This window comes from Acidaminococcus sp., assembly GCF_057597765.1.
On record NZ_DBMBXK010000003.1, the window covers coordinates 1 to 55964 of the forward strand.

Below are 55964 nucleotides of genomic sequence, written 5' to 3' on the forward strand. Positions count from 1 at the left end.
CATCCAGGTGACTCGATCTCATCACTAAAAGTGACTTGACCCGCACATCTGTCAACAATATTCAGTTCTCAAAGTTCGTCTCACTGTCTCAGCGACAGCTTGTTTATTCTATCAGGAATCTTCATTCTTGTCAACAACTTTTTTATTTTCTTTCGAAAATATTCGGTTGCTGGGAAGATTTCCCGATATCATTCTCTCTCGAGAACGCTTCATTATAATACCATACTTATACAAAACCTTCAAATTCTGTATTTAAGTTTATTATTTCGTTATTTAAGTTTATTTACGTATATTTTACTTTTATACCTGTTTTTTACATTATTTACCTCCATTTTTTATTTTAATTCGTTTCATTTATAAAAGAACGTTTAATTGTTCGATACGGTTCGGACAATTAAACGTTCTTTTATTTCTTTTATCCAATCATTTGATTTTATTTAACTTGGCTGCCAGTTCTTCCGCAGAGGGATCGTCCCCGGTGCTGGTGATAATAGGCTGCTGTCCCATCATCACTGTATCTCCACTGGCATAGGCTTCCGGCGCGGTCTTGTTGTTGTGATACACCGCAGCCAGATTCCCCATGACAAAATAGGACCGCTCTTTGCTGGACATGGATCCGGTGGCGCTGGGTGTCAGGAACTCTTTCTTGTTCACATAGACCACCCCGTCTTTGTCATCCACATGTTTGTTGCTCCAGGCGTTCAGCTTCTTTACGTAGTTTTCCCGCCGTTCCGTACAAGTAGGATGGTCGCTCCAATGGATGTTCATATCCCCGTACTTTTCCAGGAACCGCTGCCATACGGCAGCCGTAGCCCCTGGGTTGTAATTGGTGTGGGTGATGTAATCAAAGGCCAGGTTATCCGCTTCCCATTCCATAGGTTTGGACAGATGGACGTTCCGGGTATAGGTATACAGCTGACCGATTGCCCCGCTGGCAATCCCTCCGGTTGCCGCATTGGCCATTTCCGCCAGCACTGCAGCATTCAGAGACTTCTTGACACCCTGGAGAGGATGGTCTTTCTGCCCATGGCCCAGTTCATGGCCGATGACCACAGCAATTTCATCATCCATGGGCATCAGATTGAAGATGCCCCGGTACACATTCACATTGTGCCCAATGGTGCAGTAGGCATTGGCATCATCATTGGGGCTGATGAAGTAGTTGTAGGGTTTCTTGTACACCGTAGGATCCACAGCAGCGATTCCGGCGGTCACATTGCTCATAATGGTATCCAGCCGGCTGTTCAGATACTCATCTTCATCCACCCCTTCTTCCTTCTTCATTTGTTCGAACCATTCCTGACGGCCCTTGTCCGTATTGTTGTAGGTCTTGTAGACCCCCATCACCTTGTCCCTGTACATGGTGCCGGCAATGGCAGTACCCAGTACGTCCACCAGCACCCCGCCGGCTTCCGCCTGCTGCGGAGAGATCACCGTTCCCGTCACGGCTCCCAGGCCCAGCATTCCGGCCAGTGCACACCCCATCAGTCGATTCTTCCACAATTTCATCCCAAGTCACTCCTTTATCCAATATGCCTTTCTCATGGTTTTGCCGGCAGTTTCCCGGTCCCCGTCCCCCTATGGCTCGTTCTCCTGTTATTGTAACCCAAAACAGACAGCCGGACCACTCCCCGTCCGCTGTCTGCTTCAGCTGCCGGGAAGAACGTTTCTTACGTTACACTCCCAGCTCCATATTCAGATCGATGATCCCCACAGCATAAGGGGCAATTTCATATTGTCCGAAGACAAAATGGATATGTCCTTCCTGGTCCAGATAATAGTTTTCCGGCAATTTTTCCAAGCCCTTGAAATCCTGGAAAAAATAGTGCCCTTTTCCGTAATCTGTATTCCACAGGGCCTTGTTGATCTTCTCCAGGGTAAAGTTCCCTCTCACGGCCGGTGTCAGGACCTTCTGCCAGGGAACCAGCTTTCCGGTTTCCAGATCAAAGGTCTTCCCCAGTTCCCAACTGGTGGGATGGGCTGCCCGTTCCACAAAATCATAGCCGTAGGTCTGGAAGGAGAGATACCGTTCTCCATGGTAGCTGACTGCAAAATCCACCCGGGAAGTGAGTTTTTCCTCCATGGTATTGGCCTTGTTGTAATTCTCCCGGGAAATTTCCGCCTGTTTTTCAAAATACCGGGTAATTCTCCGGGACACTTCCGGTTTGCCCATGACCCTCACCTGAGGATAATGGATCAGCAGATCTTTCTCCCGGATGATCCCGCTACGGATCACCACACCGTTCTGGGCATAGACTGCCTGGCCTGGTACATGGCTCTGGAGTTCCTGTTCAATCACATGGTGAGCCGCTTCGGAAGGAGTGACCGACTGAGCCTGGACGGCTCCTGTTCCCATAAAGACTACGAACCCCGCCAACAGAGCAGTGCCGGCAAAGGCACGGATTTTTTTCTGATCCATCGTACATCTTCCTTTCCCTTTTCTCCATCGACTGTATTATACAAAGACTCTTCCCCTGGTGCAAGACGCATCGCCAAAAGAGCTACTCGTTGAGGGAATAGACCACATGGACGGTTTTCCGGGTAGGTACTGGCCGCCCGGAGGCATCCAGGGCCGGGGAAAAACTCCACTGCCAGGCGCTTTTCAGGGCTGCCCGGTCCAGCCGGTCATACCCGGAGCTCCCTTCCAGCCAGGCGGAGGTCACTTCTCCCCCGGCGCTTACCGCCACCCCCACCAGGGCAGTCCCTTCTTCCCCGGAAGCCCGGGAGGCCTGGGGATAGATTTTGCTGTAGCCGGTGAGGCTGGCATCCCGGCTCCGGTCGCCGGCCTCTTCTCCCTCTCCTTCTCCGCCCCCGCCGGAGGTTCCGGTTCCGCCTTCCGAAGCGCCCTCTCCATTGCCGCTGCCTCCGGTTGTTCCTGTTCCCGGAACTTCTCCGCCGCTCCCCTGGGACGAGCCGCTCCCGGACAGGGTGCTGTCCGCCGTTTCCCCGGAGGAACCGGCCGGTGCGTGGACTTCTCCCTGGTCACTGACCTGGCTGGGGGCTTCCAGCAGCTGTTCCAACAGAGCCTCCCTGGCTGTTTCCCCAGATTCCCGGGATGCCGGTGTTCCCCCGCCAACTGGTTCCCCGGGAACGCCCTGGTTTCCGTTTCCCGTCCCCCGGGTCTTTCCGGAGTTTCCTCCAGTCGGCCCCGGCTCTGCCAGATGGACCCGGATGGGTTCCGCTCCTTTGTCCGGCAGGGAACGATGGGCATAGAGCAGGGCTCCTCCGGCGGACAGCAGGACCAGGTGGATCACCAGGGACAGCCGGACATACCGGCTCCACTCAGGCTTTCCCATGGTCTTCTCCTGTGGAGACGGACAGGGAGAAATCTTCCAGGCCCGCCCGTTTCAGTTCTCCCATAATGCCCATGACCCGGCCGTAGCTCACTTCCTTGTCCGCCCGGAGATTCACCGTCTGTCTGGGATTTTCCCGGGCCGCAGCCGCTCCTTCCCGGAGCAGTTCCTCCAGGGTCACCTGATGGTCCTGGAACCAGATGGTCCCGTCCCGGGGCAGGGTCACTTCCACCTGAGCCTTCTGCTGGAGCTGTCCCCGGCCTTCCGGCAGTTCCACCGGCACCCCTTTCTGCTGGGTCATGTACATGGTGCACACAATGAAAAAGATCAGCAGCAGGAACACCATGTCGATCATGGGAGAAATCTGGATGGAGGGCTTTTTGTCCCCTCCGGAACGATGGAGATGGATCATGCCCCCTGCCCTCCCTGGCCGGGCATTTTCCCGGCATTTTCCATAAAGGCGTTGTCCATCTGCTCCACTTCCTCCATCACCGTATTCACCTTCTGGGAGAAATAGGTGTGGAAACAGATGGTGGCAATGGCAATGAGCAGTCCGAACACTGTGGTGATCATGGCTTCCGCCACCCCGGCGGTCACTCCCAGAGGATTTTCCCACCGGTCTCCCAGAGCCTGGAAGGAGGACATCATGCCGGTGATGGTCCCCAGGAGCCCCAGGATGGGGGCCAGGGTCACGATGACGGACAAGTAGTTCAGCCCTTTTTCAAACTGGTTCACCAGCTGCTGGCTCTCCCCCAGGATATAACTTTCCTTTTCCCGGACGGCAGATGGCGCCGTCAGGAGTTTTTTGCCCAGTGCCGCCTGGGCTCCCGGTGTTTCCCAGGTCCCGTCCAGCAGTTCCTGCCATTTTCCCTGCCGGACCTGCCGGCAGAAGGTCCGGGCATAGGCTCTTCCGGAATCTTCCCGGCGGTAAAAAGCCAGCCGTTCCAGGATAATAGTCAGGGATGCCAGAGAACAGAGCAGAAGGGGCCACATGACCACCCCGCCCCGGAGAAAAAATGTCCACCCATGCTGCAGCCAACCAATCATCTAATTATGCCTCCCTGTTTTCCAGTATTGTATTGAGTCTTGCCAGCTCTCTTTTTTGCTGTTCCGGATCCGGACAGATCCGGATTTCCAGTCCCTCTTCTCCCTGCCGGACCTGGAAGGGAACCTGGTAGGCCGCTTCCAGATTTTCCTTCCGGAGCACCTGTTCCGGTGTCCCCTGGGCCAGCAGCTTTCTCTGTCCCAACAGCAGCAGCCGGGTGCAGTACCGGGCCGCCTGGCCGATGTCATGGAGGGACAGGACCACGGTCCGCCCTGCCCGGGCCAGGTGCCGGCTCAGTTCCAGCACGGTGTTTTCATACACCAGATCCAGCTCTGCGGTAGGTTCATCCAGCAGGATCACCGGGGTCTGCTGGATCAGGATCCGGGACAGCAGCACCCGCTGCCGCTGTCCCCCGGAAAGATCCGTCACTGGCCGCTCCTGCATATTCCCCAGACCGAAGACCTCCAAACAGTCCCGGGCCAGAGCTCTTTCCCGGCCGCCTTCCTGCTGGTGCCAGTCCAGATAGGGATACCGGCCCATGAGCACCACCTGTTCCGCCGTATAGGCAAAGGGCAGTTCCCGTTCCTGGGGCAGATAGCTGACCTTTCGGCTCAGAGCCTGCCGGTTCCAGGATTCCAGAGGTTTTCCTTCCAGTTCCAGGGTCCCGGACTGGAGGGGCAGGATCCCGGCCAGGGCCTTCAGCAGGGTACTCTTCCCTGCCCCGTTGGGGCCGATGAGCCCTACGCACTCTCCCGCTTCCAGGGTGAAATCCAATCCCGTCAGCACCGGTTCCCGGCCATAGCCCAGGCTGCCCTTTTCCATTGCAAATTCCATATCAGTATCCTTTCAGCAGAGGTTCCTGCCCCTGAGGGAACAGGACCTTCCCATAGGCCCCGTTGGCCAGGGCCCGGATGCCGTACACCGCCATGGGAGAAGCATCGTACACGTACCGGTCCGGCAGGGCCACCCGCCGTTCCAGGCCTTTCAGCCCCTGGAGGGCCGGATCGGCGAAGAACTGCTGCTGGAATTTTTCATAGTCCGCCTTTTCCTCTCCATAGGGCAGGGCTACCAGGAAAAAGTCCGGATCCGCCTGGAGGATGGCTTCCCGGGTCAGGGGCTGGCCGTTTTTCAGCCCGGCCCGGCTGAGGCCGTTCCCCACATGGGCCCGGCGGCACAGGTCGTCATACAGGGACCCGGAGCCTCCGTACCGGCTCATGAGGGAAACCAGCAGGCCCACCGGTTCCGGGCCCTGCAGATTCTTCAGGACCCGTTCCGTCTCTTCCAGTTCTCCGTCCATCCGGGCCAGGACCTGTTTCCCGGCTTCCGGCCGGTCCAGAGCCCGGGCCATGAGCCCCACATTGTCACGGATTTCCTCCACAGTCACCGGACCCCGGCAGACCACCACAGGAATCCCCATTTCCTCCACTTTCTGGATCAGCCCGGGATCGGACCAGGTGGAAGCCAGGAACAGATCCGGTTTGGTCCGGGCCACGGTTTCCGGAGTCACCTGCCGGAGCACCGGTTCCAGGTCACGGGTTTCTTCCGCAATGAAGGAAATCCCCGGTTCCCGGTCCAGGTAATAAACCCCGGCCAGATGGTCTGCCGGCACCAGGGTCAGCAGGGTCTCATCCAGATGGAGGGAATCCGTCAGGATCTTTTGGGGAGGCCGGGCCAGACGGACCGTCTTTCCCCGTACATCCTCCACCGTATAGCCTCCCTGTTCCGGAGCGGCAGGGCCGCAGCCGGCCGTCAGGAGCAGAAACAGGATCCCCAGGATCCGCAGCAGTTTCATAGATCTTCTCCTTTGCAAAAAAAGATGGGGCTGTTGCCCATGCAGCAGCCCCTGGTTCAACTGAAGAAATGGATACGGGCCCGGTTGCCTCCCGGAGCCACATAATACAGATTCCCCATCCGGAGCTTCCCGTCAATCAGTTCAAACTGGGGAGCCACAATGTCGCCCCCGTCGGATTTGATTTCCACATCGCTGAATTTCAGCTGTTTGTACTGGTTGGAAAAAGTCCCCTTGATGGAATTGAATTTGATGATGGCATAAATGCCCTTGCCGGAATAAAAGGATCCGTAGGTGAGGGTAGACCGGCTGTTCCCGTCGCAGAGCATTTTCAGGTCCAGCTGGACCAGCGTCCGGAAGTAGGGAATGTTGGTGGCATCCTCACTGTGGAGATCATGGCCCATGACGCTTACATTGTAGGCTTTGGTATCGATGTTGAACCCGCCCCGGGCGTCGCAGGTCCCTTCAAACACATCCGCCGTCACGTTCTGGGCATCGATGTACCCGTCCGCATACTTGAAGTTCCCTTTCACATTGGTGAACCGCAGTCCCGGCAGGTTCAGCTTGGGCATGTACAGTTCCCCCACGATCACCGGATCCGGCAGTTCCCCGGTTACGGTGGCGCTGGCGGTAACCCGTTCCTTGATGTCCAGGCCGGTGCCCAGGGAGGAAGGATTCAGCTCCTTGATCCCCAGTTTCAGGTCGTAGGTGGAAACCTGGGGTTTCAGGTCCACACTGCCCTGGATGTCCACTCCCTTGCCTTCCAGGGTCCCTCCCAGTTCCCCGGTGGAAAAATCAATGGTCAGCTTGTCGCTGCTGTTGTACCGCAGGTCCGCATTCACATCCTGGAAGGCATGAATCCGCTGTTTGTAGCAGGCAGTCAGTTTGCAGTGGTTCAGCTTCACATGGGCATCCACGTTTTTCAGCTTGATGTCGAATTTTTTCTTCCGGCCCTTCTGCTCAGCCGGTTTGGGTACTTCTGCCGCCCGGATCCCCCGGATATGCATGTTCTCCGTAAAGGTCAGCTGGATTTCCGCCTCATTGAGCTCCAGTTCCTGGATGGTCCGGGTGCTGATCCGTTTCAGCACAATGTCCAGAGGCCGTACCTGGAAGGAGCCGCTGGGGATGAAGACCCGGTTCCCGTCATGGCTGCCCTTCCATTCCAGGTTTTCGAACCGCACATGGCCCATGGGGGTGGCCGTCAGCCGCTCCACGGTAATGGTCCCGTCAAAGAAATGCTGTTTGGCCATTTCCCGGTTGAAAATCTGGGCCGCATGGACACTGGCAATGTAGGCCAGCCACACCAGCACCAGCAGACTGGCCAGGAAGCTCAGCAGGATCCATTTGATTTTCCGGCGGTGCTTCTGGAGAAACCCTTTCAACCTTTTCATGGCTGATTACCGCAGGGCAGAGACCGCTTCCTGCATATCCGGAGCCCCAAAGACGAAGGACCCGGCCACCAGCACGTCAGCCCCGGCGTCCCGGCAGGCTTTGGCAGTTTCCCCGTTGACCCCGCCGTCCACTTCGATGAGCACCTTCAGATTCCGTTCCCGGATCATGGCCTTCAGCCGGCGGATCTTGTCCACGCTGGTGGGGATGAATTTCTGCCCCCCGAACCCCGGGTTCACGCTCATGATCAGGATCATGTCCGCATAAGGAAGGATTTCCTCGATCTGGCACAGGGGCGTGGCCGGATTCAGGGCCACCCCGGCCTGGATGCCCTTGCTGTGGATGGACTGGAGCAGCCGGTGGAGATGATGGGTGGCTTCCGCATGGACACAGATCAGGTCCGCGCCGGCAGCAGCAAAGCTGTCCACATAATTTTCCGGATTCTCCACCATCAGATGGCAGTCAAAGAACATGTCCGTCCGTTTCCGGAGGCATTTCACCACCGGAGCCCCGAAGGTCAGGTTGGGAACGAACTGGCCGTCCATCACATCGATGTGGCACCAGTCGGCACCCGCATCCTGGATGCGGGCCACTTCTTCGGCCAGACAGGAAAAATCGGAAGACAAAATGGAAGGAGCGATGATGGTCATGATTTTTTTCCTCTTTTCTTTGGTTCCGCCAATTCCTGACGGATCGTGCAATAGGAAGCATAACGGCTGGGAGCGATTTCGCCCCGTTCCAGGGCCGCCTTGACTTCACAGTCCGGTTCATGGGTATGGGTGCAGCCGGTGAAGCGGCAGCAGCCTTCCCGCTGCCGGATTTCCCGGAACCCGTCGGCGGCATCCTCCATCTGGAGTTCCGCCAGATCGATGTTCCCGAAGCCGGGGGTATCCACAATGTAGCCGCCTCCAAAGGGCAGCAGCTGGGCAAACCGGGTGGTATGCCGGCCCCGGCCGATTTTGCTGCTTACATGGCCGGTTTTCAGGGTCAGGGAAGGATCCAGATGGTTCAGCAGAGTGGATTTCCCGGCCCCGGAAGGTCCCCCGAAGGCCACAATGTGGCCCCGGACCTGTTCCAGGATGGGTTCCAGCCCCATTCCCTCCCGGGCTTCCACCGGATACACCGGATAGCCCAGGGGCTGGTAGACCGCCTGGAACCGTTCCACCAGCCCTTCCGGCGCCAGGTCCCGTTTGTTCAGTACCAGAGCGGCCGGGATTCCGGCCGCTTCCGCCAGGGCCAGCAGCTTGTCCACCAGCAGGAAACTGGGATCCGGGTCACTGCAGGCGAAGACCGCCATAAGGCAGTCCAGATTGGCCACCAGAGGCCGCTGGAGCAGATTCTTCCGGGGCAGCACCTGCCGGATCATCCCTTCGGTGCCCTGGGCTTCCAGTTCCACCCGGTCCCCGGCAGCCATGGTGAACCGTTTCTGCTTCATCCGGCCCTTCACCTTGCAGGTGTACAGGATGCCGTCTTCTCCGGCCACATAGTAGTAGCCGTTGTAGGTCTTGATGATTCTTCCAATGGGATTGCTCACAGAGATTTATCCTCCGCCAGTTCTCCGTTCACGTAAATCTGGACGCTGGCCCCGGACCCCACATTTACGGTCCGGGTGATCCGGGTACCGGGAGCCACCGAATCGGAGAAGATGGTCCGGGTACTGCTGTCATCGGAAACGATGATCTTCACATTCTTGGCGCTGCCGCTGCCGGGAACCGTGTACCCGATGGTCCGGGTGCTGCCCCCGCCGCTGCTGCCGGAGCTGCTCCGGCTCTTCTTTTCTTCTTTTTTGCCGGCGGATACCACCAGGCTCACCGCGCCGCCCCGGTCCATGACGGAGCCGCTGCCGGGATCACTGGACAGGACCGTGTCCTTGGCCTGGTCGCTTTCCTGGGTCTGGATGCTGCCGATGGTGAGTCCCACACTGCTCAGCTGGTTCCGGGCTTCTGCCAGGCTCATGCCGGCCAGGCCGGGCACCACCGTCTGGTTGCCGCTGATGTTCACCACCAGGTCCACACTGGTCCCTTCGCTGACTTTCTGTTTGGGGGCGATGCTCTGGGACAGTACGGTTCCTTTCCCGGCCCCCGCCTCATACTTCACAGTCACGGTGCCCACCTTCAGCTTGGCTTTTTCCAGCATGGTGGTGGCTTCCGCCAGGGTCTTCTTTTTCAGGTCCGGCACCACCCCCGGTTCCGGTCCCTTGCTGACCACCAGCTGGATCTTCCGTCCGGCCTTCACCCGGCTGTGAGCCGCCGGATTCTGCTTGATGATCACCCCCGGGGTGGCAGTGGCATCATAGGCTTCCGTCAGGGTATACCCCAGTTTGTCCTTGGTCAGGATGGCTTCCGCCTCTACAATGGTCTTGCCCTTCAGGTCCGGCACCGTCACATCCCCGCTGGTGTAGCTGAGGATGGCATAGATGACCCCGGACAGGAGCACAATGGCCGCCATGAAAAAGGCCAGAAGCTTCTTTTTCCCGTATTTTTCCAGGAGGGTTTCCGGCTCTTCTTTTTTTTTCGGATCCGGTTTCTCCGGTCCCGCTGCCGGGCTCTTTTCAGCCGCTTCTGCAGTCTGGGGCTTCAGCAGCCCGTCCAGCATGTCGCTTTTGCTGATTACCATGGTCTCGTCGCTGACCGGGTGCTTCCGGGCATCGTTCCAGGTCTCTTCTTCCCCGCCCATATCTCCCAGGAGATGGGTCTGGGCACGCTTCAGATCCGTAAGAAAATCATCGGCGGTGGCATACCGGAGCCGGGGATTCTTGGCCAGGGCCTTGGTGATGATATTGTCCAGGTAGTAGGGAATGTCCGGATCGTACCGGCGGGCGGATGGAGTGGAGGATTCCAGATGCATCCGGGCCACTTCCAGCGGGGTATCCCCGTCATAGGGCAGCTTCCCGGTGAGCATCTCGAAAAGCACCACACCCAGGGAATACAGGTCCGACTGGGGGGTCACCGGCTGGCCGGCCGCCTGTTCCGGAGACAGATAGTACACGGAGCCGATCACATTCTTGTCCGTCCCGTTGCTGGGCTGGCCGAAGGCCCTGGCAATGCCGAAATCCGTAATCTTGGGCACCCCTTTGGTGTCGATGAGGATGTTCTGGCTCTTTACATCGCAGTGAACGATGGAATGGTCATGGGCCTGTTTCAGGGCTGAAGCAATGCCGATGGCATACCGGACTGCCGTTTTGTAGTCCAGGGCGCCATTTTCCTGGATCACTTCCTTCAGGGACCGGCCCACCACATATTCCATCACAATATAGTAAATGTCATTTTCATTGCCGCTGTCGTAAATATTGACAATGTTGGGATGGGACAGACAGGCGGCATTGCAGGCTTCCTGGCGGAAACGGGCCACAAACTGCTTGTCCTGGATGAACTGATCCCGGAGGATCTTGATCCCCACATCCCGGTGGAGCACCGTATCATAGCCGTGGAACACCTCGGCCATGCCGCCTCCGCCGATTTTGTCAATGATTTCATAGCGGCCATTGAGCGTTATTCTTCCTTCCATTCTGCAGCCTCCAGATCAATGACAATAAAAGAAATGTTGTCGTCGCCGCCGGCGGTCATGGCCCCGTTCATCAGGCCGTCCGCCAGCCGTTCCAGGTTCCGGTCTCCCAGAATCCGTTCGATTTCCGCTTCCGAGATCATGTTGGTGAGACCGTCGGAGCAGACCAGCAGCTTCTGGGCCCCGTCCAGGAGGATTTCAAAGGTGTCCACCTGGACCTGGGGATCCACCCCGATGGCCCGGGTGATCATGTGCTTCTGGGCAGAGGCTTCCGCTTCCTCCTGGGTCATCTGCTTCTGCCGGACCAGTTCCGCCACATAGCTGTGGTCGCTGGTCACCTGGCGCAGGATCCCTTCCTGCCACACATAGATCCGGCTGTCTCCCACATGGGCCACAAAAGCGCTGTGGGGATTGGGCAGGTACACCGCCGTCAGGGTAGTGCCCATGCCGGTGAATCCTGCTTTTTCCTGGGAAAGTTCCCAGATTTTCTTGTTGATATTCTGGATGCTCCGTTCCAAAAATGGGAGGATTTCCTTTCTGGAAAGTCCGGACAGGTCCAGACGGCTCAGCTGATGAACCGCTTCATAGCTGGCCACTTCTCCCGCATCCGCACCGCCCATGCCGTCGGCAATGGCATACAGATCCGGTTCCCGCACCAGGATGCTGTCCTCATTGTTGGGACGCACCATGCCCCGGTTGGTCCGGCTCACTGCTATCATTGGTTCTGCGCCTCCTTTAATGCGCTGGCCCGCAGCTGGCCGCAGGCCGCATTGATGTCCTTCCCCATTTCTTTCCGGACCGTCACGTTCAGATGCCGTTTCTTCAGCAGCTGGAAGAAATGGTCCACCGCCCGGTCGCTGGGCCGTTCAAAGCCCTTTTCCGGCACCGGGTTGGCCGGGATCAGGTTGATCACACATTCTTTGTGTTCCAGGGCATCCGCCAGGTTCCGGGCATCTTCCGGCCGGTCGTTGATGCCGGCCAGCAGGATGTATTCGTACATCACCTGGCGGCCGTTGCTTTTTTCATAGGCATCCGCCGCCTGGATTACTTCCGGAAAAGGATACTTCCGGTTGATGGGCATCAGCCGGTTCCGCAGTTCCATGGAAGCCCCGTGGAGGGAAATGGCCAGGTTGATGTTCCGGCCCTGGGCGGTCAGTTCTTCAATGCCCGGCACCACCCCGCAGGTGGAAACGGTCATGTTCCGGTAGCCGATGCACTGGCCCCGGTCGCTGTGGAGAATGTCCAGAGCCTTGAGCACATGGTCCAGGTTCAGCATGGGTTCCCCACTGCCCATGACCACGATCCGGCTCACCCGTTCTCCCCGGGGCTGGAGCCCGCTCTGGAAGAAATACAGCTGAGCCAGGATTTCCGCCGCCGTCAGGTTCCGGACGAAGCCGTGGAGGCCGCTGGCACAGAAGGCGCAGTTCATGGCGCAGCCCACCTGGGAAGAAAGACAGACGCTGTAGCCATAGTCGTGGTGCATGAGCACCGTTTCCACCGTGGCCCCGTCCGTCAGCTCCAGGAGCACCTTGTGGGTCAGCCCGTCCCGGGATTTGTATTCCTTCAGGACCTTCACCTGGCTGGTGGCAATGGTGTACCGCTCTTCCAGCTGCTGCCGGGCTTCCTTGCTCAGGTTGCTCATCTGGGAAAAGTCCGTGGCCGCCTTTTCATACAGCCAGCGGAACACCTGTTCCGCCCGGAACTTCTTCATGCCCAGTCCGGCCAGTTCTGTCTGGAGTTCTTCCAGGGTCAGGCCCATGATTTCTTTTTTGCACATGGCAGATCTCACTTTCGTTTTTCAAAAAGGCAGAGATAGAATCCGTTGATTCCGTCCCTCTGAGGCAGGATCTGGAGTTCCTCCACTTTTTCTCCGGTCAGGGGATGGGCAAAGGGAACGGAAACAAAATCCGGATGGTTTTCCAGGAACCATTTCCGCACCCGGGTATTTTCATCCTGTTCCAGGGTACAGGTACTGTACAGCAGCCGTCCCCCTGGCTTCACATACCGGGCTCCGTTTTCCAGGATCTTTTTCTGGAGCGGGGGGAACTGGCTGATGGCCCGTTCCTCTTTGGTCCACCGGGCTTCTGCCCGCCGGTTCAGCACCCCCAGGCCGCTGCAGGGAGCGTCCACCAGCACCCGGTCAGCCGTGTTTTCCCATTCCGGCACAAAGGTTGTCCCGTCCCGTTTTTCCGTCTGGATGCAGTGGATGCCCAGCCGCCGGGCATTCTCCCGGACCAGGGCCAGTTTGTGGTCATACAGATCCAGGGCCAGGATTTCTCCCCGGTCCTCCATTTTCTGGGCCAGATGGGTGGTCTTCCCTCCCGGGGCGCTGCACAGGTCCATCACCCGTTCTCCGGGCTGGGGATCCAGCACCGCCGCATCCAGCATGGAGCTTTCGTCCTGGATATAGATGTCCTCTCCGAACCGGTCCACCAGGGTCTCCAGGGAAGGCAGGCTGTCACAGATCAGCCCGTCCGGGGACCACCGGGAAGGATGGGTTTCGATGCCCTGGGCAGCCAGGCTGGTCTGCAGCGCCTCCCGATTCATTTTCAGGGTATTCACCCGGAAGGAAAAAGTGGGCCGGGCGTTGTCATAGGCACAGAGCTTCACCGCATCTTCCAGTCCATAGCGGAATTTCCACCTCCGGACCAGCCATTCCGGATGGTAATATTCCAAAGCGATCCGTTCCAGCTCATGATCCGGTCCCTGGGGGAATTTCCATTGTTTCCGGGTCCGGGCCAGCTGGCGCAGAGCTCCGTTCACCAGTCCTGCCGCTCCCTCATGGACCCATTTCTTGGCCAGTTTCACACTTTCGTTGCAGGCGGCGGAAACCGGGATCCGGTCCAGGTACAGCAGCTGGTAGGCTCCCAGCCGCAAAATCACCAGCACCAGGGGATCCAGCTTCCGCAGGGGCCGGTTCACCACCTTTGACAGATACCAGTCCAGGGTCCCCATGGTCTTTACGGTGCCATAGACCAGTTCCGTGGTCAGGCTCCGGTCAAGGGGCGACAAAGGAGCCCCACGCAGCCCCTGAGCCAGAGCCAGGTTTGCATAGGCTCCCTTGAGAAAGATTTGTTCCAGTATCTGTAATGCCGCTTCCCGCGGATTCTTGCCGATTCTTCTCATTGTTCGTCCTCTTCCAGAATAAATGACCGTATGGCCTCTTCGATTTTCCCCATGTCCGCCCGGGTGTTGAAGCAGGGTCCGTTGGGCCGCTCGTTGAGCACCCCGATTACCGGCAGGGGGAACACGTCCTGGATCCCGCTGGTAAGATCCCGTTCACAGGCCACCGCCAGGATGGCTTTGGGCCGGGCTTTCTTCACCGCCTGCCGGGCCAGGGTCCCTCCGGTGGCAATGGCCACATGGACCCCGTACTTTTGGGACAGGGCCAGCAGCTGGCCCACTCCACAGCGGCCGCACTGGTGGCAGTTGCTGATGTCCCGGGTCACCTTATAGGGGCAGGTATCCAGCTGGATGCAGTGAGGTGTCAGGATCAGCAGCCGGTTGGCCGGGACCCGGATATGCTGGTTCCGGACCAGATGGTTGCTGACTTCAATAAAGGACTGCTCCACCCGCCGTTTGGAAATCCCCATAAGTTTCCCCAGGAACAGGGCCAGAGGATAGAGCAGGTTGATGATGTGCCAGGCCCAGAAATAAAAGAACCGGATGGTGGGAAAGCCCAAAATGGCCAGGACGATGCCCACCACTCCGGAAAAAAGAGCCAGGATCACCACCAGGACGATCCAGCCCACCACCTGGGGCAGCCAGGGATGGATCTGCGCCAGTCCCGGCACCAGCAGCTGCCATAGCCCATAAGCCGCTGCCGCCGCCAGCAGCACCGCCAGAGAGGCCAGTGCCATGAAAAGCCGTTTCTTCGGCCGAAATCCCATGTTCATAATCTATTCCAGTCTGTCTCCCTGTTTCACATGGCCCCCGTTTACGAAGGAGGCTGCCGGCATCCTTTTTTTCCCTTCCGGCTGACATTCCAGGATCTCCAGGGTACCCTGTCCGCAGGCTACCCGGAAACCCTTTCCGTCCGCCTGGAGCACGGTGCCCGGAGCACCCTGGTTGCCTTCTGGCGTGAAGATCCGGCTCTTCCAGAGCTTCAGCCGCTTCCCGTCCGGCAGCAGGGTAAAGGAACCGGGCCAGGGGTCAAAGGCCCGGAACTGGTTGTGGAGAGCTTCCGCCGTTTTGGTCCAGTCCGCCTTTTCCATGTCCCGGGTAATGAGAGAGGCATAGGTGGCCTCTTCTTCCGGCTGAGGTACCGGCTGGAGGGTCCCAGCCGCCAGCTGAGGAATGGTGTCCAGCAGCAGCCGGGCGCCTTTTTCCTTCAGGATGTCATGGAGTTCTCCCTGGGTCATTTCCGGTCCCACCGGCACCGCCACCTTGCTGAGCATGGCGCCGGTATCCATCCCCACGTCCATCTGCATAATGGTAACCCCCGCTTCCTTTTCCCCTTTCAGGATGGCGTAATGGATGGGGGCTGCTCCCCGGTACCGGGGCAGCAGGGAAGCGTGGACGTTGATGCAGCCGTATTGGGGCAGATCCAGCAGGACTTTGGGCAGGAACTGGCCAAAAGCCGCCACCACGATCAGATCCGGACGGATTTTTTCCATCTCTGCCTGGAATTCCGGAGTCTTCACCCGTTCCGGCTGGAGCACCGGCAGATCCCGGGTCAGGGCATATTCCTTCACGGCGCTCATCATCACCTTGTGGCCCCGTCCTTTGGGACGGTCCGGCTGGGTGACCACCGCTGCGATTTCATACTGTCCGGATTCCACCAGGGCCTTCAGGCTGGCCGCGGCAAATTCCGGGGTTCCCATAAATACGATCTTCATTCTTGACCTTCCCTCGGTTTGGCAGAAAGGCTGATAGCCTTGTCAATGAACAGGACCCCTTCCAGATGGTCACATTCGTGCTGGAGGGCACGAGCCAGGAGCCCGTCGGCGGTAAGCCGGTAATGGTCCCCTTTCCGGTCCTGGAAATGGACGGTGATCTGGGCGGCCCGCTTCACTTCCCCTTCGTAGTCGGGGACGCTGAGGCACCCTTCTGAATCCACTGCTTCTCCCACCGGGTCCGTAAGCACCGGGTTCACGAATTCCCGGATGCCGGCCCCGTCGCCGGCGTCAATGACCACCAGCCGTTTGCTGAGGCCGATCTGGGGGGCCGCCAGTCCGCAGCCGTTGGCCGCATACATGGTCTCCGCCATATCCTTCAGCAGCCGGCCCAGTTTTTTATCGAATTTGGTAACAGGAACCGCCTTTTCCCGAAGGATGGGCGCCCCCACTTTTACAATGTCATAGATTGCCATATATCATCGACTCCTATCGCAATTTTTACTTTCTATTATACCATAGGAGATAAAAAAAGGGGGGTGTGAAAAAATTCACACCCCCGGTCGCGGGCCGCGGCCCTACACCACACTCATGGGATCCACGTCGAAATACACATTGGCCATATTCCTGTATTCGGACTGGCGGAGCCAATCTTTTACCGGCTTCATCCGGGGGCTTTTCAGCAGCACGTTGATCCGGTAGATCTGGTTCACTTTGGCCACGATAGCCGGGAAGGGACCCAGGATCTCCAGGGGATGGCCGGTTTCCAGCTGCCAGGCTTCCAGGGCATTCACCAGTTTCTGGGCTGTGGCCAGGGCCTCCTCTTCCCTTTTGTGATGGACGGTGACCTTCAGCATCCGGGTAAAGGGCGGATACCCCAATTCCTTCCGCTGGGCCAGCTCCCTTTCGGCAAACCCTTCATAGTCCTGCCGGGCGGCCATCTGGAGAATGGGATTTTCCGCATCATAGGCCTGGAAGATCACCTGCCCCGGCTTCTCTCCCCGTCCTGCCCGGCCGGCGGCCTGGGTCAGCAGGGCAAAGCAGCGCTCTCCGCTGCGGAAATCCGGCAGGTTCAGCTGGGAATCCGCACTCAGGACTCCCACCAGGGTCACATTGGGGATATCATGGCCCTTGGCCACCATCTGAGTCCCCAGGAGCACATTGTAATCCCCCCGGCGGAAGGCCTGGAGGATCTGCTCATGGGCAAACTTCCCGCTGGTGGAATCCTGGTCCATGCGCAGGGGCCGGACTCCCGGGCACAGGTCCCGGATTTCCCGTTCCGCCTTTTCCGTGCCGGTGCCGAAGAACCGGATCCGGGGACTGCCGCAGTAGGGACATTTGGTGGGCACCGGTTCCGTATGGCCGCAGTAATGGCATTCCATCAGCTGCTCCCGGGCATGGTACACCAGGGACACCGCACAGTTGGGACAGCTGAGGGATTCTCCGCAGTCCCGGCACAGCACAAAGGTGGAAAACCCCCGGCGGTTCAGCAGTACAATGGCCTGCTCCCCGTTCTTCACCACGTCTTCCAGCTTCCTCCGCAGGGCTTCTGACAGCACCGTCCGGTTCCCCTGGCGGAGTTCCTCCCGCATGTCCACAATGGACACCTGGGGCAGGTGACTGCCGGTCTTGGCCCGGTGGGTAAGCCGGAGACGGGTGTAGACCCCCTGTTCCGCCAGATAATAAGACTCCAGGTCCGGGGTGGCGGACCCCAGCACCACCGGCACCTTCCGGTAATGGGCCCGGTACTGGGCCACCAGCCGGGCATGGTAGCTGGGCCGTTCCTCCTGCTTGTAGGTCCCTTCATGCTCTTCATCCATCAGGATCAGTCCCAGGTCTGCAAAGGGACAGAACACCGCCGACCGGACCCCGATCAGCACCCGGGCCTGGCCGGACCGCATCCGGCTCCACACGTCTCCCCGCTCGCTGGGGGAAAGCCGGCTGTGGGCCACCGCCACCCCGGCGCCGAACCAGGCCTTGAACCGTTTCACGATCTGTCCGGTAAGGGCGATTTCCGGCACCAGCACCATTACCTGCTGGCCTGCCCGGAGGGCCCTGTCGGTGAGCCGGAGATAGACTTCCGTCTTGCCGCTGCCGGTGATCCCCTGGAGCAGAAAGGTCCGGGGATCCCGGTTTTCCCGGGCCCGGTCCACTGCCTGGATGGCCGCCTGTTGTTCTTCCGTCAGTTCCAGGGTTTCCTTCCGGGCTTCCAGCCCCTGGTAGCTGTCCCGGAGGACCCGCCGCCGGCCTTCCAGCAGCCAGCCTTTCTGGACCAGGTTCCGGAGCACCGCGGAGGAGATGCCTTTTCCTTCCAGCTCCCCGGCGCTGGCGGTGTTCCCGGACAGCAAAAAGTCCAGGGCAGCCAGCTGGCTTTTGCCCCGGACCTCTCCGTTTTCCCGTGCGGCCAGCCCTTCCGGTGTTGCTGTAAAGGTCCGCTCTGTTTTTTCCCGCAGTTTGTATTTCACATCGTAGGAAAGGACCACCGCCTTTTGGGCAATCAGTCCCTTCAGGGCCGTCTCTCCTCCCGGGAGATTCCGGATGGCCCGCCGGGACTGGGGACCCTTCAGGGTCAGGAAATCGTACAGTTCCTGTTCCTCAGGGGTAAGCCCGGCCACTTCAGGCACTGGGACGTATTTCCCCACTGCCGCCAGGCTTTTCCGGCCCGGGATGAACAGCCGCAGGGCCTCCGCCAGGGTGCACAGGTAGTACTGGGACAGCCAGTAGGCGGTGGCCAGCATTTCACTGTCGAACCAGGGTTCCGTCCCCACCACATCGGCAATGTCCTTCAGTTCCCGGGACAGATCCGGGCTCCGGTCCTCTTCCACAATGAAACCTTCCAGCAGCTGCTGGCCGAAAGGCACCACCACCCGCCAGCCCTGGCCCAGGAAATCCAGGGCCTGGGGCACATGGTAGGTGAACTGCCGAAAAATGTTTTTGGCAGGCAGATTGATGGCAACCTTTGCGTATTCCATCTTATTCCAGTGCTTTTTTCAGCACATCCACTTTATCCAGCCGTTCCCAGGGCAGATCCACATCCGTCCGGCCGAAATGGCCATAGGCAGCAGTCTGGCGGTAAATGGGCCGGCGCAGATCCAGGCTCCGGATAATACCCGCCGGAGTCAGGGAGAAGTTCTTTTCAATCAGTTCCACGATCTTTTCTTCCGGAATGGCAGCGGTGCCAAAGGTGTTCACGCTGATGGACACCGGACGGGCCACCCCGATGGCATAGGCCAGCTGGATTTCGCATTTCCTGGCCAGGCCGGCAGCCACCACGTTCTTGGCCACATACCGGGCCGCATAGGCAGCACTCCGGTCCACTTTTGTGGGATCCTTCCCGGAGAAGGCACCGCCTCCGTGACGAGCCATGCCCCCGTAGGTATCCACGATGATTTTCCGCCCGGTGAGGCCGGAATCCCCCTGGGGCCCGCCGATGACGAACCGGCCGGTGGGGTTGATGTGGTAAATGGTCTTTTCATCCAGCAGATCCGCCGGCACCACCGGCCGGATCACCTGTTCCAGGATGTCCTTCCGCAGCTGTTCCATGGTGATTTCCGGGCTGTGCTGGGCAGAAACCACAATGGTGTCCACCCGTACCGGTTTGTCGTCATCATATTCCACGGAGACCTGGGTCTTCCCATCAGGACGGAGATAAGGCAGGGTGCCGTCCTTCCGGACCTGGGCCAGCCGGCGGGACAGCTTGTGGGCCAGGGAAATGGGCAGGGGCATGTATTCAGGCGTTTCATCGGTGGCATAGCCGAACATCATCCCCTGATCCCCGGCGCCGATTTTTTCTTCTTCTCCCTGGGCGCCCTGTTTGGATTCATCGGATTCATCCACCCCCTGGGCAATGTCCGGGGACTGTTCATCGATGGAGATCAGCACCCCGCAGGTGGCTCCGTCAAAACCATATTTGGCCCGGTCGTAGCCAATGTCGATCACCGTCTGCCGGGCAATCTTGGCAATGTCCACATAGCAGCTGGTGGAAATTTCCCCCACAATATGGATCTGGCCGGTGGCCACCAGGGTTTCGCAGGCAACCCGGGCATCCGGGTCCTGTTCCAGGATGGCATCCAGCACCGCATCAGAGATCTGATCGGCGATTTTGTCAGGATGGCCTTCCGTGACAGATTCAGACGTAAATACTTTCTTCATTATTTCCTCCTTACACAAAAAAAAATACTCCCAAAATGAGAGTACCTATGGGACTCTCATCTTACAATCGACAAACCGCATTGCAGGAATTAGCACCGTTGGCCCAGGGCCATGGTTGCTGTGGCTTCACAGGGCCATTCCCTCCGCCACTCTTGATGAGCTGTATTCGATTTTGCTTTGTAATTATAACAGATACAGTAGGAAAATACAAGACGGGTCCTCAGTAATGGACCACGTCCTGCTCTTTCCGGATCCGGTCCAGGATGGGCCGGGCTTCCTGGCTCTGGAGGAAGTCCCAGGTGGTGGGAGGCACCTGCTCCCGTACCAGCGCCCAGTTTCCTTCCTGGATGGCCTTCCGTACTGTGGAGGCACTGACCACCTGGCCCTGTTCTTCCCGACGGGGCACCACCACGCACTGGATCCCCGCTTCCGGCAGCCGCTTTTCCATCACCTGGTTGTACAGGCCGGTGACCACACTGGTGGGCTCTTCCCCCACATACCGGGCGGTAATCCCCAGTTTCCGGGCGATCTTCACGAAAATGGCCAGATCCAGGTTGGCATGGCTGGCGATCACCGCTTCCGCATCCTTCTGGAAATAGCTGGGGAAGGTGGCCTGGCTGATGATGTAGGGACCGCTGTCATGGTACCGGAGATTGGCCAGGTGCCGTGTCCCTTCCTGGATCAGCTTCTTCCGGACGGCATAGGGGAACAGGCTGGCGTCCTCGCTGACCATGAACAGGTGGACCAGGTCGTTTTCTGCCGCCGCTTTTTCCACCAGGTACTGATGCCCCAGGGTAAAGGGGTTGGCGTTCATGACAATAGCCGCCACTTTGGGAGCTTCCACCCGGCTCCGGGCCAGCTGGTCCAGATAGCTGGAGAAACCTTCCTTCCGGTTTTCCATAAAGACGATCTGGTCTTCGATCCGGGCGATTTCATAAAAACCCAGGTCCCCGAAAAATTTGGCGGAACTGCATTTGGTATACAGGAAAAGGTGGAGATTTCCCCGTTCATACTGGTACTGGACCAAATGGGACACAATCTCGTTCATCAGCCCTTCCCCCTGGTGGTGATGGTCCACCGCCATGCACCGGAGGGTGTTGCCGAAACAGCTTCCGGTGGCAATGGCCCGGTAATCATTGTCGAACATCACACAGGTATAGTCCAGGTTGGCATCCCGGCGGATTCCCTCCTGCTCCAGCAGGGCATCCACCTGGGCATTGGTCCGTTTATCGGAAGGATATACTTGAGAAATAAAATAATCAGACATCACGGTCTCCTTCTGGTTTCAAAGTGAATCCATTATACCACAAAAAAGGGAAAGGAAGGGTTGGTCCGCCAACTCCCTTTCCCTTTTCTTCCCGGTCAGAAACCCAGCTGATCGTTGATCAGGATCACATGTACCCGTTCCGGATGCCGGGCATACCGGGTGATCAGGATCTGGCAGCAGCGGGTTTCCGGCGCCTTGCAGTGGGAACAGAACCCGGTGGTCTTACAAGGTGTCTGGATGTCGAATTTCTGGGCACAGACCGCAGCCGCCGTGTTTTCCGCCCGGTCCAGGGCTGTTTCCAGGCTGGAACACACCTTGTTCAGGCTCACCAGGAACAATACATGGTGGGGCCCGTAGGAAATGGCGGAGACCCGGTTGCCATTGCCGTCGATGTTCACCAGGATCCCGTCCCGGGTCATGGCGTTGCAGCTGGCCAGATACCAGTCCGCATCATAGGCCTTCAGATGGGCCGGCCGCCGGGTGGGATATTCGTCCCGGTCGATGAAGGTCCAGTTGCCTTCCTTCAGTTTCTCCACCAGACCGCTTTCCCGTACGGTGGTGCTGCCGCCCATGTTCACCACACTGCCTTCCGGGATCAGTTCCAGGGCCTTCTGCACCGCCTCTTCCACCGTTGCCGCATAATACCCCTTCATGTTCCGGGATGCCAGCCCCCGGATCACCACCTGGGCCAGCAGTTCATTCCGCCGTCTCAAAGCCTCCTGCATTTCGATTCCCCCTCATTTGTGTTTTTTTTATTTTACCATAGAAAAAGAGGTTGCTGCACCTTTTGTGCAGCAACCTCTCCCTGCCTTACCTTCTTATTTTGCAAAATACCGGGCCAGCAGTCCGTCGAATACACGGCCGTGACGGGCTTCGTCTTTGGCCATTTCATGAACGGTGTCGTGGATGGCATCGTAGCCCAGCTGTTTGGCCAGGGTGGCGATTTCCTTCTTGCCGGCGCAGGCACCCTGTTCAGCGGCAGCCCGCATTTCCAGATTCTTCTTGGTGCTGTCGGTAACCACTTCGCCCAGCAGTTCAGCGAACTTGGCAGCGTGTTCCGCTTCTTCGAAAGCGATCCGTTTGTAGGCTTCTGCCACTTCCGGATACCCTTCCCGGTCAGCCACCCGGCTCATGGCCAGGTACATGCCCACTTCGGAGCATTCCCCGGTGAAGTGCTGACGCAGGCCTTCCAGGACCCGTTCATCCACGCCTTTGGCAACGCCTACCACGTGTTCATCAGCGTATTCCTTCACGCCTTCCTTCAGTTCATCGAACTTGTCTTTGGGAGCGCCGCACTGAGGGCACTTTTCCGGAGCTTCTTCCCCTTCATACACATAACCGCACACTCTGCAAATGAATTTTTTCATAATATTGCCTCCCCTAAATGGTCAAGCCCTTTATTTAAGGACTTGCTATTTGTTGATATTTGTTATCTCTTACGGTTTTTATTATAACAGACTCTCAAAATAATGCAAGTACTTTTGGAAAATATTTTTCCATTTCGAAAGGTTTTTATTGCAGTCAGAGGTGCAGCTCTTCCAGCAGCTTCCGGAACCGTTCCCGGAGCCTTTGGTTCCGGACCTGGGGATCCGGTTCCGCCACCTTCAGCTGCCGGCGGAAGCTCCCCATTTTTTCATTGAGGGCCCCCAGTCCTTCCGGCAGGGCCTGCCGGATCTTTTTTTTCACATACTGGGCCACCAAAGGACTCCGGCCTCCGCTGCTGACGGCGCAGACCACTTCTCCTTCCCGGATCAGGGCCGGAAAGATAAAGGAACACAGCTCCGGATCGTCCACCACATTCACCGGGATCCGCTTCTCCCGGCAGAGACGGCTTACGGTCCGGTTCACTTCCCGGTGATTGGTAGCCGCCACTGTCAGGATCCAGTCCCCCCGGTCCAGATCTTCCGGTTCGAAGGTCCGGCTCTCCCACCGGACCGGAAGCTCCCGGAATTCCGACAGGAGTTCCGGAGCCACCACCTGGACCCGGGCTCCGAAATCCACCAGGATCTTTGCCTTGTGGAAGGCTGTCCTGCCTCCTCCCACCAGGAGCACCGGAGCATCCTCCAGCTGGACCATCAAAGGAAAATAGCTCATGATTCCCCTCCCGGCTGTTCCAGGGCCGCCCGGATCCCCGCTGCTGAATGGACCCGGGCTGTTTCCACCTCCAGGCAGCCGGCTTCCCGGGCAGCCCGGGCCGTAACCGGACCGATGCACAGGACCCGGGTTTCCGAAGCCAGGGTATACTGCTGGAAAAAGACCCGGACCCCTCCGGCACTGCCGAAGATCATTACATCCGGAGCCAGGCAGGTCCCTTTTTCCGGCTGTCCCTCCCGGGGGCAGATCCTGTACACAGCAGCATCCCTGTATGGCCGCCCGGCCTTTTCCAGTTCCCGGACCAGATCCGGGGACCCGTTTTCCGCCCGGAGCAGCAGGCACCGCTCCCCAGGTCCCATTTTTTCAGCCAGACTCTTTCCCAGCGCTTCTGCCGTGTAGCATTCCGGAAGCAGATCCGCCTGGAATCCCTGCTCTGCCAGTTCCCGGGCGGTCCCTTCCCCGATGCAGGCAAACCGGGCCTGCCCCAGGAGCCGGAAGTCTCTTTTCTTTTCCCGGAACCACTGGAAAAAGAGCCGGACCCCGTTCCGGCTGGTGAATACCAGCCAGTCCCATTGTCCGAAGTCTTCAGGAATATTCCCCCAAAGTGGCTCCGCGGCCAGAAGGGGCAGTTCTCCTGTTTCCCTGCCGCCCTCAGCCAGTTCCCGTGCCACTTCCCGGCAGAACGAGAGGGTGCCGGTTACCAGGATTTTCTCTTTTTTCCCCGGCGCCTCCGGGCAGAGTCCCAGGCCGGCAACCGGTCCCACCAGGATCACCGCTGGAGGGAAGGCCCCCTGCTGCCGGGCTTTTTCCGGCAGGTCCTCCAGGGTCCCGTCAATGCGTTTTTCCCCTTCTCCGTATCCTCCGCAAAGGACGGAGGCCGGCGTATCCGCTTTTTTGCCGGCCTGAATCAGCCGGCGGCAAATGGTTTCCACCCGTTCCAGACCCATCAGGAATACCAGGGTACCCTGCAGATGAGCCAGGACCTGCCAGTCCTCTTCCGCCCCGTCCCGGGTATGGCCGGTGATCACCGTAAAGGACCGGGCCAGTCCCCGATGAGTCACCGGGATGCCGAAATGTTCCGGCACCCCAATGGCCGAGCTGATTCCCGGCACCACCTGCCAGGGGATCCCGGCCTTCTGGAGAGCCAGGGCTTCTTCTCCCCCCCGGCCGAAGACAAAACTGTCCCCCCCTTTCAGCCGTACCACCCTTTTGCCTTCCCGGGCCTTCCGGATCAGCAGTGCATTGATGGCTTCCTGGGCCACGCTGTGCCGTCCGCTCCGTTTTCCCACCGGCAGCAGTTCCGCTTCCGGACTGGCTTCCAGAAGGGTTTCCGGGGCCACCAGGGCATCGTAGAGCACGGTCTGGGCCCGGGACAGTATCCGGCGTCCTTCCTGGGTCAGAAGGCCCCGTCCGCAGCCGGCTCCCACCAGCCACACTTTTCCCACTGTATTTTCAGTGCCGGTCATAAAGTTCCTCCTTCAGGGACTGGCAGAGCGCCTGCCCATCCTTTTCCTTTCCCATCCGCCGGGCCCGTTTCCCGTCCACCATAGCCATCAGTTCCATCCGTTCCCCGGGCAGGAGCCGGCAGTGGATTCCCACCGGGCAGGAACAGTCTACTTTCATAGCGCAGAACAGCTGCCGTTCCCACCGGAACCGGCGCCAGGTCTCCGGATCAGAGAGCTGCCGGAGGAGCCGGACCAGCTCCCGGTCCTGGGTCCGGCATTCCACTCCGATGATGCCCTGGCAGCCGGCAGGGATCACTTCCTCCGGAGAAAAGGGGATCACCTGGAACCGGCCCATGTCCAGTTCCAGCCGTTCAATGCCTGCCATGGCCAATACGATGGCATCATACTCTCCCCGTTCCAGCTTGTGGAGCCGGGTGGTCACATTCCCCCGGATATCCCGGAACTGCAGGTCCGGCCGCTGCCGGCTGAATTCCCGGATCCGCCGGGGACTGCCGGTGCCCACCACATTGCCTTCACGGAGTTCCTTATCCCGGAGCAGCACCAGGGCATCCCGGGGATCCGCCCCCCGGGGGGTACCGGCGATCACCAGCCCCTGGGCCAGCTGATAGGGCAGATCTTTGGCACTGTGGACGGCGATATCCGCCTCTCCACTAAGGAGTTCCCGCTCGATTTCCCGGACAAAGATCCCCCGGCCGCCGATTTTCACCAGGGCGTGGATCCGGTCCCGGTCCCCTGCGGTGGTAATGGTCCGGACTTCCGTTTCCACCCCCGCTTCCTTCAGAAGACCGCATACAATATGAGTCTGTGCCAGTGCCAGCCGGCTGCCCCGGGTGGCTACAATGAGTTTTTTCATCTTATCTCCTTACCCTGGGGGCCAGTTTTCCATAGACCAGCACCGCCAGTACACAAAGGGCCCCGTCCGGCAGCACCGTGCTCAGGAACCAGATTTCCAGCAGCCGGACCAGGCCGATGCCCCCGGTATTCTGCAGGACGAAATTGAACATCACATCATAGTACAGGAGCCCGCAGAAGTAGTAGGCCATTTCTCCCCCCAGGGCCGCTCCCACCAGCCGTTTCCGGCCGGCCTGGAGAGGTGCGTCCCCGGCCAGGGCTCCCGTGACCCAGGCTGCACAGGGGAACCCCAGCAGGAACCCGAAGGTGGGCTTGGCCAGGTACCCCACCCCGCCTCCATGGGCGAAAATCGGCAGCCCGCAGAGCCCCAGCACCAGGTAAGCCAGGACACTGAGGAACCCCTGCCGGCGGCCCAGGAACAGTCCGGCCAGCACCGCCACGAAAATCTGCAGGGAAATGGTCACCTGCCAGATGCCTAAGGGAATCATGATATGGATAAAGGCCCCCACTGCCATGAGAGCTGTAAACAGCCCGCACAGGGCCAGCGAAGAATGATTTGGATGCATGGTACCTCCTGCAAATTCCCCTCTGGAATCCAGAGAAGAAAACTGTGATTTTTGTATCTATTATAACAGGATTTGCTGGTTTTCACCGTTGTTTTTCCCACAGCACCGTGTTTTTTCATTTTTATACATTTCTTTTATATTTTACATAAGAAAACCTGTTATTATTTTTCTTTTTGCTTTTGTATATAATGTATACAAGACACAATATTTCAGACAAGAATCAGAAATCGGGACTTTTTCACAAGGTAAAGTCCCCAGATTTGGGAGGACGTATTCATGAAATTACATCAACTGCGCTATTTTCAAGAGGTCTGCCGGCAGCACAGCATCACCAAGGCGGCCGAAGAACTGCATATATCCCAACCTGCGGTTTCAGCAGCGATCCGAGAACTGGAAGAAGAATTTGGGCTGAGACTGTTCAAACGGTCCCACAAAAAGCTGATTCTCACCACCGAAGGGTCGTATTTTTCTCTGGAAGTGGAAGAACTACTCCAAAAAGCCAAGCAGATTGCCGATGATATGACCCGTCTCCAGAAAAAGAACACCTCCATCCGGGTGGGCCTGCCCCCTATGATCGAGGCTCTGGAGATTCCCCTTCTGGCCCTGTTCCACAAGGATCATCCGGACATCCGGCTGGAACTCCATCACGGGAATTCCCTGTCCCTCCGGAAGGCGCTCCAGGATGACCGGATCGACATTGCCATCGTCAGCGGCCAGGACGGGGATCAGGATACCATGGCCGCCCGTGCCATGAAACGCAGCGAAATCGTCTACTGTGTGAACCAGAGCCATCCCTATGCCCGGGAAAAGGTCCTGTCCCTGCCCCAGGTGGCCCAGGATGATCTGGTAGAAATCGAAAACAGCCAGAAATTCCGGGAAACCATCCTGGAGCGGTTCCATCAGGAACGGTGCACCCCCCGGATCCAGTGGTCCACCACCCAGCTGTACACCAAGATCCAGCTGATCCGCAGCGGCGTGGCCGGCGGCTTCCTGTACCGGACGGTGGCGGAACGGGAACCGGAACTGGTGCCCATTTCCCTGAATCCCCCTCTGTATTATGAAATCGAAATGCTGTGGCAGAAAAACTCTGTGGAAAACGAAACCATCCGTACCTTCCTGGAGTTTGCCCGGAAGCACGGGGTCATCAAAGAACCGGAGAATCTGGAACAGACGAAATAAAAGAGGAAAAAGCCTTCTGCTGGGGAAGCAGAAGGCTTTTTCCTTGAAAGGAAGTTGTTTATGATGATTTGATGGGGAAGATGTAACAAGGAGGGGTAATCCCTGTTACGGTTATTAGTATACCCATGACCTGTGTCAAAGGAAGGGCAAACCCTTGAATAATTTGTGAATTTGACTACTCAGTCAGACAGTCCGAAATATTCATAGATATTTTGGATCAGCCCCTGGGCATTTTCCGGGCTCAGCCCCGCTTTCTGGCTGAGGAGCAGCAGCCCCTTCAACTGGTTCTTCAGAAAGCCGTTGAACTTTTCCGGATCCAGGGACAGGTTGTCCCCTTCCAATTTGTCACTCTGACAGGTGAGCATCACCAGCAGCTTCAGGGTCTCCCCTTCCTTTTCCGCCAGGAAAAAGAGAAAGGGAAAGGTCTCCCCCAGTTTACGGACAAAGGCCACGGCTTTTTTGTTTTCCCACAGGGCCTCCCCGCAGTCCCCGGCAAAGGAAAGTCCCCACCGGCTGCAGAACTTCCGGGCCAGAGCCGGCTGGCTCCCTACCGTCTCCAGCAGCTGGAAATACCGCTGGAGCCGTTCCGGATGGTCCAGTTCCTCCTGATGCACCTGAAATCCGATGAAATCCTGCCGTTCCAGATAGGAACGGATTTTTTCTTCTTCCATGGCTGCCTACCTTTCCTTGATCATTACCGTCCACTGGCCGGGCAATTTCACCCGTTTCCAGGTCCCGGGCCAGTCTTCTTCCAGTTTCGTCTTCAGTTTCCGTGTCTTGGTGTCCACCAGTACCAGGGCCCTTCCCGGCTGCTGCCGGACTTGTCCGTAAGTGGTCCAGGGCATGATGTTTTTGGCGGACCAGCTGTCTTTCCGGGGTTTGAAGGCATCCGCCTCCTCATCAGGCACCAGCATCACCATTTCCCGGCCGGTGTAGAACACCCCGGAAGTGGGATAGCCCCCGCCCCGGATGTAGATGGGCATGTCTTCCGGCACCAGGGCGTTGATGAACTGGGCCGCCGTCTTCCCGGTCACATCCTCCATCAAAGGCTTGGCCAGCAGATCCAGACTGCAGCAGTGGAAAGCGATGGTCAGCAGCACCACCGTGGAAAACACTTCCTGGCTGGTTTTGCCTTTATACTTGTGAAAGGCCAGCACCGCCATGCACAGAGTGTAGAGGAGCATGAAATAAAACAGGTTCTGGGGATTGGGGAACACCCCGGGAGCCAGCTTTGTCACCTGGGAGGCGGCGTAAGTCAGCGCCCCGTAGAACAGCAGGTTTCCGACCAGCATCCCCCGGATATCCAGGCGGCTGCCCTTTTTCCAGATGTAATCTGCCGTCAGGACGCACAGAGGCAGCAGCAGGGGATAGGTGTAGGTGATGTATTTGGTGGCCATACACTGGAAGAACACGAAAATGGCGGCGATCCACAGCAGCAGGAAAGCTTCCCGGGGAGCCGGATAGTTCCATTTCCCGTTTTTCCGCAGAAGGCTCCAGAGCATGCCGGGGACAAAGCCCACCCAGGCATAGGCGTTCAGCAGGTTCACCGCCGTATAGTACCAGACCACATTGTCCCGGGGATGTTCGGACACGGTGGCCCGGAGCACGTTCTGGGTCCCCAGGAAGCTGCCCAGGAAATCCGGATGGACCCGGGCCATGGCTATGTACCAGGGCAGAGCCACCAAAAGGAACAGCGGGATCCCGGTGGCCAGCTTGGCATCCTTCAGGCATTTCCAGTCCTTCTGGTACAGCAGGAACAGGGTAATGATGAGCCCGGGCATCAGAAAGCCAATAGGGCCCTTGGTCAGGGTGGCCAGGGCGGACAGGATGTACACCCCGTAGTACCAGTTCTTTTCCCGGCTGCTGTACCCCAGGAAGAAGCACAGCAGGGCCCCGTCCATGAACAGGAACAGCATCCCGTCCGTCAGGACACTTTTGGAAATAGTAAAGAATTCCAGGGTCATAAGCAGCAAAACACCGCTAAGGAAACCCACTTCTTCCCGGTACAGCCGTTTTCCCGCCTGGACCGTCAGCCACAGGCCTCCCAGCCCAAACAGGGAGGGAAAGAACCGGGCCCCGAATTCGCTGAACCCGAAGATCTTGAACCCCAGGGCAATCATCCAGTAGGCAAAGACCGGTTTGTCATACCAGTACCGGCCGTAGATCTGGGGAGACAGCCAGTCTCCGCTGAGGACCATTTCCTTGGCCGTCAGGGCGTAGTTCCCTTCCACACTGTCCGTCAGGGGCAGGGATGAATTCATGAAAAACAGCAAAAAAACCGCCGCGGCCCAAAACCCCAGCCAGTATTTTTTCTTCATATACGTTCCTCCAATGCTTTAGCGTAGACATATCTAATCTATTTTACACTAGAATGGGGGAAGAAGAAAGAGGCTGTTGCAGATGCAACAACCTCTTTCTGGATTGCAGGTGAATCCCTTCCCCCCTATTTTTTATATCCCGGATTATACGGACACCTCTCCCCCAGACACTGCCCGTTCTTTGGATAGAACCCGCAGACTGTGTTTTCTTCCGGCAGGGTGATCCCGAACCGTTCTTTTACGTAGGGAATGGCGGTTTTGAGAGCTGTATAGGCGTCCCTTTTGCAGCACCGGGGTCCCCCCATGGCTGCCAGATTGGCCAAAGCCCGGGAGGTACAGGTCATGTGGCTGCCCCAGGAAGAACCGGTGGTCAACGGGCCTGTTCCTTCCAGGAGAGCCAGGGCGGCGCCTACGGATGCCACGGCCCCGCAGACTCCCCAGTGGCCGCACATGGCCCCGGGCATCTGTAGCCCTTCCCGGCGGAGCTTCTGGAGCATCTCCTCCAAATCAAATTCCATGCCGGCGTTATGGAGGGCCGTCAGCAGGCAGGCCCCGTCCAGCACATGGTGCTCCGGCCCATGGATCCGGACGAAATCCTGTCCTGCCACATGGCGGAAAACGGCCAGGGGATTGGTTTCCTTTTCTTTTACACAGGCTTCGATGATGGCCTGGGTCCGCTGTTCCAGATCGTTCATGCTGCACGCCTCATTTCATCCGCTTCAATACTTCCAGCAGCAGGTTCCAGGTCCGCTGGACAGAAGCAATGTGCATGGTTTCCCGGTAGGTGTGGATCTCCGTCAGGGTGGGCCCCAGGGAAATGCAGTCCAGTCCCGGCAGCTTGGCGGCGAACATGCCGCATTCCACCCCGGCGTGGATAGCTTCCACTTTAGGGTCCTTTCCGTACTGTTCCCGGTACACCTGGACGAACAGATCCCGGAGTGGGGAATCCGCCCGGTATTCCCAGCCCGGGTAATCCCCTTCCCGGAAGGCCTGACCTCCCAGCTGCCGCAGCAGTCCTTCGATCCGTTCCGCCACCATTTCTTTCTGACTTTCCACGCTGCTCCGGACCAGGAGACCGGCACAGACCTGGTCCCTCTCCGTATACAGGATCCCCAGGTTCAGGGAGATCTGGACCATGCCCGCCAGTTCCGGGCTCATGGCCTGGACGCCATTGGGCAGACTGGTCAGCAGGCACTGGACCTTTTCTGTGGAAGTCCGGTCCATGGGCAGGGTTTCCGTTACAGCTGGTCTCACAGCCACCTGGAGTTCCGGATCCGTCACATGGTATTCCTTCCGGACCGCCTCTCCGAAAGCTTCCGCCGCCCTCTGGAGCCGGTCCGGTTCCGGGGTCACCAAAAGAGCCCGGGCTTCCCGGGGAATGGCATTGTCCTTGGTGCCGCCTTCCACTTCCACCAGCCGGTACAGGGCTTCCCGGTCCAGATGGAGCAGAAGCCGTCCCAGGAGCATGTGGGCATTGGCCCGTCCCCGGCCGATTTCCGCTCCCGAATGGCCTCCGGTCAGGCCGCTGATCTTCAGTTCCAGGCAGGTGCCTCCAAAGGCTTCCCGGCGGACGGGCAGGGCGCAATTCACATCCACGCCGCCGGCGCAGCCTACGGTAAATACCCCTTCCTCTTCCGAATCCATATTGATCATCCGGCGGCCTTTGAGACCGCTGGCATCCAGGGCTTCCGCCCCCAGCATGCCGATTTCCTCATCCACGGTGAACACCACTTCCAGCCGGGGCCGGGGAATGGCAGGATCATCCAGAAGAGCCAGGCCCATGGCCACGGCAATTCCGTCATCGGCTCCCAGGGTAGTGCCCCGGGCGGTGATTTCATCCCCGGACACTTCCAGGTCCAGGCCTTCTTTTTCCATATTCTTGGTGCAGTCCGGTGCTTTTTCGCAGACCATATCCATATGGCCCTGGAAGATCACCGGAGCCGCCTGTTCATAGCCGGGGGAAGCCGGTCCCACCAGGATCACATTGTCCAGGGCATCCTGATGGACTTCCAGCCCCCGCTGCCGGCCAAAATCCGCCAGCCAGTTGCTGACGGCTTTGGTGTGCCGGGATCCATGGGGGATTTTCGACAGTTCTTCAAAGAAATGGAACACCCGGCGGGGTTCCAGAGAATCCAGTACAGTCATGACGCTACGACTCCTTTGCTTGTTGGTTGGTTTCCTTATATTCCAAGGGTTTACAGGATGCCCAGCATAGGTGCCACGGAAACGATCACGGCCCCGGTAATGAGCAGCAGCAGGGCGCCTTTCAGGATGAATTTCAGATAGATGTCATAAGGCACCTTGTACAGTTCCAGGGTCCCCATGTTGGTGGCGCTGGGGTACAGGGCACTGGTGAAGTTGAGCCCGATGGTGAAGCTGGCGATCAGCAGCACCTGGCCGCCCACCGGTCCGATGGGAGCGGTTTCATAAAGGGCATAGGCCACGGCCCCCAGGATGGGCATGGTGATTCCGGCCACCCCGCTGGTGGACTGCATGAAGAAACCGATGGCCACATAGGACCCGATGACCGCCAGGGAGAAGGCCCAGGAGGGCACACCCTGGAGGGCGCTCTGGATCCAGTACACGAAGGTGACGGACATGCCGGCAGTCTTGCTGCCCATGATCACGGAGATCCCGTTGGCAATGGCCAGCACCAGGACCACACTGAGCAGGTCCCGGGCCCCGGCGATGAATTCTTTGATGAAGGTGGCTTCCGGGATCTTGTTGATGATCCCCAAAAGCAGGGCCCCGGCCAGGAACACGAAGGAAAATTCTTCAAAGTACCAGTCCCCGAACTGGGTGTAGTGTTCCGCCCCCAGCAGGTTCCCCAGCACCGGCACTTTGGCCAGAGACGTAAAGGGCAGGTTCACCAGGGTCTTGGCAGTGGTCCCGTCGGCGAACTTGATGGAATCCCAGGGCACATAGCCGCAGATCATGGCAATGACGATCAGCACCAGGAGCCCGATGGACAGGGCCTGCCGGGTGGTGATTTCCACTTCTTCCTGTTTTTCCTCCACCATGGTGTTCACCGGCAGCCCGGCCACAATGGATTTGGAGGGATCTTTCTTCACCCGGGCCGCATACTGGAGCACATAGGCCAGGGCCACCAGGTACAGCACCGCAAAGAGCACCAGCCGGAGGACGATGCCGCTGCCCAGGGACAGGCTTTCATTGCCGATGGCCCCTACGGCTGCGCCAATGGAAAAAGGATTTACCACGCTGGCCATATTGCCTGCGGTGGCCCCTACTGTCATGACCCCGATCCCGGTGATCACATCATAGCCGGCCAGGACGAAAAGAGGCACCACCGCCATGGAATAAGCGGGGATTTCTTCCCACAGGCCGTAAACGGCGCCGAACAGGGCGGAGAAAAAGGTCAGTACCACAATCAGGGTCTTGCCAGTGAAGCGTTTCAGCAGCCAGCCGATCCCGGCCCGCATGGCCCCCACATAGTTCAACAGATGGAGGAAGGCCCCGGCCATCAGGAGAGCAAAGCACAGCTGGGCGGCCTTTACAAAGCCCTTGGCCGGTGCCATGATGATGTCCCACAGTCCCATGGGCTGGAGTCCCTGGCCTGCGACCACTTTCCCTTTGACCATAATGGCGTCGTAGATGATCTTCTTGGTTCCGTGATCATTGACCACCACAGACTGGGGCACGAACCAGGTAAGGATGGCGGTAAAGATCAGGAACAGGAACACGATGGAATAGGAACTGAGCATCTTTCTCTGTTTCTTGGGTTGATCGGACATTTCACATTCCTTCTTTCTGCAGTCGCATTTTTGCCGGTGCAGCTGTTGGCTGCGGTTGTACAAAAAAATTATAGCATAGAAAAGCGAATTTTTCGAACTTTTGTACAGTTTTACAGTGCGGGAAAACAGGGCTGGAGAAAAGACTGAAAGAACGGCCTTCCTGTCCACAGAATAGAGCCTTCATTGACACTTTTCCAGCCACTGCCGTATACTGGAGCAAAGACGAAAAAAGGAGTGAATCATCATGGCCCAACCTGTACTTGTGAAAAATCTGGCAATCGGCGAAGGGCAGCCGAAAATCGCCATTCCTCTCACGGCCCCTACCCTGTCCGGGCTGGAAGAAGCCCTGGATTCCCTGGCGGAGGCTCCCTGCGACCTGGCGGAGTGGCGGGGAGACTGCTACGCCCCCATCCGGGAACCGGGAAGCTGGCAGGCTCCCCTGGCCCTGTTCCGGCAGCGGATCCCCCACCTGCCCCTGCTGTTCACCATCCGCACCACGGTGGAAGGAGGCCATCTGGAGATTTCCACGGAAGACTATGTGCGGCTGCTGGAAGAAGCGATGGACAGCGGAGCCATGGACCTGGTGGATGTGGAGCTGTCCCGGGGAAACGATGTGATGGAACATCTGGTAAACCGGGCCCACAGGGCCGGGATCAAGGTGGTGGGATCCTGCCATGATTTCCAGAAGACTCCCTCCCGGGAAACCCTGGTCCGGACCCTGTGCACCATGCAGGACCTGGGCTGCGACCTGGCCAAATACGCGGTGATGCCCCAGAAGGAAGAAGATGTGCTGACCCTTCTGGCCGCCACCCTGGAAATGAAGGAAGGCCATCCCAGGACTCCGGTGATCACCATGGCCATGGGGCCCATGGGGGCCATTACCCGGATCGGAGGAGACCGGTTCGGTTCCGCCGTCACCTTCGGCACCGCCGGAGCCGCCTCCGCCCCCGGCCAGCTCCCGGCGGACCTGTTGGCCCAGGTGATTCAGCGGGTATGAAAAAAGGAACTGTGAAAAAATGAGGAATCATTTTTTCACAGTTCTTTTTTTCAGCGGTCAATGGTCAGCGGTCAGCGGACCGTTGACGGGGCTGCTGCGCTGCAGCAGCCCCTTTCTTACTTTTCCAGCTCTTCCCTCATCACCGTTCCCAGTCCTCCAGTCTGGGCGTCTATTTTCTTGTACAGTTCCTGGACGGCGGGCTGGTTCCGGACTGCTTGGTAGAATTCCGGAGAATAGGCCACCAGGGTCATGCCTTTTTTCTGGAGTTTTTCCTTGCAGTCCCGGTCCACCTGGATCAGGGTGGGTGCCAGTTCTTCCCGGGCTTCCCGGACCGCGTCTTCCAGAGCCTTTTGGTATGCCTTGGGCAGATTCTCCCAGGCTTTTTTGTTCAGGACCATTTCGTTGGCGTACAGGATCACATTGGTTTCCGCCACGTATTTCTGGACTTCGTTGAAATTGGCGGAAAGGATGCTGTCCGCCGCATTTTCTTCCGCATCCACAATGCCGCTCTGCAGGGAAAAATACAGCTCCGGCCAGGCCAGAGGCGTGGGATTGGCTCCCAGGGCGGACCAGAAGGCCATATGGTTCCGGTTGCTCATGGTGCGGATCTTCAGCCCCTGGAAATCCTCCACCCTTTTCACCGGCCGGTTGGAGGTCATCAGCCGGTAGGTGCCGTTCTGGAGGGTCCCCATATAGTGGAGCCCCGCCCGGTCATAGGCCGCCGCCAGTTTCTGCCGGAAGGACCCGTCCCCGTTGAGTACCCGGTCGATGGTTTTCCCGTCATAGGGAGCAAAGACCATGGGCAGGTCGAACACCGCTCCCTCCGGCACAAAAGCCGTCACCGGAGCCATCTGGCCCACCACCAGCTGGATGTCGTTGGCCCGGAGCTGCCGGAGCAGGTCTTCATCCCCGCCCAGTTCCGCATTGGGGTGGTAGTCGATGGTCAGCTGTCCCCCGGTCTTCTTGCCCACCTTTTGGGCCACCAGTTCCCCGAACCGCTGGCCCACGGAGCCTTTGCCGGAGGAATCCCCTCCCACCAGCACCACTTTGGGCAGACCGGCATAGGGCCCGGCTTCCTTCTCTTTGTTTTCGGCCGCCGGCTGGCTGCCGCAGGCGGCTGTCCCCAAAAAGAGCACCATTCCCAGGCAGGCTGCGGCCAGTTTCTTCCATATTCTATCCATGGCTGTTCCGTCCTTTCTTACCACAATGCCGGCAGGAAGGTGGAAAGCGCCGGAATGTAGGTGATGCCCACCAGAGCCGCCAGGAAAGCACAGATGAACGGAACGGATTTCCGGGCCACGCTCATGGGCTGCTGTTCTGCAATGTTCCCGGCCACAAACAGGTCCAGGCCGAAAGGCGGAGTGGCCAGGCCGATGGACAGGCAGCACACCAGCACCACCCCCAGATGGATGGGATCCACTCCCAGCTTTTTACAGGCCGGCAGCAGCACCGGTACCAGGATGATGATGGCCGGTCCCGTGTCCATCACCATGCCCAGGACCAGGAAAATCAGCACCAGTACCGTGAGGACCGCCACCCCGGAGGTGAAGTTCCCCAGGATGAAGCTTTCCACCGCTTTGGTAGCCCGGGTCATGGACAGGACCCGTCCGAAAGCGGTGGCAAAGGCCAGCACGAAGGCCAGTCCCCCATAGGTCCGGACCGATTCCCGGAGCATGGGCAGGATATCCCCGAAGGTCATGGTCTTATAGACAAAAAGAGACACCAGCAACGCATAGAACACGGACACCGCCGCCGCTTCCGTAGGGGTGGTGAACCCGGTGTAAATGCCTCCCAGGACAATCACCGGGCACAGCAGGGCCCAGGAGCTGTCCCGGAACAGCTGGAGGAAACCCATCCTGGACAGTTCTTCCATCCGTTCCCGGACTTTGTCCTTGTCCTCCCCGTTCCGGAGACAGTGGATCACCGCATAGACCATCAGGGCCAGGCCCACCAGGAAGCCGGGGATGATTCCCGCCAGGAACAGTTTCCCGGTGGATACCCCAGTGGCCAGAGAATACAATACAAAGGGAATGGACGGAGGGATGATGACCCCCAGGCCTCCCGCCACCGCCACCAGACCGGCACTCCAGGTCTTGTCATAGCCCAGTTCCGTCAGGAAGGGTACGCACATGGCTCCCACTGCCGCCGTGGTGGCCGGACCGGAGCCGGAAATGGCCCCGTAGAACAGGCAGGTGAGGATCACTGCACAGGGCAGGCCCCCGGGAATCCGGCCGGCAAAAAAGGCGAAGAAGTTGAACAGTTTCCGGGAAATCCCGCCCTTGGCCATAATCACACCCCCAAGGATGAACAGGGGCACTGCCAGGATGGGGGTGGAATTGGCCCCGGAAAAGGCATTGTTCAGCACCTGGCCCATGGTGCCTCCCTGATGGAACAGGGCAATGGGAGCGGTGGCCCCCAGGATCATGCTGATGCCGATAGGCAGGGACAGAGCAATGGCCAGGAGAAAGACGGAAAAAATCAGTACCGCGGACATTCAGTCATCCCCTTCCCGGGCCAGGGCCGCTTCGTCAGCCGCATCCTGGAGAGTCTGTTCCAGGGTGGACAGTTCCTTTTCCTGGAGATGCTGGACATGGATCCAGAGCATCTGGATGGACCGGACCACTCCCAGGAAGAACCCCAGGACCATGAAGCTGTACACAAAGGCCATGGACCACTGCATAGCCGGGGAAATCTCGTGGCTTTCAGCAATTACTGACACCACTTCCACCGCGTAAAGGCCCAGGACCCCCATGCAGCCCAGAGTGATCCCGTCCACCACCAGATTCAGCACCTTCCGGAGAGTTTCCGGGAGCATGTCCTTCAGCACCCCCACCCGGAGCATACTGTCCATTCGGATGGTATAGGGCAGGGACAGAAAAACGCTCCAAATCCACAAAAACCGGCACAGTTCTTCTGCCCAGGTGAGAGACGCCATGCCCGGGATTTTCCGGACAATGACCTGGAGCATAGTGATGCCGGCAATGAGAACCAGCATCACCACCAGGAAGGTCTCTTCCAGGTGCAGATCCAGCCAGTGGATCAGAGCGTTTACAGAGTTGCGTTGTACTGCCTTGCTGCTTTCCTTCACATTTTCCATTTTGTTTCTCTCCATTCTACTTTGCTACTTTGCAGCAGAAGCCCTACTCCTGCTGCTTTTTTTCTGCCAGGATTTTCTCCAGTTCCTGACCCATGGCTTCCACCGGAGCCTTCTTCCCTGACCACAGTTCCACCTGGGCCGTTCCCTGGTAGAGACTCATGGTGAGCCCGTTCAGCACCGGGCACCCGGCTTTTTCCGCATTTTCCAGGAACCGGGTCCGGGCCGGATTGTAACAGGCGTCGAAGTAAAACTGGCCGGGCCGGATGTATTCCGGAGGCAGAGGGGTCCGGCCTGCGGTTTTCCCCATGCCCACCCCGCTGGCATTGATGACGGCATTGGCTTCTTTGACCCGGGAAAAATCTCCATAAGCCACGAATTCCGCCACAGGTGCGAAGTTTTTGTTGATGTCCGCCACCAGGCTCCGGGCGCTTTCTTCCACCAGATCCGTAATCAGGATCCGGCCGGCTCCATGGTAAGCCAGGGCCGAACAAATGGCCCGGCCGGCTCCTCCGCTGCCGAAACAGAAGAAGGTCTTTCCGCTGACGGGCACCCCGGCTTCCTCCAGGGCCCGGTAAAAGCCCACCCCGTCGGTGTTGTACCCTTTCAGCCGTCCATCCGGCAGTTTCACCACCGTATTGCTGGACCCCATTTTGGCACACAGGGGATCCAGTTCGTCCAGGTATTCCAGGACTTTCACCTTGTTGGGCTTGGTGACGGCAAACCCGGCAAAGGGCATGTGCCGCAGTCCCTGGATGATTTCACCCAGGTGTTCGTTCCCGGTCACCGTGTAGAAATACACCAGGTTCAGCCCTGCCGCCTCATACCCTCTGTTCTGCATCCGGGCCGCAAAGGATTGGGTCAGGGGATCTCCCAACAGGGTAATGAAACGGGTGTGGATATCGATATGCATGTTCTACCATCCTACTTTCCTGCTCTGCGGGACAGTCCCGCATTTTGTATACATTCGTGATGTTTTTCATTTTAGGCCTGTAATGTTGTTTTGTCAATGACTTCCCTACAGGGTTGACAGCCGAAGGAAATCAATTTTAACAAATTAATCTTAAAATAGGTCAGACCGTAGGGGGCGCAGGCCCGGCGCCCCGCCGAATGCACGAACCAACGATGCAAAAGCGGGCTCCCCGGCGTGGAGCCCCTACGGGTCCAATTTACACATTCATAGAATTTGCCTGCAAATTTTATCATCCGGCCGCTGATCATTGACCGCTGATAAGGGGGCTGCTGCACGCAACGTGCAACAGCCCCAGTCCCACGCCGTGCGTCTCACGTCTTGACCGCTGACGGGCAAAACGCCAAAAAAAAAAGCCCTTGAAAACAAGGGCCAAATGAGGGGCAAATTCAACTTACAGTTGCATTATAGCACTCTTGTATACAATATGCAAGAATATTTTCAGTTTTTTCATAGTTATTTTATTTGTTGGTTAATTCATATAATGTTGGTAGAGTAAAAAAGTGGCTGTTGCGTAGGCAACAACCACTTTTGGTCGCGAGTCGCGAGCTATAAGTCGCGGTCCGCGACCGGGGTGAATTCATTCACCCCCCTACTTCCCATAATCCCGTCCTACATAAATCACCACATCCCCGCTGCTGGGGCTTACGGCTCCCTGGATCAGCTGGAAGTCGAAAGGCAGGGCTCCGGTGCGCTCTTCGGCGGCGCTGCTGCCGGCATTGATCAGCACCTGGGTCCGGTCCATGGGGCTGCCGTTGGTGATGCTCACAATGGCAAACCCGGCGTTCCGGGCGTCATTGGCCGCTTCCACTCCGTACTGAGGATTGCCGCTACAGTTGACCAGGGAGGCCCGGAGGGTTTTCTGGGGCGGCGGGGGCGGCAGATTGGGCGCCGTGCTGCCCTTGCCGGTACCGCTGCTGTCTCCCACAGGCAGGGCCGCTTTTTCTTTGTCCATTTTCCGGGCTTTTTCCACGGCTTTCTTCAGTTCCTGATTCTGCACCTGGAGAGTCCGTTTCTCCCCGCTGCCGGCGGCACTGTTGGTGCCCAGCAGTTCGTCATACTTCTTCTTGGCTGCCTGGGCCGCCATCCGGTATCCTTCCCCTGGCTGGACCCCCTGGAGCTGGGCCACCTGCTGGCGCAGGGCCGTCATGTTGGGGATCCAGTAGCTGATGTCATCAATATAGGCGGGGCTTCCCTGGACCATGGCGGTTTCCAGCTGGGAAGTACCGGACACGTTCTTGGCAAAGGTCACCAAAAGAGATGCCAGGTCCCCTGCCGACAGATCCGTATCGATGCTCTGGTACAGGGTATGGGCGATTTCCGGGGCCCGGGTCAGGAGGCTGGCGGACCGGAGCTTGGCGAACACCGCCTTCATGAACTTCTGCTGCCGGGCCACCCGGCCGATGTCCCCTTCCTCATCCCGATACCGGACGTACTGGATGGCGGTGGTCCCGTCCATATGCTGCTTCCCAGGCTGGAGATTGATCACCAGGCCGTTTTCCCCGTCATAAGGGTCCGTATACTGCATGGACTTTTCCACGTCAATGTCCACCCCGCCAATGGCATCCACCAGCTTGATGAACCCCTGGAAATCCACCAGTACATAGTTGCTGATGGGGATCCCCAGGAAGTTTTCCACAGTCTTCCGGCTCAGTTCATGGCCTCCGTAGGCATAGGCATGGTTCACCTTGTCCCAGCCGTGGCCGGGAATGGAGACCAGGGTATCCCGGGGGATGGACAAAAGAGCTGCCTGGTTCCGGGAAGTGTCCAGCATGGTCACAAAAAGGGTGTCAGACCGGCCGGTATCGCCGCTCCGCCGGTCCACTCCCATCACCAGGATGTTCCGTTTCCCCTGGATCTGGGCCACCTGGCCCGGGTCCGGCTTCTTTCCCGGCCCCAGCAGGAAAAATCCCGCCACCGCCGCCAAAAGGACCCCGATTCCCGCAATCACCGCTTTATATTTTCCCAGCATGATGTTTCTCCTTTAAACGTTACAATTTATGATCATTCCTTCTTTCATTTCTATTATACCGTAAAAAAGAAATGGATGCATCAGAAAAAGGGGGTGTGAAAGAATTCACACCCCCTGGTCACGGGCCGCAGCTGGCGGAGAAGCAACAGCCTTGTTTCACTTCGCCTCTTCCACTGCCTCTGCCATTTCCTTTACGTACGCCTTCACCGGTTCCACGGCGTCTTTACCGTACTGGGCGCAGAGTTTCACGATGGCGCTGCCTACGATGGCTCCGTCGCTGATGGCTGCCATTTCTTTGGCCTGTTCCGGGGTGGAGATGCCGAAGCCTACAGCAATGGGTTTGTCGGAGACTTCCCGGATCTTGTCCACGATTTCCTTCAGGTTGGTGGTAATGGATTTCCGCACCCCGGTGACCCCCAGAGAAGAAACCAGGTAAATATATCCCTGGGCTTCTCTGGCAATCATCTGGATCCGCTGGTGGGAGGTGGGAGCAATCATGGAAATGATCTCCACCCCGTATTTTTCCGCTTCCGGAGCGATGGTGTCCTTTTCTTCATAGGGCACGTCCGGGACGATGACCCCGTCGATTTTCACATCCCGGCACTGCTGGAAGAACTTCTCCCGGCCGTAGGTGAAGATGGGGTTCACATAGGTAAGGAACACCATGGGGATCCGGGTCTTTTCCCGGACCCGGGCCAGCATGGCGAAAATGTCCTTGATCCTGGTCCCTGCAGCCAGGGCCCGGGTGTCCGCTTCCAGGATCACCGGCCCTTCGGCAGTGGGATCGGAGAAGGGGATGCCGATTTCAATGAGCCCGGCTCCTGCCTCTTCCATGGCATAGATCAGTTTTTCCGTAGTGTCCAGGTCCGGATCCCCTGCGGTAATGAAGGGAATGAACAGCTTCCCCTGTTTCTTGAATGCGTCAGTAATCCTAGTCATGCAGATCTACCCCCTTGTATCTGGCAATGGCTGCCACGTCTTTGTCCCCCCGGCCGGACAGGTTCACCACGATGATCTTGTCCTTGGGCAGGGTGGGTGCCAGTTTCATGGCATAGGCCACCGCATGGGCACTTTCAATGGCCGGAATGATGCCTTCCGTCCGGGACAGATATTCAAACGCTTCCACCGATTCGTCGTCGGTGATGGGCACGTACTGGGCACGGCCCGTATCGTACAGGTTGGCGTGTTCCGGCCCGATCCCCGGATAATCCAGACCGGCGGAAATGGAGTACACCGGGGCGATCTGCCCGTCTTCATCCTGGAGGAAATAGGATTCCATCCCGTGGAAGATCCCCGGTTTCCCCCGGGCGATGGTGGCGGCGGTTTCCGCGGTGTTCACTCCCCGGCCGGCGGCTTCCACCCCGATCAGCTGGACGTTTTTGTCCGGGATGAAATCGTAGAACAAGCCGATGGCATTGCTGCCGCCCCCTACGCAGGCCATGACCACATCGGGCAGCCGGCCTTCCTTCTCCAGCATCTGGGCTTTCACTTCTTCCCCGATGATTTTCTGGAAATCACGGACGATGGTGGGATAGGGATGGGGCCCCATGCAGGATCCCAGCACATAGAAGGTGTTTTCCACATTGGTGCACCAATCCCGCATGGCCTCGCTGACCGCGTCCTTCAGGGTGCCAGTGCCGGTGGTCACTGGCACCACTTTGGCCCCCAGAAGTTCCATCCGGTACACGTTCAGGGCCTGGCGGATGGTGTCCTCCTTGCCCATGTACACTTCACATTCCAGGCCCATGAGAGCCGCCACAGTAGCGGTGGCCACCCCGTGCTGGCCGGCGCCGGTTTCGGCGATGACCCGTTTCTTGCCCATTTTCTTGGCCAAGAGGCACTGGCCCAGGGCGTTGTTGATCTTGTGAGCCCCGGTGTGGTTCAGGTCTTCCCGTTTCAGATAGATTTTAGCGCCCCCCAGATCCCTGGTCATCTTTTCCGCATAGTACAGCAGGCTGGGCCGGTTGGCATAGTCATGGTACAGAGTCCGCAGTTCCTGAAGGAATTCCGGATCATCCTTGAACCGGTTGTAGGCTTCGTCCAGCTGCAGCACTGCGTTCATCAGGGTTTCCGATACATATTGGCCGCCATGTCTGCCAAATCTTCCATTGCTCATGATTCTTCCTCTTTTCTTACAGCGCTCACAAAAGCGCGGATTTTGTTTTCATCTTTCGTTCCGGCAGTTTCGATGCCACTGCTGGTATCCACCCCGAAGGGGCTGCACCCAGCAATGGCCGCCGCCACATTGTCTGCATCCAGTCCCCCGGCCAGGAAAAAGGGTCTGGGGAACCGGGCCTGCCGGAGCAGACTGTGGTCGAAGGTTTTCCCCAGCCCTCCGAACTGGCTGCCGGAATAGGTATCCAGCAGGAAATAATCGCAGTCATACCGGTCCAGGTCCCGGAGGCTTTCCGGTCCCCGTACCCGTATCACCCGGATGATGGGAGCCGTTGTCCGTTCTCGGAGGGCCTTCACATAGGCTTCGTCTTCTTCTCCATGGAGCTGGATCAGCTGGATGGTGCCCCGGTTGGCCAGGGCCGCCGCTTCTTCCACAGGAGCCTTTACGAAGACGCCTACGGCGGCAATGGCCGGGTCCAGCTGCCGGCGGAGGTTTTCCGCCTGTTCCGCCGTTACCTGCCGCCTGCCGGGGGCGAAGACGAACCCGGCATAATCCGGCTGGGCCCGGTTCACCATGGCCACATCCTCTGGCCGCCGGATCCCGCACAGCTTGATTTTCGTCACAGGACCTCACCCCGCAGTTCTGCCAGGGCGGCTTTCATATCCGGGCTCCGCATGAGGGTTTCCCCGATGAGCACTCCGTTGACCCCGGCCTGTTCCAGTTGGGCGGTCTGCTGCCGGCTTTTGATGCCGCTTTCCGCCACAAAGGGAATGGTTTCCGGTACCAGGGACCGGAGCCGGAGGCTGTTGCCGATGTCCACGGTAAAGTCCTTCAGGTTCCGGTTGTTCACTCCGATGACCCGGGCGCCGCTCCGGAGGGCCCGTTCCACTTCCTCTTCATCATGGGCTTCCACCAGGGCGTCCATGCCCAGGCTTTCCGCCAGCAGCCGGTATTCCTGGAGCTGGCTGTCGCTGAGGATGGCGGCGATCAGCAGGATGGCATCGGCCCCCAGGGTCTTGGCCTGGCACACCATGTAGTCATCCAGGGTGAAGTCCTTCCGCAGGAGGGGCGTTCCCACCGCCTGTCGGATTTCCCGGAGATACCGGTCGCTGCCCAGGAAGCAGTCCGTTTCCGTCAGCACGGAAATGGCGGCAGCCCCCAGGGCTTCATACTGCCGGGCAATGGCCACATAGGGAAAGTCAGGAGCGATGAGCCCTTTGGACGGAGAGGCCTTCTTCACTTCCGTAATGAAGTTGAGGCCCGGTCTCCCCAGGGCTTCCCGGAAGCAGCCCTCCCGGTCCCGGGGCAGGGCTTCCGCTTCCCGCCGGAGGGTGTAGAAGTCTTTTTCCTTTTTCTGTTTTTCCACCCGCTGCCGGGTGGCTTCTGCCAGGGTATCCAGGATCATGTTCCGCACCTTCCGTTTATTCGTTGCTGACTTTGATGACTTTTTCTAGGGCGGCCAGGGCCTTGCCGCTGTCAATGAGTTCCGCCGCCAGTTTCACCCCGTCAGCGATGGTGTCCGCCTTCCCGGCCACGAACAGGCCGGCCCCGGCATTCATGAGCACCGCATTCCGTTTGGTGCCCTGGAGCTTCCCGGAGAGGATGTCCCGGGTGATCCGGGCATTTTCTTCCGGGGTCCCTCCCACCAGGTCTTCTTTCTTCCCGGGAACCAGACCGAAATCTTCCGGCCGGATCACCGAAGACCGGTAGTACCCGTCCCGGAGCTCACAGATGGTGGTGGGCCCGTTGGGAGAGATTTCGTCCAGTTTTTCCTGGCCGTAGGCCACCAGGCCCCGTTTCACCCCCAGGGAACACAGCACCTTGGCCAAAGGTTCCACCAGGTAGCCGTCATAGACCCCCAGGAGGAACATTTCCGGTTTGGCCGGGTTGGTAAGGGGCCCCAGGATATTGAACACGGTCCGGAACCCCAGTTCCTTCCGGATGGGCCCCACATACTTCATGGCTGCATGGTATTTCTGGGCAAACAGGAAGCAGAAGTTGGTCTCCTCCAGCATTTTCAGAGCCAGGGCCGGATCCTGCTGGATGTTCACCCCCAGGGCTTCCAGACAGTCCGCGGTGCCGCACAGGGAAGAAGCGGCCCGGTTCCCGTGTTTGGCCACCTTCACCCCGCCGGCGGCCAGTACCATGGCGGAGGTGGTGGAAATGTTGAAGGAATGGGCTCCGTCCCCGCCGGTGCCCACGATTTCCATCACTTCCATCCCGGGATGGGGGACGGGAGTGGCCAGGGACCGCATGGCTTCCGCACAGCCGGTGATTTCGTCGATGGTTTCCGCCTTGGCGCTTTTGGTGGAAAGAGCCGCCAGGAACGCTGCATTCTGGGTGGGAGTGGTCTTGCCTCCCATGATCTCCAGCATCACTTCCTTGGCTTCGTTGTAGGTCAGGTCTCCTTTGTTGACCAGTTTGATGATGGCTTCTTTAATCATGATCTATGCCTCCTGCTTGCTGCTTGGTGATTTTCAGATCCAGGAAATTCCGGATGATGGTCATGCCTTCCGGGGTCAGGATGGATTCCGGATGGAACTGGAGTCCGTAAATGGGATAGTCCCGATGTTCCACCGCCATCACTTCCCCGTCTTCCGTAGTGGCCGTTGCCTTCAGGACTTCCGGCAGGTTATCCGGGTCGATGGCCAGGGAATGGTACCGCCCCACCAGGATCTGTTCCGGCAGGCCCTTGAACAGGGGGGAAGTCCGGTCCAGGGTCACCGTGGACTGCTTCCCGTGCATCAGCTGCCGGGCGTAGGTAACGGTGCCTCCGAACACTTCTCCGATGGCCTGATGGCCCAGGCACACCCCCAGGATGGGGAATTCCCCTTTCAGTTCCCGGAGAGCCGGTTCGCAGACCCCTGCATCGCAGGGCCGGCCGGGCCCGGGAGACAGGATCAGGTGGTCCGGCTGGAGCTTCCGGATCCCTTCCACCGTAATGGCATCGTTCCGGATCACCTGGATGTCCGGGTTCAGGGTGCCCATATATTGATACAGATTGTAGGTAAAGCTGTCGTAGTTGTCGATGATCAGTTCCATGTTACGCCTCCGTGGTTGCTTCCAAAGCCTGCCGTACGGCCGCTGCCTTGTTGATGGTTTCCATGAATTCGTCCTCCACCTTGGAGTCGGCCACAATACCGCTGCCGGTCTGGAAGGAAACGGTGTCCCCGTATTTCACAGCGGTGCGGATCACAATGCAGATGTCCATGTTCCCGGCAAAATCCAGGTATCCCATGCCCCCGCCGTAGGGTCCCCGCCGTTCCGGTTCCAGTCCATCCAGGATCTCACAGGCCCGGACTTTGGGAGCCCCGGAAAGGGTCCCGGCCGGGAAGGCGGCACACAGGGTGTCGATGGCATCCTTCCCTTCCTTCAGAGTACCGGTGACCCGGGTGGTCATGTGCATCACATGGGAGAACTTTTTCACCAGCAGATGATCATGGACTTTTACGGACCCGAATTCCGCCACCTTGCCCACATCGTTCCGGGCCAGGTCCACCAGCATATTGTGTTCCGCCAGTTCCTTGGGGTCCGTCTGCATGTCCCGTTCCAGGGCTTTGTCCTCCTCTTCGGTCCGGCCTCTCCGCCGGGTGCCCGCAATGGGCATGGAGGTGATTTCCCGGTCCTGGACCTTGATCAGGGTTTCCGGAGAAGAACCGGCGATTTCCAGATTGTCGTTCTTCAGCAGCACCATGTACTGGGAAGGGTTGGTGGTCCGGAGGATCCGGTACATGTTGAACAGATCCTGGTCGTAGGAAGCGGAGAACCGCTGGGAATACACCGCCTGGAAAATATCCCCCTGCCGGATGTGTTCTTTGATCTTCTCCACATTTTCTCCATAGGTCGCTTTGTCCTGATTGCTGGTGATGGGCCCCAGATGAGCCGGTGTGAAGGCCGGCGGCGCCACCGGCTGCCGGACCAGGGCTTCCATGGCATCCAGGTTCTTCTGGGCCTTGGCGTAGTTCCCTTCCAGGTCATCGGTCTTGATGTTCACGATCAGGTACATTTTCTGGAGCACCCGGTCGAAGGCGATCACCTTGTCGAAGAGCATCAGGTCGAAATCCGGGAAGGCCGTGGCCTTGGCCGGGTCGAAATGGAGGCTGGGTTCACAGTACTGGAAAAAGTCGTAGGAGAAATACCCTACGAACCCGCCGGTAAAAGGAGGCAGCCCGGGGATTTTGGGGACCCGGTAGGCCTTCAGGATGGACCGGAGGGCCTCCAGGGGCCGGTTGGGATCTACCGGGATCCGGCTGCCGGCAAATTCCACCTGGGCGTTCCGGTCCTTGGCCCGGAGCCGGACAACAGGGTCGAAGCCGATGAAGGAATACCGGCCAGCCTGGTCGTTCTGTTCCAGGCTTTCCAACAGGAAATACCGGCTGCTTTCCTTCCGCACCAGGCTCACCAGGCCGATGGGAGTGGCGGTATCCGCCAGGATTTCCCGGACCACAGGCACCGCCGCATATCCCTGGGCCAGGGCTTTGCTTTCTTCCAGACTCTGTTGTTTCATGACTGTTCCTCCTTACTGATAAAAGAAAAAGACATCCAGGTTGGATATTCCACCTGGATGCCTGTTCCTGCAAGTCACTGTCTCTGCAATAAAAAAACACCTGTCCTCCTACAAGGACAGGTGTCATAACCTGCGGTACCACCCTGTAATGGAGCCAAAGCTCCACACCTCAAGCAGAATGCCAACACATTCCTCACCGGTAACGTCGGTGCTGCGTCGCGGGATACTTTCCGAAGATTTCATCGCGCCCTCAGTGGTCCATTTGTCAGACTGCCACGGTCCGGCTCTCAGCTTCCCGGACTCTCTGTGCGCACATTTTCTGGCGTTATCTCCACCTCAAAGGTTTTTGGTTCTTATTGAATTGATGGTTGTATAGTAGCACTGGAGAAACAGCTTGTCAAATATTTTTTCTGAAAAAGTTTAAATTGTTCACTTCTGTATCTCTTTTAACAGTTTCTGGGACTTTTGTTTCTGTACACTCTACTCTTTTTCATACACATCTGCAAATTCCGGTTTCCGGTCGAACTGGACCCGGGCATAGGAACACTGGGGGATGATCTTCACCCCGGCTTCCCGGGCCATGTCCGCCACCGCCCGGACCAGTTTCCCGGCCAGGCCCTGGCCTCCGTACTGGGGATCCACAATGGTGTGTTCCAGGGTCCAAACCCCGGGACGGATCACCCCATAGGTGCATTTTCCGATTTCCACGGCCCCGTCATACAGGGCCGCCCGGAAGTTTTCCGGTTCCTTTACAAGACGAATGGTGTCCATGAATTTCTCCTTTCAAGGCCTGGCCGCTGAAGCAGCCAGGCCGGTCAACGGTCAACGGCCGATGGAAGAAAACTGCCTTGGCAGTTTTCTCTGAATAACAAGACCCTCACAAATATTTCAAGGCCAAGTATATGAGCAAAGCAATATAAACCCGCAGCATATACGATTTCACTTTCCTTTGGGTCTTGCTTTCCAGATTTTTGCTTTCGGTCCAGCCCAAAATCAAAAAAATAACAACGACTGCCCGAATGAGATAATGATAAACGGTTTCCAGCTCTTCCAGATTTCTTAAAACAGCAGAAAACGGTGAAAGATAAAAAGCCAGAAGCAGTTCAGCCAGCCCCAACAGCCCAAACATCACCCGCCAGGCTGTTGCTGTTTTTCTCTCTGCAGCCTCCCATATGACATAGTAAAACGTCCGGAAAGCCCCCAGAAGGAAAAAAATGCTCATGATCATGGTTTATCTGCCTTTCTGGAACTTTTACTGAATCAGTCGGTACGGGCAGTGGCTTTTAAGTTTTTGCAGCCAATGACCATATGGTCTCCTGAATTGAACAGGATATCCATTTTGATTTTATCGTTTTGCCGTTTGGTGGTTACACTGAAAATATAGGTTCCTCTTCCCCAAGGTTCCCGGCAGCTCATGAGAAAAGCATACAGTCCTTGGGCTTCTACTGCCACCCTGGTATGAGGATTGGCCAGTTGGATCACCAAATTGGCCCGTTTGTTCCCGTACTCCAAATTGACGGACAGGATTTCCCCATCATGGAAGTTCAGTTCACCCCAATCACCGTCATTTTCCATTTCTCTCCCTTTCAAGCGGACTAACCGGGCGGAATCGCTGCGCAACCCTTGGTCCGCACCTATGGCACCTGTCACATCCCCGATGATAGTCCGTAGGGGCGGTTCAAGGCTTTTGCAAGCAAAATGTCGACAAAGCCGCCCGTCCACGCCGGTTCACCGCAAAAGGATGCCAGATGCCAGGCATCTGCCTTTGAACGTATTGACCCCCTGGGCGGCCGGGATGGGCTCGCCCCGGCGAGCCCTTACAACGTTGGGGTCAAGGACCAACGGAAAATCAGAGAAACGGGGTTTCCGAAAAATCCGTTTCTGGGACCGTTGGTATCCAACATTCGATTCCAACGGCGTAGGGGCGTGCCAAAGGCCCGCCCTTCCCGGCCTGCGGTTTTCTATATTCCCAGGAACCCGCCCGGCGGGTTTCTTCCATTGGCTAGAGGCTAGTGACCATCGACTGCCAGCCCGTACCAGCTGCGGGCTCCCCGGCGTGGAGCCCCTACGGCACCGCAATGAATCATTGGATTCTGACATCCAACGGCCGCTGACAGCCTTTTACTCTTCCACCGTCACCTTGGTCCCCACTTTCACACAGGCCTTCAGCTTTTCCAGATCTTCATTGTTCATCCGGATGCAGCCTTCGGAGGCCCGGGTGCCGATGGAGGCCGGGTCGTGGGTGCCATGGATGCCGATGCCGTCCCATTTTCCCTGGCTCATGCTCCGGGTGTCCAGGCTGATGAACCAGGGCCCGTAGGCGTGCTGGATCACCCCTTTGCCGTCGTGGAAATCATGGGACCAGTTGGAGGCATCGATGATTTCATCCACCGGGAAGGTTCCCTCCGGGGTCTTCATGTCCCCGCTCACCTGCTTCTGCCCGGGATTCTTCCCCAGGGCCACCGGCCATTGGGCCACCGGTTCCCCGTGGTCCAGAAGGAACAGGGTGAATTCTCCTTTTTTGACCAGGATGGAGTAGTCATGGGGTTCCGGGGTCTGGCGCACATCCCCGGTAACAGCCGGTGCCGCCGGAGTTTCCTCTGCTTCTTCCGCCGGCTGTCCGCCCCGGCAGCCTTTGATGGCGAACCCCGCTGCCAGCAGCAGGACCAGGATGAAAAAGACGCCCCAGGCCGGTCCCTTCCATCTCCGTTTTTGGTACGCGTCATGATATTTTCCCATGGTCCCCTCCTTTCCGGAAGCCGGTTACAAACGCCGGCAGAACTGGACCGAAACGTACCCGGTCTGGCCGTTGTCCCGTTTCACCCGGTACCAGTTGTCCTTCCGTCCGGTGATCTCCACCTTTTCTCCTTCATCGAAATAGTCCACAATATCCGTATTGGTTCCGGCACCCGCCCGGAGACGCACGTCGGTACCGGTGATCTTTCCGAAGGATTTGTCCGTCTTTTTCCCGTCCGCGGCTTTCTGGTCAGCCCCTTCCGCCTTGGGCTGGGTCTTGAGAGCCGAAGTTCCCGGTTTCTTTTCTTCCTGGGTCACCGCCGGTTTGGTATCGGACCCGGCATCCTTCTGCCTGGCAAAGAAGATTCCTGCCCCGGCCGCCGCCAGCATCAGGAGGATCACCAGGGCAATCCATTTGCCCCGGCCGCTTTTGTGGGGCAGATCTTCCCGGGGCTGGAAAGTCTCAAAGGAAGCCTTCTGGGGCTGGGGTGCCGGCTGGGTTGCTCCCTTTTCCTGCTGGTCCGGCTGAGCCGGGGCCGCCGACTGCTCCACCGGCGTGCCGCAGACCGGACAAAATTTTTCCTCTTCCGTCAGCTGATTCCCGCAATGGGCACAAAATTTCGCCATGGGTTACGCCTCCTGCCCCTCAGTCCGCATCCTGGTCATTGATCTTGGTGGATTTGATCTGGACACTGATCAGGGTGGGACTCTTCTGTTTCACGATACCCACGCATTTCCCCTTCACATTGACGAAATCCCCGATTTTCAGATCATTGACGATGCTGGCCCGTTTGGCCGGCACATCCACCAGCACCTGATAGGTCTTGCCGCCGTTTTTCCGGCTTTCCAGGGTAATGCTGTAATTCTGGGAATTGTTGAACTGCCCCTTCCATTTTACCTTACCGGAAACCTGGACGGTCTTGTCCTTGTATTTTTTATCTCCGGAACTCTGGTCCCGGATATAGTCATCCACGATTTCACCGGATTTCACCTGGATGGGTTTGCTGCCGCCCCCAAAGACGAAGAACAGTCCCAGGACCACCACAAGTACCCCGATGATGGCCAGGATCTTCTTTTTCTTTCCGTTACCCTCCGGAGGCATCCGGAAGTTCTGGAAGCCCTGGTTCCCGCCGCCTCCCTGGCCGCCGGAAACCGGTTCCGCCACCACTACTTTGGAAGTTTCTTCCTGAGCTGGCTGTACGGATTCAGCCGGCTTTTCATCTCCGGCACCCTTTTCCTCCGGCTTTGTTTCCTTCAGCCGGGTACCGCATTCGGTGCAGAAATCATTGGCCGCCGGGTTCATATGACCGCATTTGGGGCATTTCACCACCGGATCCTGTTTGGCGCCGCACTGGACGCAGAACAGGGCATCGTCCGCCAGTTCGCAGCCGCACTGTTTGCATTTCTTGGACATAACCATTCCCCTTCCGTATAAGGAAACCATCCCCAACTCCCGGTTTCCCGCAGTTTTCTTTATGATTCTTATTATACGCAGAAAATTGGGAATAGGAAAGGGGGCTGTTGCGTGCGCAACAGCCCCTTTCCCTGTCAGCAGCTCTTACATCTCCCAAATAAACGCCGCCAGCTGCTTCAGGCCCGGTTCCAGGCTGGTCATGTCCAGTTCTTCCTGGAGGGTGTGGGCCCCTTTGCCCAGGCTGATGCCGAAGGCGATGGCCGGGATGTTCCGACTGAGAGGAATGTTGGCATCAGTACTGCTGGCACTGAACACCGTTTTCAGGCCTTCCCATTTCCGGATGGCGGTGATCCGGTCATGGATTTCATGGTGCTGCACCCCTTCGCTGCAGGGCCGCTCTCCCAGAAGCAGGGTCTCCACCTTTACCTTGTCCGTGGTGTGGGCCTTCAGGATGGCCTGGAAGGCGGCATCCAGCTTTTCCAGTTCGGAATGGGATACGGACCGCAGGTCCACGGTGAATTCCACTTCCGCAGCAATAGAGTTGATGGTGGTGCCTCCCTGGATGGTCCCCACATTGTAGGTGGTCCGGGGATCTTTGGGCACCTGGAGGCTGTAGAAATCCCGGATGATTCCCGCGGCTTCGTTGATGGCGTTGGCTGCCCCGAAAGCCGCATAGCTGTGGCCCCCGGCCGTGACCACATGGACCGCGTACCGCCGGGACCCTACGGCCAGGTTCACGAACCGGTCGCTGTTCCCGTCCACGGCCATGAAATAGCTGAGCCGGTCTCCGAAGGCATCAGTAAGGGCCCGGCTCCCTTTCAGGTTCCCCAGCCCTTCTTCGCCCACATTGAAGGCGAACACCGCCGGCGTCCGGAGCTTCAGTGTCAGCATCATCCGGATCAGGAACAGCAGGGCAGCCACGTCAGAACTGTTGTCCCCGCAGGAAGGGGCCTTCAGGATGTGGCCGTCGATGTCCGGAGTGATCTTGTCCACTCCCGCAAACACCGTATCCATATGGGCAGTGTACAAAGGGAACTTGTCCACTCCTTCAATGCAGTGGGGATAGATCACATTGCCGGCTTCATCCCGGTATGCGCCTTCCGCCCCCATGGCTTCCAATTGTTCCAGGATCCACTGGGCCTTCCTGTCCTCTTCTCCTGTGGGAGAAGGGATGGTGATCACATCATACAGGGTCTGGAGGTATTCCGGCATCCGGTTGTGGATATAGTCCTCCACCATTTTGCGCAGCACGTCATTCATGGGCATGGCTCCTTTCGTATTCGACTCTTCCCTTATTCTACCCCAAATTCTTCCGGAATAAAACCGCTGCCAGCCAGAGGGTCAGGACGGCCACTATGGCCATGGGCAACAGATCCGGGGCAATGGTGCCAAGGCCGGCTCCTTCAAAATAAATCCGGCGGATGGCATCCAGGGCAAACCGGAGAGGATCCCCGTAGGTGAGAATCTGGAGGAACTGGGGCATGTTCCGCACCGGGGTAGCCACCCCGCTCAAAAGGGCATTGGGGATCAGATACACATAGGTGTACACCTGGACCTGCTGCATGGAGCTGCACACGGAAGAAATACTCAGCCCGATGCCGGTGGAACTGAGGAAATAGACCAGCAGCACCAGGTACAGGGTCAGGTAGGATCCTTCAAAAGGCACCTGGAACCAGAACAGATCCAGCAGCAAGAGCAGGGTCCCCTGCATCAGCCCCACCAGCACCGGAGGGAAGGCCTTCCCGATCAGCAGCACCAGAGGGGAAGCCGGAGTCACCAGCAGCTGTTCGAAGGTCCCTTCCTCCCGTTCCCGGGCCACGGACATCCCGGCCAGGAGTATCACCTGGGAAAAGCTCATGAGCCCCAGGATCCCGGGAGCAAAATACCACAGGGTCAGCTGGTTGGGGTTGAACCAGGTCCGGGTTTCCACGGAAAGGGGCGGTTTCTGGCCGGTCCGGGCTTCCAGCCACTGCTGGACCACCCGGGAGGTGTAGGCGGAAGCCAGACTGGCGGTCATGGTATTCCGGCCATCGGTGATTACCTGGAGGGGGGCTTTTTCTCCCTGGGCCAGTTTCTCTTCAAAATCAGAGGGAATGGCCAGCACCACCATGGCTTCCTCCCGGTCGATGGGTCCCTGGATCTGAGAAGAATTCTGCAGATCCGCCACCCGATAAAAGAAATGGGTGCCGTCCAGGGTGGCCAGCAAAGAGGTGGATGCTTCCGAATGGCTCTGGTCCAATACCGCATAGGAAACATTTTCCACGTTGAACGTAGCGGTGTAGCCAAAGACCACCCCCAATACCAGGGTAGGGATCACCAGCACGTAGCGGAAGGCCTTGTCCTTCCAGATGGCCAGCAGTTCCTTCCGGCAGATGAACCGGACCTGCTGACAGAAAAGCTGCCAGGCATTCATTCACTCCACCTTCTTTCGAATGGCTCTCAGGGCCAGACCCACAAACAGGGCCATGAAGAAAATCAGGAACCCGGTCTGGGGCAGGATCACCGGCCAGAGATCACCGGCCAAGAGCAAGGTTTTCAATACAACCAGATAATGTTTGAAAGGCAGCACTTCCCCAATCCACTGGACCCATTGGGGCGTGGCCCGTAGGTCGAACAGGAACCCAGACAGCATGATGCTGGGCAGGAAGCTGACCAGGAGAGCCATCTGGATGGCCATGAACTGGGCTTTGGTCACCACGGAAATCAGCATCCCCATACCCAGGGCCGTCAGGAGATACAGGATGGACATCAGGATCACCAGGGACAGAGATCCCACCAAAGGCACCTGGAACAGGAACCGGGACAGGACCAGACAGATCAGGACACCCAGCATGGCAATGCAGAAATAGGGGATCATCTTGGCCACGATGATTTCCCCTTTTTTTACCGGGGTTACAAACAGGGATTCAAAGGTCCCCCGTTCGTATTCCCGGGCCATGACCCCGGCGGTAAGCAGCACCCCCACAAGGGTCACGATCATCAGGATCAGCCCGGGCAAAAAGTACCAGGTGCTTTCATGGGCATCATTGAACCAGAGCCGGGATTCCAGTTCCACGGCTCCCACGCCCCGGCTGGCCATCTGGCGGGCGGACCACTGGGCCGCCGCCGTTTCCACATAGCTCTGGATGCTCATGGCAGTGGTGGTGTCCGTGCCGTACAGCAGCAGCTGGATCCGTCCGTCCCCCTGATGGAGCTGGCGGCTGAAATCCGGCGGTACCCGGAGGATGGCGTCGATCTTCCGCTGTTCCATGGCCCGGAGCGCCTGATTCATGCTGGTCATGTAGGTAGGTCGGAAGTATTCCGACCCATCCACGAAATCCACCACCTGCTGGGCTTCCGGAGACGCATCTTCCAGCACCACCCCGATGGGGGCGTGCTTCACATCCAGGCTGATGCCGTAGCCGATCACCAGGATCAGGATGATGGGCAGCAGGATGCCCAGGGCCAGGCTGGAGTTGTCCCGGAGCACCTCCCGGAACTCCTTCACCGTCAGAGCCCGGATCCGGCGCAGATTGTCTTTCATTGGGCTGCCTCCTCTCCCCTGGCCCGGGACTGGTTCACAATGTCGATGAACATGGAATCCATATTGGCTCCCGGTTTATGGAGTTTTTCCCGGATCTCGTCTGTGGAACCGATGATCAGCATCTTCCCGTGGTCCTGGATCATGATCCGGTCGCAGTACTCGGATTCTTCCATAAAGTGGGTGGTGATGATGATGGTGGTCCCTTTGCAGGACAGATCCGTGATTTCCCGCCAGAACATCCGCCGGGCCAGAGGATCGATGCCGCTGGTGGGTTCGTCCAGGAACAGGATCTCCGGCTCCTGGAGCAGGGCACAGGCCATGGACAGCCGCTGTTTGTAGCCTCCCGGCAGGTCCCCGGCATTGTGGGATTCCGTCCCGGTGAGCTGGAATTCCTCCAGCACCGTGCGGATCCGTTCCTGGAGCTTCTTCCGGGGCAGTCCGTACATGCCTCCGTAGAACTGGAGATTTTCCAGTACGCTGAGCTTGGTGTACAGGGCAAATTTCTGGGACACGTAGCCAATCTTGGCCCGGGCCTCCGTCCGGGCGGTCCGCAGGTTCTCCCCGGCCACGCTGAGCTTGCCGCCGGTGGCGGGGATCAGGCCGCAGAGCATCCGGAAGGTGGTGGTCTTCCCGGCCCCGTTGGGCCCCAGAAGGCCGAACACCTCTCCTTTGTGGACCTGGAAGGAAGTATGGGAAACCGCGGTGAAATCCCCGAACTTCTTCACCAGGTCCTTCACTTCGATGCTCACTTCATTCTGGGAAGGACGGGGCGGGATCTTGTCCAGAGGAGCCAGGGGGATCCGGGTCTTTTCCAGATCCGCCGCCTGGTGGAGAAGGATCATGAACCCGTCTTCCAGCCGGGGTTCCACCGCCCGGGGGGTCAGGCTCCACCGCTCCAGGGTGGGGATGGGTTCCCCGGGCCGGGCGGCAATGTACCGGACGGTACCGCTTTCCGGCACCGCATCGATGATCTGTTCCGTGTCATCCAGCAGGGATCCCTGGAGCACCCGGTAGGGCAGTTCTTCCGGCGGGTCCACTTCGAAGCATTTTCCCGCCGCCACCTGGCTCAGTTCCTGGGGAGTCCCTTCAAACAGCATCTGGCCCAGGTTCAGCACATACACATGGTCGCACATG

Annotated in this window: 55 protein-coding genes and 1 riboswitch (1 of these 56 running past the window's edge); of the genes, 2 read left to right on the top strand and 53 right to left on the bottom strand. The window is 58.3% G+C overall.

The window, feature by feature from the left end:
* Window positions 1-423 precede the first annotated feature (423 nt).
* The 26 genes from ACZOF8_RS02235 to ACZOF8_RS02360 all read right to left on the bottom strand — a co-directional run bounded on the left by ACZOF8_RS02235 (window position 424) and on the right by ACZOF8_RS02360 (window position 26252).
* Window positions 424-1509: a M48 family metallopeptidase gene (locus tag ACZOF8_RS02235; RefSeq protein ID WP_487426515.1), complete on the bottom strand. Its 1086-nt coding sequence runs from the start codon at window positions 1507-1509 to the stop codon at window positions 424-426.
* Between the two features lie 166 nt (window positions 1510-1675).
* The gene (locus ACZOF8_RS02240) at window positions 1676-2419 is read right to left on the bottom strand and encodes an RsiV family protein (RefSeq protein WP_487426516.1); all 744 of its coding nucleotides are present in this window, start codon (window positions 2417-2419) and stop codon (window positions 1676-1678) included.
* An 82-nt stretch (window positions 2420-2501) separates the two neighbouring features.
* Entirely contained in the window at window positions 2502-3296 is a 795-nt protein-coding gene (locus ACZOF8_RS02245) for an energy transducer TonB (RefSeq protein WP_487426517.1), read from the bottom strand.
* Window positions 3283-3705 carry an ExbD/TolR family protein gene (locus ACZOF8_RS02250; protein WP_022487129.1) on the bottom strand — a complete coding sequence of 141 codons (423 nt, stop codon included), beginning with the start codon at window positions 3703-3705 and terminating at the stop codon, window positions 3283-3285. Before ACZOF8_RS02250 ends, ACZOF8_RS02245 begins: the two co-directional genes overlap by 14 nt.
* On the bottom strand, window positions 3702-4340 hold the full coding sequence (locus tag ACZOF8_RS02255) for a MotA/TolQ/ExbB proton channel family protein (protein ID WP_022487128.1): 639 nt from the start codon (window positions 4338-4340) through the stop codon (window positions 3702-3704). The genes ACZOF8_RS02250 and ACZOF8_RS02255 overlap by 4 nt, the downstream gene beginning before the upstream one ends.
* Window positions 4341-4344: 4 nt before the next feature.
* Window positions 4345-5172, bottom strand: coding sequence for an ABC transporter ATP-binding protein (locus tag ACZOF8_RS02260; protein WP_022487127.1), 828 nt, complete (start codon window positions 5170-5172; stop codon window positions 4345-4347).
* Window position 5173: 1 nt separating this feature from the next.
* Window positions 5174-6130 carry an ABC transporter substrate-binding protein gene (locus ACZOF8_RS02265; RefSeq protein ID WP_022487126.1) on the bottom strand — a complete coding sequence of 319 codons (957 nt, stop codon included), beginning with the start codon at window positions 6128-6130 and terminating at the stop codon, window positions 5174-5176.
* A 56-nt stretch (window positions 6131-6186) separates the two neighbouring features.
* Window positions 6187-7518: an AsmA family protein gene (locus tag ACZOF8_RS02270; RefSeq protein ID WP_022487125.1), complete on the bottom strand. Its 1332-nt coding sequence runs from the start codon at window positions 7516-7518 to the stop codon at window positions 6187-6189.
* Window positions 7519-7524: 6 nt separating this feature from the next.
* On the bottom strand, window positions 7525-8166 hold the full coding sequence (rpe, locus tag ACZOF8_RS02275; protein WP_022487124.1) for a ribulose-phosphate 3-epimerase: 642 nt from the start codon (window positions 8164-8166) through the stop codon (window positions 7525-7527).
* On the bottom strand, window positions 8163-9050 hold the full coding sequence (gene rsgA / locus ACZOF8_RS02280; protein ID WP_022487123.1) for a ribosome small subunit-dependent GTPase A: 888 nt from the start codon (window positions 9048-9050) through the stop codon (window positions 8163-8165). Before rsgA ends, rpe begins: the two co-directional genes overlap by 4 nt.
* On the bottom strand, window positions 9047-11023 hold the full coding sequence (gene pknB / locus ACZOF8_RS02285; protein WP_022487122.1) for a Stk1 family PASTA domain-containing Ser/Thr kinase: 1977 nt from the start codon (window positions 11021-11023) through the stop codon (window positions 9047-9049). The genes rsgA and pknB overlap by 4 nt, the downstream gene beginning before the upstream one ends.
* On the bottom strand, window positions 11008-11739 hold the full coding sequence (locus tag ACZOF8_RS02290; RefSeq protein WP_022487121.1) for a Stp1/IreP family PP2C-type Ser/Thr phosphatase: 732 nt from the start codon (window positions 11737-11739) through the stop codon (window positions 11008-11010). The genes pknB and ACZOF8_RS02290 overlap by 16 nt, the downstream gene beginning before the upstream one ends.
* Window positions 11736-12797 (bottom strand): dual-specificity RNA methyltransferase RlmN, encoded by a 1062-nt coding sequence (gene rlmN / locus ACZOF8_RS02295; protein ID WP_022487120.1) that lies wholly within the window; start codon window positions 12795-12797, stop codon window positions 11736-11738. The genes ACZOF8_RS02290 and rlmN overlap by 4 nt, the downstream gene beginning before the upstream one ends.
* A gap of 8 nt (window positions 12798-12805) precedes the next feature.
* Entirely contained in the window at window positions 12806-14146 is a 1341-nt protein-coding gene (gene rsmB, locus ACZOF8_RS02300) for a 16S rRNA (cytosine(967)-C(5))-methyltransferase RsmB (protein ID WP_022487119.1), read from the bottom strand.
* A complete protein-coding gene (locus ACZOF8_RS02305; protein ID WP_022487118.1) occupies window positions 14143-14916 on the bottom strand; it encodes a DUF116 domain-containing protein in 774 nt (257 codons plus the stop codon). The genes rsmB and ACZOF8_RS02305 overlap by 4 nt, the downstream gene beginning before the upstream one ends.
* A 3-nt stretch (window positions 14917-14919) precedes the next feature.
* The gene (gene fmt / locus ACZOF8_RS02310) at window positions 14920-15858 is read right to left on the bottom strand and encodes a methionyl-tRNA formyltransferase (protein ID WP_022487117.1); all 939 of its coding nucleotides are present in this window, start codon (window positions 15856-15858) and stop codon (window positions 14920-14922) included.
* Complete coding sequence (def, locus tag ACZOF8_RS02315; protein ID WP_154487681.1) at window positions 15855-16331, bottom strand: peptide deformylase; 477 nt, start codon at window positions 16329-16331, stop codon at window positions 15855-15857. The genes fmt and def overlap by 4 nt, the downstream gene beginning before the upstream one ends.
* A 102-nt stretch (window positions 16332-16433) precedes the next feature.
* Window positions 16434-18827, bottom strand: a complete 2394-nt coding sequence (gene priA, locus ACZOF8_RS02320; RefSeq protein WP_441368775.1) for a primosomal protein N' — start codon at window positions 18825-18827, stop codon at window positions 16434-16436.
* A 1-nt stretch (window position 18828) separates the two neighbouring features.
* The gene (gene metK / locus ACZOF8_RS02325; RefSeq protein WP_022487114.1) at window positions 18829-20007 is read right to left on the bottom strand and encodes a methionine adenosyltransferase; all 1179 of its coding nucleotides are present in this window, start codon (window positions 20005-20007) and stop codon (window positions 18829-18831) included.
* Between the two features lie 53 nt (window positions 20008-20060).
* A riboswitch (SAM riboswitch) is annotated at window positions 20061-20169 on the bottom strand.
* A gap of 58 nt (window positions 20170-20227) precedes the next feature.
* The gene (citC, locus tag ACZOF8_RS02330) at window positions 20228-21277 is read right to left on the bottom strand and encodes a [citrate (pro-3S)-lyase] ligase (protein WP_487426518.1); all 1050 of its coding nucleotides are present in this window, start codon (window positions 21275-21277) and stop codon (window positions 20228-20230) included.
* 92 nt (window positions 21278-21369) lie between these two features.
* Window positions 21370-21999 carry a lactate utilization protein gene (locus ACZOF8_RS02335; protein WP_022487112.1) on the bottom strand — a complete coding sequence of 210 codons (630 nt, stop codon included), beginning with the start codon at window positions 21997-21999 and terminating at the stop codon, window positions 21370-21372.
* A gap of 93 nt (window positions 22000-22092) precedes the next feature.
* Complete coding sequence (locus ACZOF8_RS02340) at window positions 22093-22641, bottom strand: ferritin family protein (protein WP_012938354.1); 549 nt, start codon at window positions 22639-22641, stop codon at window positions 22093-22095.
* Window positions 22642-22795: 154 nt separating this feature from the next.
* The gene (locus ACZOF8_RS02345) at window positions 22796-23368 is read right to left on the bottom strand and encodes a precorrin-2 dehydrogenase/sirohydrochlorin ferrochelatase family protein (protein ID WP_022487111.1); all 573 of its coding nucleotides are present in this window, start codon (window positions 23366-23368) and stop codon (window positions 22796-22798) included.
* Window positions 23365-24834 carry a uroporphyrinogen-III C-methyltransferase gene (cobA, locus tag ACZOF8_RS02350; protein WP_441368777.1) on the bottom strand — a complete coding sequence of 490 codons (1470 nt, stop codon included), beginning with the start codon at window positions 24832-24834 and terminating at the stop codon, window positions 23365-23367. Before cobA ends, ACZOF8_RS02345 begins: the two co-directional genes overlap by 4 nt.
* On the bottom strand, window positions 24821-25687 hold the full coding sequence (gene hemC, locus ACZOF8_RS02355; protein ID WP_022487469.1) for a hydroxymethylbilane synthase: 867 nt from the start codon (window positions 25685-25687) through the stop codon (window positions 24821-24823). The genes cobA and hemC overlap by 14 nt, the downstream gene beginning before the upstream one ends.
* A gap of 1 nt (window position 25688) precedes the next feature.
* Complete coding sequence (locus ACZOF8_RS02360; protein ID WP_022487470.1) at window positions 25689-26252, bottom strand: biotin transporter BioY; 564 nt, start codon at window positions 26250-26252, stop codon at window positions 25689-25691.
* Between the two features lie 276 nt (window positions 26253-26528).
* Here ACZOF8_RS02360 and ACZOF8_RS02365 point away from each other — a divergent pair, with 276 nt between their 5' ends.
* On the top strand, window positions 26529-27431 hold the full coding sequence (locus ACZOF8_RS02365) for a LysR family transcriptional regulator (RefSeq protein WP_022487471.1): 903 nt from the start codon (window positions 26529-26531) through the stop codon (window positions 27429-27431).
* 179 nt (window positions 27432-27610) lie between these two features.
* Here the strand turns inward: ACZOF8_RS02365 and ACZOF8_RS02370 are convergent, their stop codons facing one another.
* From ACZOF8_RS02370 to ACZOF8_RS02390, 5 genes are all read right to left on the bottom strand, one after another.
* The gene (locus ACZOF8_RS02370) at window positions 27611-28102 is read right to left on the bottom strand and encodes a hypothetical protein (protein WP_022487472.1); all 492 of its coding nucleotides are present in this window, start codon (window positions 28100-28102) and stop codon (window positions 27611-27613) included.
* A gap of 6 nt (window positions 28103-28108) precedes the next feature.
* A complete protein-coding gene (locus ACZOF8_RS02375) occupies window positions 28109-29749 on the bottom strand; it encodes an ArnT family glycosyltransferase (protein WP_022487473.1) in 1641 nt (546 codons plus the stop codon).
* 125 nt (window positions 29750-29874) lie between these two features.
* Window positions 29875-30444 (bottom strand): DUF5714 domain-containing protein, encoded by a 570-nt coding sequence (locus ACZOF8_RS02380; protein WP_022487474.1) that lies wholly within the window; start codon window positions 30442-30444, stop codon window positions 29875-29877.
* 10 nt (window positions 30445-30454) lie between these two features.
* Window positions 30455-31894: an aminoacyl-histidine dipeptidase gene (locus tag ACZOF8_RS02385; protein ID WP_487426519.1), complete on the bottom strand. Its 1440-nt coding sequence runs from the start codon at window positions 31892-31894 to the stop codon at window positions 30455-30457.
* Window positions 31895-31944: 50 nt separating this feature from the next.
* Complete coding sequence (locus ACZOF8_RS02390) at window positions 31945-33501, bottom strand: YfcC family protein (protein ID WP_022487476.1); 1557 nt, start codon at window positions 33499-33501, stop codon at window positions 31945-31947.
* Window positions 33502-33745: 244 nt separating this feature from the next.
* On the opposite strand from ACZOF8_RS02390, the gene aroD reads away from it, so the two are divergent.
* The gene (gene aroD / locus ACZOF8_RS02395) at window positions 33746-34498 is read left to right on the top strand and encodes a type I 3-dehydroquinate dehydratase (RefSeq protein ID WP_487426520.1); all 753 of its coding nucleotides are present in this window, start codon (window positions 33746-33748) and stop codon (window positions 34496-34498) included.
* Window positions 34499-34614: 116 nt separating this feature from the next.
* Here aroD and ACZOF8_RS02400 read toward each other — a convergent pair whose 3' ends face one another.
* The 22 genes from ACZOF8_RS02400 to ACZOF8_RS02505 form a co-directional block, all read right to left on the bottom strand.
* On the bottom strand, window positions 34615-35679 hold the full coding sequence (locus ACZOF8_RS02400) for a TRAP transporter substrate-binding protein (RefSeq protein WP_022487478.1): 1065 nt from the start codon (window positions 35677-35679) through the stop codon (window positions 34615-34617).
* 17 nt (window positions 35680-35696) lie between these two features.
* A complete protein-coding gene (locus ACZOF8_RS02405) occupies window positions 35697-36992 on the bottom strand; it encodes a TRAP transporter large permease (RefSeq protein ID WP_022487479.1) in 1296 nt (431 codons plus the stop codon).
* On the bottom strand, window positions 36993-37595 hold the full coding sequence (locus ACZOF8_RS02410) for a TRAP transporter small permease (protein ID WP_022487480.1): 603 nt from the start codon (window positions 37593-37595) through the stop codon (window positions 36993-36995).
* A 43-nt stretch (window positions 37596-37638) separates the two neighbouring features.
* Window positions 37639-38505 (bottom strand): shikimate dehydrogenase family protein, encoded by an 867-nt coding sequence (locus ACZOF8_RS02415; protein WP_022487481.1) that lies wholly within the window; start codon window positions 38503-38505, stop codon window positions 37639-37641.
* Between the two features lie 649 nt (window positions 38506-39154).
* Window positions 39155-40534 (bottom strand): LCP family protein, encoded by a 1380-nt coding sequence (locus ACZOF8_RS02420; RefSeq protein ID WP_154487659.1) that lies wholly within the window; start codon window positions 40532-40534, stop codon window positions 39155-39157.
* A gap of 156 nt (window positions 40535-40690) precedes the next feature.
* Window positions 40691-41473, bottom strand: coding sequence for a tryptophan synthase subunit alpha (trpA, locus tag ACZOF8_RS02425; protein WP_022487483.1), 783 nt, complete (start codon window positions 41471-41473; stop codon window positions 40691-40693).
* Entirely contained in the window at window positions 41466-42650 is a 1185-nt protein-coding gene (trpB, locus tag ACZOF8_RS02430; RefSeq protein WP_022487484.1) for a tryptophan synthase subunit beta, read from the bottom strand. The genes trpA and trpB overlap by 8 nt, the downstream gene beginning before the upstream one ends.
* Window positions 42647-43273 (bottom strand): phosphoribosylanthranilate isomerase, encoded by a 627-nt coding sequence (locus ACZOF8_RS02435; RefSeq protein ID WP_022487485.1) that lies wholly within the window; start codon window positions 43271-43273, stop codon window positions 42647-42649. The genes trpB and ACZOF8_RS02435 overlap by 4 nt, the downstream gene beginning before the upstream one ends.
* Window positions 43270-44055: an indole-3-glycerol phosphate synthase TrpC gene (gene trpC, locus ACZOF8_RS02440; protein WP_487426521.1), complete on the bottom strand. Its 786-nt coding sequence runs from the start codon at window positions 44053-44055 to the stop codon at window positions 43270-43272. Before trpC ends, ACZOF8_RS02435 begins: the two co-directional genes overlap by 4 nt.
* A 16-nt stretch (window positions 44056-44071) precedes the next feature.
* Window positions 44072-45094 carry an anthranilate phosphoribosyltransferase gene (gene trpD, locus ACZOF8_RS02445; RefSeq protein WP_022487487.1) on the bottom strand — a complete coding sequence of 341 codons (1023 nt, stop codon included), beginning with the start codon at window positions 45092-45094 and terminating at the stop codon, window positions 44072-44074.
* Complete coding sequence (locus tag ACZOF8_RS02450; protein WP_022487488.1) at window positions 45087-45692, bottom strand: anthranilate synthase component II; 606 nt, start codon at window positions 45690-45692, stop codon at window positions 45087-45089. Before ACZOF8_RS02450 ends, trpD begins: the two co-directional genes overlap by 8 nt.
* 1 nt (window position 45693) lies before the next feature.
* A complete protein-coding gene (locus tag ACZOF8_RS02455) occupies window positions 45694-47157 on the bottom strand; it encodes an anthranilate synthase component I family protein (protein ID WP_154487655.1) in 1464 nt (487 codons plus the stop codon).
* 480 nt (window positions 47158-47637) lie between these two features.
* Window positions 47638-47928 carry a GNAT family N-acetyltransferase gene (locus ACZOF8_RS02460; RefSeq protein ID WP_154487653.1) on the bottom strand — a complete coding sequence of 97 codons (291 nt, stop codon included), beginning with the start codon at window positions 47926-47928 and terminating at the stop codon, window positions 47638-47640.
* A 106-nt stretch (window positions 47929-48034) separates the two neighbouring features.
* A complete protein-coding gene (locus tag ACZOF8_RS02465; RefSeq protein WP_154487651.1) occupies window positions 48035-48385 on the bottom strand; it encodes a hypothetical protein in 351 nt (116 codons plus the stop codon).
* Window positions 48386-48417: 32 nt separating this feature from the next.
* A complete protein-coding gene (locus ACZOF8_RS02470; protein ID WP_154487649.1) occupies window positions 48418-48732 on the bottom strand; it encodes a hypothetical protein in 315 nt (104 codons plus the stop codon).
* 546 nt (window positions 48733-49278) lie between these two features.
* Window positions 49279-49896 carry a L,D-transpeptidase gene (locus tag ACZOF8_RS02475; protein ID WP_487426522.1) on the bottom strand — a complete coding sequence of 206 codons (618 nt, stop codon included), beginning with the start codon at window positions 49894-49896 and terminating at the stop codon, window positions 49279-49281.
* A gap of 24 nt (window positions 49897-49920) precedes the next feature.
* Window positions 49921-50520, bottom strand: coding sequence for an SH3 domain-containing protein (locus ACZOF8_RS02480; protein ID WP_487426523.1), 600 nt, complete (start codon window positions 50518-50520; stop codon window positions 49921-49923).
* Window positions 50521-50539: 19 nt separating this feature from the next.
* On the bottom strand, window positions 50540-51307 hold the full coding sequence (locus ACZOF8_RS02485) for a double zinc ribbon domain-containing protein (protein WP_195839600.1): 768 nt from the start codon (window positions 51305-51307) through the stop codon (window positions 50540-50542).
* A gap of 144 nt (window positions 51308-51451) precedes the next feature.
* Window positions 51452-52567 (bottom strand): M20/M25/M40 family metallo-hydrolase, encoded by a 1116-nt coding sequence (locus ACZOF8_RS02490; RefSeq protein WP_487426524.1) that lies wholly within the window; start codon window positions 52565-52567, stop codon window positions 51452-51454.
* Window positions 52568-52604: 37 nt separating this feature from the next.
* Window positions 52605-53720 carry an ABC transporter permease gene (locus ACZOF8_RS02495; protein ID WP_154487641.1) on the bottom strand — a complete coding sequence of 372 codons (1116 nt, stop codon included), beginning with the start codon at window positions 53718-53720 and terminating at the stop codon, window positions 52605-52607.
* On the bottom strand, window positions 53721-54830 hold the full coding sequence (locus ACZOF8_RS02500) for an ABC transporter permease (RefSeq protein WP_154487639.1): 1110 nt from the start codon (window positions 54828-54830) through the stop codon (window positions 53721-53723).
* Window positions 54827-55964: the 3' portion of an ATP-binding cassette domain-containing protein gene (locus tag ACZOF8_RS02505; protein ID WP_154487637.1), read on the bottom strand. It continues 614 nt past the right edge of the window; 1138 of the gene's 1752 nt are visible here — the last part of the coding sequence; the start codon falls outside the window, past its right edge; its stop codon occupies window positions 54827-54829. The genes ACZOF8_RS02500 and ACZOF8_RS02505 overlap by 4 nt, the downstream gene beginning before the upstream one ends.

Excerpts from the sequence above, each read along its gene's own strand:
- rpe (WP_022487124.1), bottom strand. The coding sequence starts at position 8,166 with ATGACCATCATCGCTCCTTCCATTTTGTCTTCCGATTTTTCCTGTCTG.
- trpA (WP_022487483.1), bottom strand. The coding sequence starts at position 41,473 with ATGACTAGGATTACTGACGCATTCAAGAAACAGGGGAAGCTGTTCATT.
- ACZOF8_RS02340 (WP_012938354.1), bottom strand. The coding sequence starts at position 22,641 with ATGAAAAAATTCATTTGCAGAGTGTGCGGTTATGTGTATGAAGGGGAA.
- rsmB (WP_022487119.1), bottom strand. The coding sequence starts at position 14,146 with ATGAGAAGAATCGGCAAGAATCCGCGGGAAGCGGCATTACAGATACTG.
- ACZOF8_RS02245 (WP_487426517.1), bottom strand. The coding sequence starts at position 3,296 with ATGGGAAAGCCTGAGTGGAGCCGGTATGTCCGGCTGTCCCTGGTGATC.
- ACZOF8_RS02375 (WP_022487473.1), bottom strand. The coding sequence starts at position 29,749 with ATGAAGAAAAAATACTGGCTGGGGTTTTGGGCCGCGGCGGTTTTTTTG.
- ACZOF8_RS02265 (WP_022487126.1), bottom strand. The coding sequence starts at position 6,130 with ATGAAACTGCTGCGGATCCTGGGGATCCTGTTTCTGCTCCTGACGGCC.
- ACZOF8_RS02380 (WP_022487474.1), bottom strand. The coding sequence starts at position 30,444 with ATGAACGATCTGGAACAGCGGACCCAGGCCATCATCGAAGCCTGTGTA.
- fmt (WP_022487117.1), bottom strand. The coding sequence starts at position 15,858 with ATGAAGATCGTATTTATGGGAACCCCGGAATTTGCCGCGGCCAGCCTG.
- ACZOF8_RS02335 (WP_022487112.1), bottom strand. The coding sequence starts at position 21,999 with ATGCAGGAGGCTTTGAGACGGCGGAATGAACTGCTGGCCCAGGTGGTG.
- ACZOF8_RS02365 (WP_022487471.1), top strand. The coding sequence starts at position 26,529 with ATGAAATTACATCAACTGCGCTATTTTCAAGAGGTCTGCCGGCAGCAC.
- ACZOF8_RS02305 (WP_022487118.1), bottom strand. The coding sequence starts at position 14,916 with ATGAACATGGGATTTCGGCCGAAGAAACGGCTTTTCATGGCACTGGCC.
- ACZOF8_RS02415 (WP_022487481.1), bottom strand. The coding sequence starts at position 38,505 with ATGCATATCGATATCCACACCCGTTTCATTACCCTGTTGGGAGATCCC.
- ACZOF8_RS02485 (WP_195839600.1), bottom strand. The coding sequence starts at position 51,307 with ATGTCCAAGAAATGCAAACAGTGCGGCTGCGAACTGGCGGACGATGCC.
- ACZOF8_RS02495 (WP_154487641.1), bottom strand. The coding sequence starts at position 53,720 with ATGAATGCCTGGCAGCTTTTCTGTCAGCAGGTCCGGTTCATCTGCCGG.
- ACZOF8_RS02345 (WP_022487111.1), bottom strand. The coding sequence starts at position 23,368 with ATGAGCTATTTTCCTTTGATGGTCCAGCTGGAGGATGCTCCGGTGCTC.
- ACZOF8_RS02400 (WP_022487478.1), bottom strand. The coding sequence starts at position 35,679 with ATGGATAGAATATGGAAGAAACTGGCCGCAGCCTGCCTGGGAATGGTG.
- aroD (WP_487426520.1), top strand. The coding sequence starts at position 33,746 with ATGGCCCAACCTGTACTTGTGAAAAATCTGGCAATCGGCGAAGGGCAG.
- ACZOF8_RS02370 (WP_022487472.1), bottom strand. The coding sequence starts at position 28,102 with ATGGAAGAAGAAAAAATCCGTTCCTATCTGGAACGGCAGGATTTCATC.
- ACZOF8_RS02480 (WP_487426523.1), bottom strand. The coding sequence starts at position 50,520 with ATGGCGAAATTTTGTGCCCATTGCGGGAATCAGCTGACGGAAGAGGAA.
- ACZOF8_RS02235 (WP_487426515.1), bottom strand. The coding sequence starts at position 1,509 with ATGAAATTGTGGAAGAATCGACTGATGGGGTGTGCACTGGCCGGAATG.
- ACZOF8_RS02455 (WP_154487655.1), bottom strand. The coding sequence starts at position 47,157 with ATGAAACAACAGAGTCTGGAAGAAAGCAAAGCCCTGGCCCAGGGATAT.
- metK (WP_022487114.1), bottom strand. The coding sequence starts at position 20,007 with ATGAAGAAAGTATTTACGTCTGAATCTGTCACGGAAGGCCATCCTGAC.
- rlmN (WP_022487120.1), bottom strand. The coding sequence starts at position 12,797 with ATGTGCAAAAAAGAAATCATGGGCCTGACCCTGGAAGAACTCCAGACA.
- hemC (WP_022487469.1), bottom strand. The coding sequence starts at position 25,687 with ATGAAAAAACTCATTGTAGCCACCCGGGGCAGCCGGCTGGCACTGGCA.
- ACZOF8_RS02420 (WP_154487659.1), bottom strand. The coding sequence starts at position 40,534 with ATGCTGGGAAAATATAAAGCGGTGATTGCGGGAATCGGGGTCCTTTTG.
- ACZOF8_RS02410 (WP_022487480.1), bottom strand. The coding sequence starts at position 37,595 with ATGGAAAATGTGAAGGAAAGCAGCAAGGCAGTACAACGCAACTCTGTA.
- def (WP_154487681.1), bottom strand. The coding sequence starts at position 16,331 with ATGGCAATCTATGACATTGTAAAAGTGGGGGCGCCCATCCTTCGGGAA.
- ACZOF8_RS02270 (WP_022487125.1), bottom strand. The coding sequence starts at position 7,518 with ATGAAAAGGTTGAAAGGGTTTCTCCAGAAGCACCGCCGGAAAATCAAA.
- ACZOF8_RS02470 (WP_154487649.1), bottom strand. The coding sequence starts at position 48,732 with ATGGAAAATGACGGTGATTGGGGTGAACTGAACTTCCATGATGGGGAA.
- ACZOF8_RS02500 (WP_154487639.1), bottom strand. The coding sequence starts at position 54,830 with ATGAAAGACAATCTGCGCCGGATCCGGGCTCTGACGGTGAAGGAGTTC.
- ACZOF8_RS02390 (WP_022487476.1), bottom strand. The coding sequence starts at position 33,501 with ATGTCCGATCAACCCAAGAAACAGAGAAAGATGCTCAGTTCCTATTCC.
- ACZOF8_RS02385 (WP_487426519.1), bottom strand. The coding sequence starts at position 31,894 with ATGACTGTACTGGATTCTCTGGAACCCCGCCGGGTGTTCCATTTCTTT.
- ACZOF8_RS02490 (WP_487426524.1), bottom strand. The coding sequence starts at position 52,567 with ATGAATGACGTGCTGCGCAAAATGGTGGAGGACTATATCCACAACCGG.
- trpB (WP_022487484.1), bottom strand. The coding sequence starts at position 42,650 with ATGAGCAATGGAAGATTTGGCAGACATGGCGGCCAATATGTATCGGAA.
- ACZOF8_RS02255 (WP_022487128.1), bottom strand. The coding sequence starts at position 4,340 with ATGATTGGTTGGCTGCAGCATGGGTGGACATTTTTTCTCCGGGGCGGG.
- cobA (WP_441368777.1), bottom strand. The coding sequence starts at position 24,834 with ATGACCGGCACTGAAAATACAGTGGGAAAAGTGTGGCTGGTGGGAGCC.
- pknB (WP_022487122.1), bottom strand. The coding sequence starts at position 11,023 with ATGGAAGGAAGAATAACGCTCAATGGCCGCTATGAAATCATTGACAAA.
- ACZOF8_RS02290 (WP_022487121.1), bottom strand. The coding sequence starts at position 11,739 with ATGATAGCAGTGAGCCGGACCAACCGGGGCATGGTGCGTCCCAACAAT.
- trpC (WP_487426521.1), bottom strand. The coding sequence starts at position 44,055 with ATGATCCTGGATACCCTGGCAGAAGCCACCCGGCAGCGGGTGGAAAAA.
- ACZOF8_RS02465 (WP_154487651.1), bottom strand. The coding sequence starts at position 48,385 with ATGATCATGAGCATTTTTTTCCTTCTGGGGGCTTTCCGGACGTTTTAC.
- ACZOF8_RS02450 (WP_022487488.1), bottom strand. The coding sequence starts at position 45,692 with ATGGAACTGATCATCGACAACTACGACAGCTTTACCTACAATCTGTAT.
- ACZOF8_RS02250 (WP_022487129.1), bottom strand. The coding sequence starts at position 3,705 with ATGATCCATCTCCATCGTTCCGGAGGGGACAAAAAGCCCTCCATCCAG.
- priA (WP_441368775.1), bottom strand. The coding sequence starts at position 18,827 with ATGGAATACGCAAAGGTTGCCATCAATCTGCCTGCCAAAAACATTTTT.
- ACZOF8_RS02405 (WP_022487479.1), bottom strand. The coding sequence starts at position 36,992 with ATGTCCGCGGTACTGATTTTTTCCGTCTTTCTCCTGGCCATTGCTCTG.
- ACZOF8_RS02260 (WP_022487127.1), bottom strand. The coding sequence starts at position 5,172 with ATGGAATTTGCAATGGAAAAGGGCAGCCTGGGCTATGGCCGGGAACCG.
- trpD (WP_022487487.1), bottom strand. The coding sequence starts at position 45,094 with ATGATTAAAGAAGCCATCATCAAACTGGTCAACAAAGGAGACCTGACC.
- ACZOF8_RS02460 (WP_154487653.1), bottom strand. The coding sequence starts at position 47,928 with ATGGACACCATTCGTCTTGTAAAGGAACCGGAAAACTTCCGGGCGGCC.
- ACZOF8_RS02240 (WP_487426516.1), bottom strand. The coding sequence starts at position 2,419 with ATGGATCAGAAAAAAATCCGTGCCTTTGCCGGCACTGCTCTGTTGGCG.
- ACZOF8_RS02360 (WP_022487470.1), bottom strand. The coding sequence starts at position 26,252 with ATGCATCCAAATCATTCTTCGCTGGCCCTGTGCGGGCTGTTTACAGCT.
- ACZOF8_RS02475 (WP_487426522.1), bottom strand. The coding sequence starts at position 49,896 with ATGGGAAAATATCATGACGCGTACCAAAAACGGAGATGGAAGGGACCG.